The sequence below is a fragment of the Streptomyces sp. NPDC058683 genome (genome assembly GCF_042716195.1).
Classification (GTDB): Bacteria; Actinomycetota; Actinomycetes; order Streptomycetales; family Streptomycetaceae; genus Streptomyces.
The window spans coordinates 1-57,671 of record NZ_JBHXSK010000039.1 but is presented as its reverse complement, the minus strand read 5'-3'; the positions used below and the strand labels follow the sequence as shown (position 1 = coordinate 57,671).

Annotated in this window: 40 protein-coding genes and 3 pseudogenes (1 of these 43 running past the window's edge); 29 read left to right on the top strand and 14 right to left on the bottom strand. The window is 71.1% G+C overall.

Annotated elements, in window-relative coordinates; all coding sequences use genetic code 11:
* The 3 genes from ACFWXC_RS35570 to ACFWXC_RS35560 all read left to right on the top strand — a co-directional run.
* Positions 1-1,172 carry the 3' portion of a thiamine pyrophosphate-requiring protein gene (locus tag ACFWXC_RS35570; RefSeq protein ID WP_384485249.1) on the top strand. Its footprint begins 490 nt before the window's first position, so the window shows 1,172 of its 1,662 coding nt (coding positions 491-1,662); its start codon lies beyond the left edge, outside the window; its stop codon occupies positions 1,170-1,172.
* Between the two features lie 146 nt (positions 1,173-1,318).
* Positions 1,319-2,116, top strand: a complete 798-nt coding sequence (locus ACFWXC_RS35565; RefSeq protein WP_384485247.1) for an SDR family NAD(P)-dependent oxidoreductase — start codon at positions 1,319-1,321, stop codon at positions 2,114-2,116.
* A gap of 204 nt (positions 2,117-2,320) precedes the next feature.
* Positions 2,321-2,890, top strand: a complete 570-nt coding sequence (locus ACFWXC_RS35560; RefSeq protein ID WP_384485245.1) for an HXXEE domain-containing protein — start codon at positions 2,321-2,323, stop codon at positions 2,888-2,890.
* Between the two features lie 488 nt (positions 2,891-3,378).
* Here the strand turns inward: ACFWXC_RS35560 and ACFWXC_RS35555 are convergent, their stop codons facing one another.
* Entirely contained in the window at positions 3,379-3,951 is a 573-nt protein-coding gene (locus tag ACFWXC_RS35555) for a TetR/AcrR family transcriptional regulator (RefSeq protein WP_384485243.1), read from the bottom strand.
* Between the two features lie 137 nt (positions 3,952-4,088).
* Here ACFWXC_RS35555 and ACFWXC_RS35550 point away from each other — a divergent pair, with 137 nt between their 5' ends.
* Positions 4,089-4,907, top strand: a complete 819-nt coding sequence (locus ACFWXC_RS35550; protein ID WP_384485241.1) for an SDR family NAD(P)-dependent oxidoreductase — start codon at positions 4,089-4,091, stop codon at positions 4,905-4,907.
* A gap of 135 nt (positions 4,908-5,042) precedes the next feature.
* Entirely contained in the window at positions 5,043-6,032 is a 990-nt protein-coding gene (locus tag ACFWXC_RS35545; RefSeq protein WP_384485239.1) for an aldo/keto reductase, read from the top strand.
* A gap of 202 nt (positions 6,033-6,234) precedes the next feature.
* Here ACFWXC_RS35545 and ACFWXC_RS35540 read toward each other — a convergent pair whose 3' ends face one another.
* The 4 genes from ACFWXC_RS35540 to ACFWXC_RS35525 form a co-directional block, all read right to left on the bottom strand.
* The gene (locus tag ACFWXC_RS35540; RefSeq protein ID WP_384485237.1) at positions 6,235-6,528 is read right to left on the bottom strand and encodes a hypothetical protein; all 294 of its coding nucleotides are present in this window, start codon (positions 6,526-6,528) and stop codon (positions 6,235-6,237) included.
* A 21-nt stretch (positions 6,529-6,549) separates the two neighbouring features.
* Positions 6,550-7,593, bottom strand: coding sequence for a glycoside hydrolase family 25 protein (locus ACFWXC_RS35535; protein ID WP_384485235.1), 1,044 nt, complete (start codon positions 7,591-7,593; stop codon positions 6,550-6,552).
* Positions 7,594-7,687: 94 nt separating this feature from the next.
* Positions 7,688-8,590, bottom strand: coding sequence for a BTAD domain-containing putative transcriptional regulator (locus ACFWXC_RS35530; RefSeq protein WP_384485233.1), 903 nt, complete (start codon positions 8,588-8,590; stop codon positions 7,688-7,690).
* Between the two features lie 176 nt (positions 8,591-8,766).
* Complete coding sequence (locus ACFWXC_RS35525) at positions 8,767-11,667, bottom strand: BTAD domain-containing putative transcriptional regulator (protein WP_384485231.1); 2,901 nt, start codon at positions 11,665-11,667, stop codon at positions 8,767-8,769.
* 397 nt (positions 11,668-12,064) lie between these two features.
* On the opposite strand from ACFWXC_RS35525, the gene ACFWXC_RS35520 reads away from it, so the two are divergent.
* Positions 12,065-12,763 carry an IclR family transcriptional regulator gene (locus tag ACFWXC_RS35520; protein WP_384485229.1) on the top strand — a complete coding sequence of 233 codons (699 nt, stop codon included), beginning with the start codon at positions 12,065-12,067 and terminating at the stop codon, positions 12,761-12,763.
* A 121-nt stretch (positions 12,764-12,884) separates the two neighbouring features.
* On the opposite strand, the gene sigJ is transcribed toward ACFWXC_RS35520, so the two are convergent.
* Entirely contained in the window at positions 12,885-13,826 is a 942-nt protein-coding gene (gene sigJ / locus ACFWXC_RS35515) for an RNA polymerase sigma factor SigJ (RefSeq protein WP_384485227.1), read from the bottom strand.
* Between the two features lie 158 nt (positions 13,827-13,984).
* On the opposite strand from sigJ, the gene ACFWXC_RS35510 reads away from it, so the two are divergent.
* Entirely contained in the window at positions 13,985-14,614 is a 630-nt protein-coding gene (locus tag ACFWXC_RS35510) for an LUD domain-containing protein (protein ID WP_384485225.1), read from the top strand.
* 337 nt (positions 14,615-14,951) lie between these two features.
* Here ACFWXC_RS35510 and ACFWXC_RS35505 read toward each other — a convergent pair.
* Positions 14,952-15,203 (bottom strand): annotated as a pseudogene (locus ACFWXC_RS35505) (helix-turn-helix domain-containing protein); the annotation flags it as partial.
* A gap of 1 nt (position 15,204) precedes the next feature.
* Here ACFWXC_RS35505 and ACFWXC_RS35500 point away from each other — a divergent pair.
* The 4 genes and pseudogenes from ACFWXC_RS35500 to ACFWXC_RS35485 all read left to right on the top strand — a co-directional run.
* Positions 15,205-15,423, top strand: a pseudogene (locus ACFWXC_RS35500) (diguanylate cyclase); the annotation flags it as partial.
* 284 nt (positions 15,424-15,707) lie between these two features.
* The gene (locus tag ACFWXC_RS35495) at positions 15,708-16,628 is read left to right on the top strand and encodes an NADP-dependent oxidoreductase (protein ID WP_384485223.1); all 921 of its coding nucleotides are present in this window, start codon (positions 15,708-15,710) and stop codon (positions 16,626-16,628) included.
* A gap of 265 nt (positions 16,629-16,893) precedes the next feature.
* Positions 16,894-17,385, top strand: coding sequence for a DUF2975 domain-containing protein (locus ACFWXC_RS35490; protein WP_384485221.1), 492 nt, complete (start codon positions 16,894-16,896; stop codon positions 17,383-17,385).
* Positions 17,386-17,607: a helix-turn-helix domain-containing protein gene (locus tag ACFWXC_RS35485; protein ID WP_384485219.1), complete on the top strand. Its 222-nt coding sequence runs from the start codon at positions 17,386-17,388 to the stop codon at positions 17,605-17,607. It abuts the gene before it with no gap.
* Between the two features lie 130 nt (positions 17,608-17,737).
* On the opposite strand, the gene ACFWXC_RS35480 is transcribed toward ACFWXC_RS35485, so the two are convergent.
* Complete coding sequence (locus ACFWXC_RS35480) at positions 17,738-18,418, bottom strand: lytic transglycosylase domain-containing protein (protein ID WP_384485217.1); 681 nt, start codon at positions 18,416-18,418, stop codon at positions 17,738-17,740.
* A gap of 477 nt (positions 18,419-18,895) precedes the next feature.
* Between ACFWXC_RS35480 and ACFWXC_RS35475 the strand changes: the two genes are divergently transcribed.
* Together ACFWXC_RS35475 and ACFWXC_RS35470 are read left to right on the top strand one after the other, a co-directional pair.
* Positions 18,896-19,753 (top strand): hypothetical protein, encoded by an 858-nt coding sequence (locus tag ACFWXC_RS35475; protein ID WP_384485215.1) that lies wholly within the window; start codon positions 18,896-18,898, stop codon positions 19,751-19,753.
* A gap of 499 nt (positions 19,754-20,252) precedes the next feature.
* On the top strand, positions 20,253-22,649 hold the full coding sequence (locus ACFWXC_RS35470) for a glycoside hydrolase family 65 protein (RefSeq protein ID WP_384485213.1): 2,397 nt from the start codon (positions 20,253-20,255) through the stop codon (positions 22,647-22,649).
* 269 nt (positions 22,650-22,918) lie between these two features.
* Here ACFWXC_RS35470 and ACFWXC_RS35465 read toward each other — a convergent pair whose 3' ends face one another.
* Together ACFWXC_RS35465 and ACFWXC_RS35460 are read right to left on the bottom strand one after the other, a co-directional pair.
* Complete coding sequence (locus ACFWXC_RS35465) at positions 22,919-23,347, bottom strand: VOC family protein (RefSeq protein WP_384485211.1); 429 nt, start codon at positions 23,345-23,347, stop codon at positions 22,919-22,921.
* Between the two features lie 167 nt (positions 23,348-23,514).
* Positions 23,515-24,030, bottom strand: a complete 516-nt coding sequence (locus ACFWXC_RS35460) for a CGNR zinc finger domain-containing protein (protein ID WP_384485209.1) — start codon at positions 24,028-24,030, stop codon at positions 23,515-23,517.
* Between the two features lie 199 nt (positions 24,031-24,229).
* Between ACFWXC_RS35460 and ACFWXC_RS35455 the strand changes: the two genes are divergently transcribed.
* From ACFWXC_RS35455 to ACFWXC_RS35440, 4 genes are all read left to right on the top strand, one after another.
* On the top strand, positions 24,230-25,099 hold the full coding sequence (locus ACFWXC_RS35455) for an alpha/beta fold hydrolase (RefSeq protein ID WP_384485208.1): 870 nt from the start codon (positions 24,230-24,232) through the stop codon (positions 25,097-25,099).
* Between the two features lie 58 nt (positions 25,100-25,157).
* A complete protein-coding gene (locus ACFWXC_RS35450; RefSeq protein ID WP_384485207.1) occupies positions 25,158-26,018 on the top strand; it encodes a DUF427 domain-containing protein in 861 nt (286 codons plus the stop codon).
* 34 nt (positions 26,019-26,052) lie between these two features.
* Complete coding sequence (locus ACFWXC_RS35445; RefSeq protein WP_384485205.1) at positions 26,053-26,784, top strand: SDR family oxidoreductase; 732 nt, start codon at positions 26,053-26,055, stop codon at positions 26,782-26,784.
* Between the two features lie 533 nt (positions 26,785-27,317).
* Complete coding sequence (locus ACFWXC_RS35440; protein ID WP_384485354.1) at positions 27,318-31,400, top strand: beta-galactosidase; 4,083 nt, start codon at positions 27,318-27,320, stop codon at positions 31,398-31,400.
* Between the two features lie 10 nt (positions 31,401-31,410).
* On the opposite strand, the pseudogene ACFWXC_RS35435 reads toward ACFWXC_RS35440, so the two are convergent.
* Together ACFWXC_RS35435 and ACFWXC_RS35430 are read right to left on the bottom strand one after the other, a co-directional pair.
* A pseudogene (locus ACFWXC_RS35435) lies at positions 31,411-31,497 on the bottom strand (short-chain dehydrogenase/reductase); the annotation flags it as partial.
* Positions 31,498-31,500: 3 nt separating this feature from the next.
* Positions 31,501-32,406: an AraC family transcriptional regulator N-terminal domain-containing protein gene (locus tag ACFWXC_RS35430; protein ID WP_384485203.1), complete on the bottom strand. Its 906-nt coding sequence runs from the start codon at positions 32,404-32,406 to the stop codon at positions 31,501-31,503.
* Between the two features lie 104 nt (positions 32,407-32,510).
* On the opposite strand from ACFWXC_RS35430, the gene ACFWXC_RS35425 reads away from it, so the two are divergent.
* Entirely contained in the window at positions 32,511-32,693 is a 183-nt protein-coding gene (locus ACFWXC_RS35425) for a hypothetical protein (RefSeq protein ID WP_384485201.1), read from the top strand.
* A 64-nt stretch (positions 32,694-32,757) separates the two neighbouring features.
* On the top strand, positions 32,758-33,576 hold the full coding sequence (locus tag ACFWXC_RS35420; RefSeq protein ID WP_384485352.1) for an oxygenase MpaB family protein: 819 nt from the start codon (positions 32,758-32,760) through the stop codon (positions 33,574-33,576).
* A 57-nt stretch (positions 33,577-33,633) separates the two neighbouring features.
* Here ACFWXC_RS35420 and ACFWXC_RS35415 read toward each other — a convergent pair whose 3' ends face one another.
* Both ACFWXC_RS35415 and ACFWXC_RS35410 read right to left on the bottom strand, forming a co-directional pair.
* Positions 33,634-40,524 carry a glycoside hydrolase domain-containing protein gene (locus ACFWXC_RS35415; RefSeq protein ID WP_384485199.1) on the bottom strand — a complete coding sequence of 2,297 codons (6,891 nt, stop codon included), beginning with the start codon at positions 40,522-40,524 and terminating at the stop codon, positions 33,634-33,636.
* Positions 40,525-40,990: 466 nt separating this feature from the next.
* Positions 40,991-41,872, bottom strand: a complete 882-nt coding sequence (locus tag ACFWXC_RS35410; protein WP_384485197.1) for a class I SAM-dependent methyltransferase — start codon at positions 41,870-41,872, stop codon at positions 40,991-40,993.
* Positions 41,873-42,216: 344 nt separating this feature from the next.
* On the opposite strand from ACFWXC_RS35410, the gene ACFWXC_RS35405 reads away from it, so the two are divergent.
* The 10 genes from ACFWXC_RS35405 to ACFWXC_RS35360 all read left to right on the top strand — a co-directional run bounded on the left by ACFWXC_RS35405 (position 42,217) and on the right by ACFWXC_RS35360 (position 57,541).
* Positions 42,217-43,800 (top strand): ABC transporter substrate-binding protein, encoded by a 1,584-nt coding sequence (locus ACFWXC_RS35405; RefSeq protein WP_384485195.1) that lies wholly within the window; start codon positions 42,217-42,219, stop codon positions 43,798-43,800.
* A gap of 2 nt (positions 43,801-43,802) precedes the next feature.
* Positions 43,803-44,759: an ABC transporter permease gene (locus ACFWXC_RS35400; RefSeq protein ID WP_384485193.1), complete on the top strand. Its 957-nt coding sequence runs from the start codon at positions 43,803-43,805 to the stop codon at positions 44,757-44,759.
* Positions 44,756-45,655, top strand: a complete 900-nt coding sequence (locus tag ACFWXC_RS35395; RefSeq protein ID WP_384485191.1) for an ABC transporter permease — start codon at positions 44,756-44,758, stop codon at positions 45,653-45,655. Before ACFWXC_RS35400 ends, ACFWXC_RS35395 begins: the two co-directional genes overlap by 4 nt.
* Positions 45,655-47,409, top strand: coding sequence for a dipeptide ABC transporter ATP-binding protein (locus ACFWXC_RS35390; protein ID WP_384485189.1), 1,755 nt, complete (start codon positions 45,655-45,657; stop codon positions 47,407-47,409). Before ACFWXC_RS35395 ends, ACFWXC_RS35390 begins: the two co-directional genes overlap by 1 nt.
* On the top strand, positions 47,406-49,415 hold the full coding sequence (locus ACFWXC_RS35385; RefSeq protein WP_384485187.1) for a CocE/NonD family hydrolase: 2,010 nt from the start codon (positions 47,406-47,408) through the stop codon (positions 49,413-49,415). Before ACFWXC_RS35390 ends, ACFWXC_RS35385 begins: the two co-directional genes overlap by 4 nt.
* Complete coding sequence (locus tag ACFWXC_RS35380) at positions 49,412-50,080, top strand: TetR/AcrR family transcriptional regulator (RefSeq protein ID WP_384485185.1); 669 nt, start codon at positions 49,412-49,414, stop codon at positions 50,078-50,080. Before ACFWXC_RS35385 ends, ACFWXC_RS35380 begins: the two co-directional genes overlap by 4 nt.
* A 534-nt stretch (positions 50,081-50,614) precedes the next feature.
* Positions 50,615-52,093, top strand: coding sequence for a glutamate--cysteine ligase (locus ACFWXC_RS35375; protein ID WP_384485183.1), 1,479 nt, complete (start codon positions 50,615-50,617; stop codon positions 52,091-52,093).
* Positions 52,094-52,249: 156 nt separating this feature from the next.
* Complete coding sequence (locus ACFWXC_RS35370; protein WP_384485181.1) at positions 52,250-53,476, top strand: aminotransferase class V-fold PLP-dependent enzyme; 1,227 nt, start codon at positions 52,250-52,252, stop codon at positions 53,474-53,476.
* A 134-nt stretch (positions 53,477-53,610) separates the two neighbouring features.
* Positions 53,611-55,671, top strand: coding sequence for a discoidin domain-containing protein (locus ACFWXC_RS35365; RefSeq protein ID WP_384485179.1), 2,061 nt, complete (start codon positions 53,611-53,613; stop codon positions 55,669-55,671).
* A 208-nt stretch (positions 55,672-55,879) separates the two neighbouring features.
* On the top strand, positions 55,880-57,541 hold the full coding sequence (locus tag ACFWXC_RS35360; RefSeq protein ID WP_384485177.1) for a cellulase family glycosylhydrolase: 1,662 nt from the start codon (positions 55,880-55,882) through the stop codon (positions 57,539-57,541).
* Positions 57,542-57,671: the final 130 nt, after the last annotated feature.

The window sequence follows — 57,671 nt, the reverse complement described above, 5'->3', positions numbered from 1 at the left end:
TCGACGACGCCCTCCTCGCGTACGAGCCGCCTCGCCGCCACCTCAGTGCCGCCGATCCGGCGGACGTGGAACGGGCGGTCGCCCTGTTGCTGGACGCCGAGCGGCCGGTGATCCGGGTCGGGCAGGGCGTGCTCTGGGCCGAGGCGACGGCCGAACTCGTCGAGTTCGCCGAGGCGATCAACGCTCCCGTCGCGACGACCTACATCGCCAAGAGCGCGTTCCCCGAGGATCACCCCCTGTCCATCGGCAGCGGCGGCACGGGTATCAGCCCGGGCATCGCCGAGTTCGTGCCGGCTGCCGACCTGATCTTCAGTATCGGCGCGAGTCTGCTCCACACCCTCGGCTCGTTCCGCGTACCGGCCGGCAAGACGATCGTCCAGGCGACCAACGACCCGGACGATCTGTCGTTGCAGTACCCGATCGCCTGCGGGCTCGTAGGGGACGCGAAGCTGGTGCTCCGTCAGATCACCGCGGAACTCCGCCGTCAACTCCGGTCGCGGAGGCCGGCCAGCGCGAAGACCGACTTCCGCAAGGAGGTCGCGGACTTCAACGCCAAGGTCGCCGCCGAGTGGGAGCCCTACTTCGAGACGAACGACGTCCCGGTCAGTCCGCTCCGCCTGGTGCACGAGATGATCGCCGCGCTGGACCCGGACCGCACGATCATCACCCACGACTCGGGATACCCGCGGGACCATCTCGCCCCGCACTACATGGCGACCCGGCCGCGTGGATACCTCGGCTGGGGGAACAGCACGCCCCTGGGCTCGTCGCTCGGTCTGGCGCTCGGCGCCAAGGTCGCGGCGCCGGACAAGCTCTCGGTCTGCTACCTCGGCGACGCCGCCTTCGGTCAGTGCGGCCTGGAGATCGAGACCGCCGTACGCAACAAGATCCCGGTACTGATCGTGCTGACGAACAACAACGAGATGACCGGGTACGGCGAGCACCAGCCCGTCGCCGACAAGAGGTTCGGCCTCAAGGAACTGGGCGGCCAGTACGCCGAGATCGGCACGGCCCTCGGCGCGAAGGCATACCGGGTCTCCGATCCGAACGAGGTCGGTCCGGCGCTCCAGAAGGCGATCGCCGAGGTGGACGGCGGCGCGGTCGTGCTGCTGGAAGTGGTGACGTCGGCGTTTCGCCGGCGGATCGCCGGGGCCAGTGCCCTCGCCGACTGAAGAGGGCTCGGGCCTGCCGGGGAGCTGCGCGCTCGGGCGCCCTTGCGCGCAAGGAGACACGGGGGAGAGCCGCCGGGGTGCGGGTGCTGAGCCCGATCTAGACTTGCGGGCCAGTACACGTAAGTGACCTGGGAGGCCGGTCTCGCATGGATCTGCAACTTGCCGGAAAGTGCGCGATCGTCACGGGAGCGAGCCGGGGCATCGGGTACGCCGTCGCCCGTGCACTGGCCGCCGAAGGCGCGGCTGTCGTGCTGGCCGCCAGAGGCGGGGACGCGCTCGACGCGGCGTCCGCACGCATCGTCGCCGACGGCGGCCGGGCCCTCGCCGTGGTGACGGACACCACCGACGAGGCGTCCGTGCAGGAGCTGGTACGGCGTGCGGCCGGCGCGTTCGGGAGCGTGGACATCCTCGTCAATTGTGCTGCCACACCAGCCACTTCGGGGTTTGCCGGCGCGCTCGCCGACTTCGACGACGACCGGCTGCGGCAAGAGGTGGAGACGAAGGTCCTCGGCTATCTGCGCTGTGTGCGGGCGGTGGCTCCGCTGATGACCGCGCGGGGATGGGGGCGCGTCATCAACGTCAGCGGCCTGGCCGCGCGGCAGACCGGGCCGGTGATCGGCTCGGTGCGCAACGTCGCGGTGGCGGCGATGACGAAGAACCTGGCGGACGAACTCGGCCCCCAGGGGGTCAATGTCACCGTCGTCCACCCGGGCATGACGATCACCGAGGCATCCCCGGCGGTGTTCGCCGCCATGGCCGAGGCACAGGGTGTCGACGAGGCGGAGGTCGTCCGGCGGCTCTCCTCGGCGGTGGGCATCGGCCGCATGGTCACGGCGGAGGAGATCGCGAACACCGTCGCCTTCTTGGCCTCCCCTCTGAGCGTGGCGATCAACGGCGAGTCGATCGCTGTCGGCGGCGGCCAGGTCGGGCCGATCCACTACTGATCACCTGACGGGAGGACAGCGTCTCCGGGGCCGGCATCGGCCACGGCTGCCACCCCGCTGCGATCGTCCGGGCCTGCCCCGAGCAGCTCTGTCTTCGCTGCACCCAGGCGCGGTGAACGGGTCCGTCGACTGCCTCGGCCGCATCGCGGCGGAGACCAGCCGCTCTCCGGAAGCGCTTGGTGCGGGCTGACAGACTTCTTGTCCATGAGCGGACATGATGTGGGCGATGGTGGCGCAGGGGTCGGGGCCGGTGTGACCTTCGGGCTGCTGGCCGCGTGGGCGGTGCACGATCTGGAGGAACTGGCCACGATGCCGGGCTGGGCACGCGGGCGAGTGCCCGGGCTGCGACAGCGGTTTCCGCAAGTGCCAGAACGGATGTGGCAGCGGCTGGAGTCCATGGACGGGCGAGAGTTCGCAACGGCCGTCGCCGGGATGGCTGTGGTGGTGGCCACCGCCGCTGCCGACGGGCACCGCACGGGTGGACGCTCCGGCTTCTATCAAGGGGCTCTCAACGGATTCGGGCTGCACGCCCTGGTGCATCTGGCCCAGGCCGGCGCCGTCCGTGGATACACGCCCGGTGCGGTCACCTCACCGCTGGTGGTCATCCCCTTCACGCTGTGGGCTCGCGGCCGACTGCGGCGAGCCGGTGTCCTGCGTCCCACACGCCCACTCGAGGCGCTTCAGGGGCTGGCGCTGGCCGCGGCCGCGACGGCCGGAACACACATGGTGGCGCGACGGCTGCTGCGCCGGGGGGCGCACAACGACCGAACTTGATCACTCACTCGGGGATGCGCCGGACGGGGGGCACGGCCTTCGGCTCATTCCGCTTCGAAAAGCAGGTCTTGGGCTGGACCCGCGGGCCGCGCAGTGCCCCACGGGATACGCCGTTGGTGAACCGGGCGCGAGGCGCTGTCACGCAACCGGTGTGTCGGTCATGCGGTTGGGGTCAGACGCCACAGGGACGTGGTCTCGGCACTTCGCGCGGCGTGGAGTGGGTCCGTGGTGTCCTGGGACCGCGGGTGCCGGGGCGAACCGACGCCTGTCCGCCGGACAGGCGTGTGCGTTGAGGCAGTTGGCCGCTACCGCCCTCGCGTCGAAGCGAGAGAGCAGACGTCCCAGACGACCATGCCAAGCATCAGGGGCAGTCCTTCCAGGGGAGAGGCCGCAGAGTCGCACACGTGTCGTCCAGCTGCCGAACACGCTGTCCCGGGAGATCTCCACCGGCCGTACCCACCTCACGGCCAGGGAGCAAGAACTCCTGCTCAGCCGGTGGCCGTGACGGGGCGCGCCTGGTGGAAGCAGCGCTCGAGGCGTTCCAGGAAGCCGTCGAAGGACTCGTCGTCGGGCCAGGTCTGATACGCGGTGTTCGCGGCGGCCAGGGCGAGGTTGAACTGCAGGGTGGCGGTGATCTCGTCGCCGTGGGCGGCGCGGGACGTCACCCACTCCCTCAGCTCGGTGAAGAACCGCTCGCCGAAGTTCTGGCCCGACTGGGCGAGGACGGGCGACTGTGCCTTGAGGCGGCGCTGCAGGGGCATCCGGTCCCGCAGGCTCTCCAGGAAGCCGGTCAGGATCGCGGTCAGCGAGTCCCACAGCGGCTCGTCCGCGGGGCGGCCGGTCATCAGGGCCTGCCAGGCCTGCCGCTCCTCGGGGTCCTGGTCGAAGACCACGGCCTCCTTGCCCGCGAAGTAGTTGAAGAAGGTGGCACGCGAGACGTTCGCCGCTGCCGCGATCTGCTCGACGGTCGTGGCCTCGTAGCCCTGCTCTTCGAACAGCCGCAGCGCGGCCGACCGGATGGCATGCCAGGTCGCGAGCTTCTTGCGCTCCCGCAGGTTCATCGCACCTCTTTCTGTCGGTGTCATCTTACGTTCCGAACTCTGGACTCCTCTATTTTTGGACTCATCTAAGTTTCGGGTTACAGTGCAGTCGGCCCCGGGAGGTCTGTCCTGGAAGGCCGGATCCGAAGGAGAACACCATGAGCAAGGTCTGGTTCATCACCGGTACGTCCCGTGGCCTGGGCCGCGCGTTCGCCGAGTCCGCCCTGGAGCGCGGCGACAAGGTCGTCGCGACCGCCAGGAACGCCGCCTCGCTGGACGGCCTGGTCACCAAGTACGGCGACGACGCGGTGCTGCCCGTCGCGCTGGACGTCACCGACAAGGCGGCCGTGGCCACCGCGGTGGCCACGGCGCAGGAGAAGTTCGGCCGCCTCGACGTGGTCGTCAACAACGCCGGCTACGGCCTGTTCGGCATGATCGAGGAGGTCGGCGAGCAGCAGCTGCGCGACCAGATGGAGACGAACCTCTTCGGCGCCTTCTGGGTCACCCAGGCCGTCCTGCCGGTCATGCGCGCCCAGGGCAGCGGCCACATCGTGCAGATCTCGTCCGTCGGCGGTGTCGCCGCGTTCCCCTCGCTCGGCGCGTACCACGCGTCCAAGTGGGCGCTGGAGGGCTTCAGCGAGGCCCTCGCCCAGGAGGTCGCCGGCGCGGGGATCAAGGTCACCGTGGTCGAGCCGGGCGGCTTCACCACCGACTGGGGCGGCTCCTCCAGCGTGCACGTCGAACAGAACCCCGCCTACGACGAGGTCCGTGCGGCCATTGCGGCCCGTTTCGGCGACGCCCTGTACGCCGACCCGGCCGATGCCGCCACCGCCCTGCTCCAGATCGTCGACGCCGAGAACCCGCCGCTGCGGGTGCTCTTCGGCACCGAACCCATCGAGATCGTCTCGCCCCTCTACGCCGAGCGCCTGCAGACCTGGGCCGACTGGCAGCACGTCTCCCGGATCGCCCAGGGCTGACCGGGCGCGCACGGCATGCCGAGTAGCGGAGTCCGTTCCGACTGCTCTCATTCACAGACGTACAAAAGTCACTGACTGTGACATTCGTGCCGGACGTCATGCGGACGGGAACGAAGGAAAGGCTTGGGACACCACATGCGACAGCGCAGTCTCCGGGATCTCCAGGTATCGGCCATCGGCCTGGGGTGCATGGGCATGTCGGCCTTCTACGGAACGGCCGACCAGGACGAGGGCATCGCGACCATCCGGCGAGCCCTGGACCTCGGTATCGACTTCATCGACACCGCGCAGGTCTACGGACCGCTCACCAACGAGTCCCTGATCGGCGAGGCGATCAGGGGACACCGTGACGAGTACGTGATCGCCACGAAGTTCTACTACCGCATGGACGGCGCGGTACCGGGCGACATGAGCACTGTCGGGGCTCCGGACGGCTCGGCCGAGCATGTCCGCAGCTCCGTGCACGGCTCGCTGGAGCGTCTCGGCACCGACCGCATCGACCTGTACTACCCGCACCGCGTCGACCCCGACGTACCCATCGAGGAAACGGTCGGCGCCCTGGCCGAGCTGGTGGCCGAGGGCAAGGTGCGCTACATCGGGCTGAGCGAGGCCAGTGCGGAGACCATCCGCCGTGCGCATGCCGTCCACCCGATCACGGCGGTGCAGTCCGAGTACTCCCTGTGGACGCGGGACGTGGAGGCCCAGGTGCTGCCCACCTGCCGCGAACTCGGCATCGGCTTCGTGCCCTACTCGCCGCTCGGACGCGGATTCCTGGCCGGCCGCTTCACCTCCCCCGAGGAGCTGGACGAGAACGACATGCGCCGCCAGGTCCCGCGCTTCGCGGACGCCCATCTCGACGCGAACCTGCGGCTGGCCGCCAAGGTGAAGGAGATCGCCGAGGAGAAGGACGTCACTCCCGCGCAGCTGGCCATCGCCTGGGTGCTGGCCCAGGGCGAGAACGTCGTCCCGATCCCGGGCACCAAGCGTCGTACGTACCTGGAGCAGAACGCGGTGTCGATCGATGTCGAGCTGACCAAGGAAGACCTGGCCCGCATCGACGCCGAGCTGCCGAAGGTGGCAGGAGCGCGGTACGACGAGCAGGGGATGCAGACGGTGGAGGACTGACCCGGGACGACGCTGCCTCGGGTGTGGACCGGAGTTCCAACGCGACTCGGTACGACGCCGAACGGGCTCGGGCCGACGCGGCCCGCCGGTGGCAGGTGCATCCGTAGCCCGGCAGGCGCGCCCCGCAGCTCGTCTGCGGGGCGCGTGCCGGCCCCCGCGCACCCCGTCCTTGCCCAACGGAGAACGCGTCTGACGACCGAGGTCAGGGACTGTGCCCGGTGGTGGTCTGCGCCGGGTGCACCGTACCCGCGTAGTCGGGCGGAGCCGCCCAGCCGAGGAGGATTCCGGTGACGGTCGCGAGCGGCCGGGAGTGGATCCTCACGGCGAGGGTTTCGAGGAGCCGGAACGTCGTGTAGTACGCGCCGGTGAGAACCGTGGTGACCACGCTCGCCACCGACGCCGAGTCGAAGTCGACGCCGATGCGGACCAGCAAGGTCAGCAGGAGCCCGGCGACGACCGGCACGACCGTGCGCATGAAGCTGGCGAAGAGGTTCATGGGGACAGCCCTCCCGGCGTCTCAGGATGCGGGGTCGAGGTGGATGACGACCTTGCTCACAGCCGTCTCGATCGCCGTGGTGATGGAGGCGACAAGTGCGGCGGGGTCGATGTTCTTGTCGAACGTCGCGAGCGCGGCGGCGAGTTGCGTGATGACCGTGCTCTGGGCCGCCTCCGTCGCCTGCACGAGCCGCACCCGGGCGTTGGTGTCCTTGATGTAGGACTGGAGCGCCCAGTAGGGGTTGGTCGTCACGTCCGGGGCATCGGCAGGAGCCTTGATCACTCCGTCCATGGTCAGGACCTCCTTCGCCGCCGCGGACGCGACCTCTCTGACGTCCGCCGTCTCCAGCACACCGCCTCCGGCGACGAGCTTCGCGACGACCGCGGCCGCGACCTTGTTGATGTCGTCCGTGGTGAGCGCCATGTCTTCGGTTTCCTCTCCGGCGGCCCAGGCGCGCAGCGCGGACTCGCTCAGGTAGCAGATGGATCGGTCGAGGGGAGTCGAGGTGAACTGCCAGAACAGCGGAGACCTGCCGGACGGGCTGGGCTTCGGGTGCGCCTCGGCCTGTGCGTAGGTCGCCGCGCCGGACCAGGGATAGGCGGGGTACCACAGGGGGACGGTGGCGGGCGCGTGGCCGGCCGCCAGGTCGCTCCCCGCCGTGTACAGGCCGACCCGCTGACCGGGAAACGCGGCTTGCACCCTGGCGATCCAGGCTGTGGCGTAGGCCTTGATCCCGGCGGCCGTGACACCCCCGTAGTTGGCGCCGTCGGACCTGCGTTCCAGGTCCAGCCAGTGCACGAAGCCCGGGCCGGCGTACGGTTTCACGGCGGCGATGTAGTTGGCCGCCTCGGCGCCGGCGTCCTGGTTGGGCCAGCCGAAGTGGTAGGCACCGGGGACGAGCCCGGCCCTGGCGATGCCCGCGATGTGCGTGGTGAAGTGTGCGTCCCGGGAGTGCTCGCCCTCACTGGCCTTGGCGAAGGCGAAGACGACGCCTTCCGCCTTGCGGGCGTTCCAGTTCTGGGCTCCCTGATAGACCGAGAGATCGACTCCCCGACATGTGGCCATGTCGGCGCCCCCTTTTCCTTGTCGAACAAGTGCTGCCCCTGCGTGGGCAGGGAGACGATGGCAGGCTCCCCGTGACCGGGATGTCACTGCCGCGTCAACCCCTTCTGGGCCCGGGCGCCTTCACCCCGGCCGACGGCGCCCTCCCGGCAGCCGAGACCGCGGGCGACGGCATCCGCGTACCGCCCTCGACCTGGCACGGGAACATGCCGGCCAGGCGCGCCGACGGTTCGAGTCCGAGTTCCTCGCGAAGCAGCCGCCGGAACGCCTCGTAGTGCCGGATCGCCTCCACGACGTTGTTCTCGGCCAGGTGGACGGCCACCACCGCGCAGTGGGCACTCTCGCGCAGGGGCTCGATCGCGACGCACCTGAGGGCCGCCTCCAGCGCGAGCGCGTACCGGCCGCGCGCGGTGAGCCGGACGCTCAGTGATTCGAGTGCGTGCAGGCGGAGTTGGCGCAGCCGCTCCCGCTCCGGGTGGACCCACTCCTCGTCCCAGCCGGGAAGCAGCTCGGCGCTCTCCAGGAGGACCAGCGGGGGTGGCGCCTCACCCGGAGCCTGCAAGGAACCGGCCAACCGCAGCGCCGCCCGGGTGAAGTCGTCGACGTCGACGGACACGCCGTCCGCCAGGCACAGGCTGTCGCCGTCGCTGCGGACCGCCGGCTGCCGCATCCGGCGCAGCCGCCACAGCACCGTACGCAGACTGCCGAGAGCGTGCTCCTCGGCGACCTCGGGCCACAACGTCCCGGCGACGACCGAACGGGACGCACGTCTGTGCAGTCCCAGATAGGCCAACAGCCGCTGTGCGCTCGCCGGAACGGCGATCGACCCGTTCGCTCCCTCCAGACGGAAGGCGCCGAACAGGCGCAGTCCGACAAGGTCCTGTTCCCGTCCCGCCGTACGGTCTCTTCGTGGTTCCGCCGTCAACTCGTTCCAGACCATCACCAGTCGCCGTTCCCCCGTGTCGCGGCCGCCGGTTGAGCGGCCAGTCCCGTGTGCCATGCCGTGCGCATATACCTGAGGCGGCCAGCGTGAACAGGTCGAAGACGTCTGTCATGCGCCTTTCCGCTCAGCGGACCACGTGGTCACGGACCCGGCGGCACGGCGCAGCCCTCGGCCGGCGTGCCGCGGCTGCCGGGCGACCGGGCGAACCGGAGGCCCGCACCCGGCGTCCGGGCTCAGGCCGGTGTCGGGCGTGATTCGGCAGTGGTGGTGTCGGCGGTCGCGGGGCGATGCCGTTCGAGGAGCCGGGCGCGGAGTGGATCCGTGTCCGGGAGGCCGAGTTCGGCGGTGATGGCCAGGGCCTGGGTCCAGGCGGCTCGGGCCGGATACGGGCGGCCGGTGGCGTCGTGGATGTCGCCGAGACAGAGCAGACCGGCGGCCTCGCTGTGGCGGTCGCCCGTCTGATGGAACAGGTCGAGGGCCTGCTGATAACGGTCGACGGCCTCGGCGTGCTCGCCGAGCCGGTGGTGGATGTAGCCGAGGCTGTCCTGGATATGGGCCTGCCCGTTGAGGTCGCCGGTCTCCAGTGCCAGATCGAGGGCCTGCCGGCAGTGTGTCAGGGCCTGCTGTTGGTAACCGAGTTGGGCGAGGATCCAGCCGATGTGGTTGAGGGCGGCGGACTGCCCGGCCCGGTCGTCGGCGGCCCGGTGGTGCGACAGGCTGTCCTGGGCGTGGCCGAGCGCCTCCTGGTGGCGGCCCTGCGCCTCGGACATTCGGGACAGGTGCTGATGGATGCGGGCCTGACCGGCGTGGCTGCCGACCTCGCCGAACAGCTCCAGCGCCCGCAGATAGTGGCGGCGGGCTTCGTCGGGACGGTCCAGTCGGTCCTCGGCGAGCCCGAGACCCCGGTGAGCCTCGGCCTGCCCGGCCTCGTCGCCCCGGTGCCGGGCCGCGTCCAGCGCCGTGGTGTGCACGGCTGTCAGCGCCCGCCAGTATCCGTGCCGGTCGAGATAGGTCGTCAGCGCCGAGGCCAGCCTCCAGGTGTGGCCGGGGAAGCCGTCGGCGGCCGCCTGCTCCACCGCGGCGAGCAGCACCGGGTGCTCGGCGGCGAACCAGGCCTGTGCCTGCCGGTGATCGGTCAACTCCTCCACCGTGACGCCGGGTTGGGCGGCCGGCTGGGCGGCCGGGCTGGGCCGGGGAGTGAGCAGGGCGTCCGCCCGGTGCGCGGTGTGCAGGTAGTGGTCGAACAGGCGGTACGCCGCCGCGTGCCGGACGTCCTCGCCGTCGTACCCGCGGACCAGCTCGGCGGCGTAGGCACGCAGCAGGTCGTGGAAGGCGTACCGGCCGGCGGGCTCCTCGGTGAGCAGATGTCCGCGGACCAGTTCGGCCAGTAGCACGCGGGCGCGGGCGGCCGGCACGCCGGCCAGGGCGGCGACGGCCGGCAGCGCGACATCGGGGCCGGGATGGAGGCCCAGTAATCGGAAGAGCCGGGCGGGGTCGGGGCCGAGTGCCTGGTACGACCAGGAGAACACCGCCCGCACCTCGCTGCTCGCCTCCCCGCCGTCCAGGGCGTCGAGGCGCCCGTCGGCCCGGCGCAGCTCCCCGGCGAGCGCCGCGAGCGGGAGACCGGGCTGGGCGGCGGCCCGGGCGGCGACGATCGCGAGTGCGAGCGGCAGGCCCGCGCACCGGCCGACGATCTCCCGCACGGCATCGGGGTCGGCCGTCACCCGGGCCGCGCCCAGCCGGCGGATCAGCAACTCCCGGGCCTCTTCGGGAGCGAGCATGCCGACGGTCAGCAGCTGTGCGCCCTCGGTGGCGGCGAGACCGGTCAGGGATCTTCGGCTGGTGATCAGCGCCAGACAGCCGGGCGCTCCGGGCAGCAGCGGACGGACCTGTTCGGCGTCGCGGGCGTTGTCCAGCACCACCAGCACCCGGCGCCCTGCCAGCAGGCTGCGGTACAGCCCGACCTGTGCCTCCAGCCCGGCCGGGATACGGGCCGGGGGCACTTCGAGGGCGTCCAGGAACCCCCGTACCGCCTCCGCCGGGCTGGTCGCCGACCCGCCGGGCGCGAACCCGTGCAGATTCACGTACAACTGGCCGTCGGGGAAGGCCTGTTGAGCCCGGCGTGCCCAGTGCACGGCCAGTGCCGTCTTGCCCACCCCGGCCGTGCCCGACACCGCTGTGATCACCACCGCCGAGGGTTGGTCCGCCGTGGCGGCGAGGATGTCCTCGAGCCGGGCGAGTTCCTCGCCGCGCCCGGTGAATCCACGTACACCCATGGGCAGTTGGCCAGGTGCCGTGCCCGGCCAGGGGGTTGCCACCGTGGGCCGGCGTGCCGGGGGAGCGGCCCGGACCGGCGACCGGGACACCGGCCGTGCGACGGACCCGGCCAGGCCTCCCCGCAGGATCGCCTGGTGGACCTTGCGCAGCTCCGCGCCGGGGTCGGTGCCCAGCTCCTCGGCGAGCCGCTTGCGGACGGTCGAGTAGCAGTCCAGCGCCTCCGCGCTGCGACCGGCGGCGTGCAGCACCCGCATCAGCGCCTCGGTCAGCGGTTCCACCAGCGGGTAGGCGTCGAGGAGTTCGGTCAGCGGGCCGATCACGGCGACCGGATCGCTGACCCGCGACTCCACCCGGGCCCAGGCGACCGCGGCGTCCACGTGCTGCCGCCGCCAGGCCTCGCGGACCTGTGCCGCCCACTGCCCGCCGAGGCCCGCCAGCGGTTCCCCGTGCCACAGTCCGAGCGCCTCGCGCAGCAGCGCCGCCCGTGCCTCGTCCGTCCGCTCCGTGTCCCGGGCCCGGCCGACCAGCTGCCGGAACCGGTGGATGTCCACCTGGTCCGCGCGGACCTCCAGCAGGTATCCGGCCGAGCGGCGCACCAGGCGCAACCGGGGATGTCCCGAGGCCTCGGTCTGCTCGCACAGCCGACGCAGCCGGGCGACATGGGCGTGCAGCGCGCGCCGCGCCCCGTCCGGTGGATCGGCGCCCCAGACCCGTCTGATCAGTACATCGGCCGGGACGGGCCGGCCGGCGTCGACCGCCAGCGCGGCCAGCACCGTCCGGCGCTGCGGCGGCCCGACCTCGACGGTCCGGCCCTGCACCGAGAGCTCCACGGGACCGAGAAGGTGCAGTTCCACCACGATGTCCACACTCCCCGCACAGATTTTCTTCACTCGATGCACACATCTCGTGCTGGGCGACAACCTATCGACAACGTTCCGGACCACACTCGAACTTCAGTCTGATGAGGCGGACTTCAGTCTGCCGGGGCGGAGCGACTCCGTGCACGGCGGCGCACCGCACACGGGGAGCGGCGCCGCGGGGGAGCCGGTCCGGTGGCATCCGGGGGAGAGACACGTGAACCACCAACAGGGAGCGACTGCAACGAGAACGACGGAATCGACGGCGCGGCGGCCGGACCACCCGTACGAGCCACAGGCCCGGTACATCGCACCGCAACCGCAACCGCAACCGCAACCGCAACCGCAACCGCAACCGCAACCGCAACCCCAACCCCAACCCCAACCTCGGCCACAGGTGCCGGACGGCGGCGGCCGGAGTGTGCTGGAGGGTGCCTTCGCTCTGCTGGCGGCGGTGGAGCGGGTCGAAGAGGCCGGACTGACCAGGCTCGCGGCCGAGTGCGGACTGCCGAAGACGACCGCCTACCGGCTCCTTGAACAGCTGGTCGAACTGGGCGCCGTCGAGCGAAGCCGCCGGGGCTACCGCATGGGACCGCGGATCTTCCGGCTCGGGCAGGGCTGGCAGCCGTACCCCGGTCTGCGCGCCGCCGCCCGCGCACCGGCCCGCCGCCTCGCGCGCATCACCGGCGCGTCGGTGGGACTCAACGTACTGCGGGAGGGACAGACACTGGTCCTGGACTGGACGCCCGGCGAGAATGCCGGGGCGCTCGGCCGAACACTCGACGGCAGGGCCTGGCCGTGGTTCACCGCGGCGGGCAAGGTACTGGTCGCCGCGGCGTATCCACGGCTCCCGCTGGGCCCGTTGCCCGGGTCCTGGCGCCGGGAGGCCGAGGCGATCCGGGACCTGGGCGTCGCCTTCGACCGGGAGCACCTGGCGGCCGGCGTGTGCTGTGTGGCCGTACCGGTGCACGGCCCGAACGGCGCGCCGCCGGCGTCCCTGAGCGTTGTGACCGATCCCGCGCACAACCTGGACCGGCTCGTGGGCGTGGTACAGCAGACGGCAAGGACCATCAGCGCGGCTCTGCGCGCCCGGTGAACCGGGCCCGCCGACCGGGACGCGCGTGCCGCCCGAGAGCCGTCTCGTGGTCTCGCGTCCGGGGCCGTGTTCCGCCGCCGGGTGGCGGCGCTCGGCGGACCGGCAGTTGGGGAGACGCGGGTCAGCCTGCCGTCGTCCAGCGACGGAGTTTCTCGGGGTTGCGCACGACCCAGATGCGCGTGATCCGGTCGCCCTCGACGTCGAACGCGAACACCGTCACGGTGACACCTTCCTGCACGGCCACCAGACCGGGCTGACCGTTGACCGTACGCTCCAGGAGCGCCGTGTCGCCGGGCCTGAGGCGGGCGATCTCCATCCAGGCGTACGCGATCTGCTCGCCGCCCTCGATGGGGTGCAGGAAGGTCACGGCGAGGCCACCGCCGTCCGCGATCGCCGTGGCATCGGGGTCGAGCAGGCCGATGAGCGCGTCGATGTCCTGGGCTTCCCATGCCTGCTTGAAGTCCCTGATGACGCCGGCGCGGTCGGCGGCCGGAGTCGCGGAGGGACGCGAGGCCCGGATACGGCGGCGGGCCGAGGAGGCCAACTGGCGGCATGCCGCCGGGGTACGGCCGACGATGTCGGCCACCTCGGCGAAGGAGTGGCAGAAGACGTCGTGGAGGATGAACGCGACGCGTTCGGCCGGGGTCATCGATTCGAGTACGACCAGGAAGGCCAGGTTGACCGACTCGTCCAGGGTGACCCGGTCGGCCGGGTCGGCGGTGGTGCCGCCGGGCCGCCCGGTGGTCCACTCCGTACGTTCGGGCAGCGGCTCGGGGATCCATTCGCCCACGTAGGTCTCTCGCCGGGCCCGGGCGGAGCCGAGCAGGTTGAGGCAGATGCGGCTGGTGACCGTCGTCAGCCAGGCGCCGGGGGACTCGATGGCGTCCCGCTGCTGAGGGGACATCGTGTACCAGCGGGTGTAGGTCTCCTGGACGGCATCCTCGGCCTCGGCCAGGGAGCCGAGGAGCCGGTAGGCGATGTTCAGCAGCTGACGCCGCTCGCTCATGATCGCGTCCAGGCCCGGATCGGCCTGTGCGTGTCCTTGCCCGGATCGGGTGGTCATGGTGGCGACGGCTCCCTCGGTCGTGTCTGCCCTCATCGGTTCGACAAGACAGCGCATCGGAATGTGAGGTCCGCGCGCCGCCTCACATTCCGGCGGGCTGTGTTGTCGAACCGATGAGACGAACACATCATCCAGCGGACAGGAAGCTCGGAGACACCATGACCACCTCCATGCCGGCAATTCCGTTCACCGACCCGGCGCCCGCGCAGCGCCTGGAGCGGGCGGCCACTGCGCTGACCGCACACGGTTTCACCGTGGAGATCCTCGACGACGCCGCTGCCGCGCGTACCCGCGTCAAAGAGCTGATACCGGAGGGCGCCAGCGTGTTCACCGGGGCCAGCGAGACCCTCCGGCTCTCCGGGATCGACGAGGACATCAACGCCGGCGGACGGTATCAGGCCGTCAAGCCACGCGTCCTGGCCATGGACCGGGTCACCGGCGCCGACGACATCCGGCGACTGCTCGCCAGTCCGGACGTCATCGTCGGCAGCGTCGCCGCGGTCACCGAGACCGGCTCCCTCGTGGTCGCCTCGGGCAGCGGAAGCCAGTTGCCCGGCTACGCCGGCGGCGCGGCCCGCGCGATCTGGATCGTCGGGGCGCAGAAGGTGGTACCCGACCTGGACACCGCGCTACGGCGCGTCGAGGACCACTGCCTTCCACTGGAAAGCGTCCGCACCCAGGAAGCGTACGGATGGCCCAGCGCCGTCAACCGCCTTCTCGTCCTCAACGGTGAACATCACGCCGGCCGCGGCACCGTCCTGCTGCTCCGCCAAGCCATCGGTTTCTGAACCACCAGGAGCCGTCTCCGCCGCGTGCCGCACCAGGCTTTGAGCCCGGCGGGGCGTCTCCTCGGCTCGTCGATGATCACGCATGGGATACCGCGGGTGACCCGCGACCCGTGACCCGCGAGAGGCGACCGGCGAGCCGCGACCGGCGCACCGACGCCGGCCGACCGGCCACCGTCGGCAACGACCTACTCGGCCGAATCGAGGCCGCCTTCGTCGCCCGGTCCCGTCAGTCCTCCAGGCAGTCGGGGTCCACGGAGCGACCGAAGCCACGTCCTCGCCGTCAAGCACGGCCGGCACGGCTACGACCCAGTGGGCGAGCCGGTCGGGGGCGTCGAGGTCATGGAGTGCGGCGGGCGGTGCTGAAGCGGCGCTGGTACGCGGCCGTGCTGATCGACAACTCACTTGCGAAGACCCGCCGGAGGCTTTCGTAGCTCGGGAACCCGGCCAGCGCCGCCGCCTGTGTCGTGGTGTGCCCCTGGTCGAGCAGCGCCTTCGCGAGATCGAACCGGATCGACTCGACGTAGCGGGCCGGTGTGGTGGCCAGCTCCTCCCGGAACAGGCGTGTGAGATGGCGGGGGCTGAGGTGGAGACTGGACCGGCTGAATCGCGACCGGGTGGACGAGATCACTGCCGCCCATCCCCGCGGACCATTCAAGAAGGGATTCCTGGAGGAATTTGTCGACGGACTCAAGAACCGCCCGGACACCACCTACGGAACCGTCAATGCGGACGTGCTGGAGCACTTCGTTCCGGGTTTCCGTCGCACGACCATGGTCGAACGCATCCTGGATGCGCCCTGGCCGAACTGACATCGAGAGCGCCGGAGGAAAACCGATGGCGCCGGTGACTTCCGGCCGCTGCCGCTGCCGCTGCCGCTGCCGTCGCCGCCGCCGTCCTGGCTGGCCGGCCGGCCATCTTCACCGTGCCGGCGCGCTCCGCCCCTGATCGTTCTCGTCCACCTCGGACGGTCACATGCCCACGGAACCACCGATCGCCTGATGCGATGGATATGCGCACTTTGTGGGAAACCAGACAGAGGCCAGTGGCGGACCAGCTCGCCGGCCAGTTCACCGACCAGACAGGAAGAACGCTCATGCAAGCCATCACCGCCCCCGACCGCGACGCCGGAGCCGACGGGCTGATCCTTACCGACCGGCCGTATCCACATGCCGCCGAGAACGACGTCGTCGTGCGGGTGCATGCCGCGGGATTCACCCGGGGGGAGCTTGCCTGGCCCGGAACGTGGACCGATCGCACGGGCCGCGACCGGGCGCCGAGCGTGCCCGGGCACGAGGTCTCGGGTGTCGTGGCGGAGCTCGGCTACGGAACCACCGGTCTCACGGTCGGCCAGCGGGTCTTCGGTCTGACCGACTGGGCCCGCGACGGCTCGCTGGCCGAGTACGTCGCCGTGGAGGCCCGCAACCTCGCCCCGCTGCCCGCGGATGTCGACCACGCGGAGGCGGCCGCGCTGCCGATCTCCGGTCTGACGGCCTGGCAGGGCCTGTTCGACCACGCGCGGATCGTGACCGGCCAGACCGTCCTGATCCACGGTGCCGCGGGGGCCGTCGGATCGCTCGCCGTGCAGCTCGCGCGGGAGGCGGGAACCCGCGTGATCGGCACCGGCCGGTCCGCCGACCGGGACATCGTCCTCGCGCTCGGCGCGCACACGTTCCTGGACCTCGACGCCGGCCGGCTGGCGGACGCCGGCGAGGTCGACGTGGTGTTCGACGTGATCGGCGGCGACGTCCTCGATCGTTCGGCCGCGCTCGTACGGGCCGGCGGCACGCTCGTCTCCATCGCCCAGCCGCCCACGGTGCGCCCCGAGGACGGGCGGGCGTTGTTCTTCGTCGTGGAGCCCGACCGCACGCGCCTCACGGACCTGGTGCAGCGCCTCCGGGACGGACGGCTCAAGGTGCGCGTCGGCGCGGTCCGCCCGCTGACCGAGGCCGTCGCGGCCTTCGCCCCTGAACCATGCGTCCCCGGCAGGACCATCATCCGGATCGCCGAGGACTGAGGACCCGGATGCTCGCCGCCGACAACTTGCCACCCGGCCGGCGGCGGCACGTTCTCCCTGCTCCGCCGGTCGTGTCGCCGCACGTCCATGATCGGGCGAGGCCGACTTCCACAAGATCAGGACGGTGCGCGCGACCGCCTGCCACGGGAGGGGGCGGCAGCGTCTCGCCACGGTGCGAGCCTTCCGCCCCACTCCTCGGTCCGGCTCTTGCTCGACCTATCGAAATTCGATAGATTCCCATCGTAACTCGATGGAGGGATGGGTCGTGGGGAAGCTGACAGTGCGTGCGCTGCGCGTCGTGCTTGCGGTGGTGCTCGCAGGCACCGTGTTCGTACAGGCAGGGATGGTCTGGGCGTTGGTCGGCGGGAACGACCCGGAGGACGGGTCGCTCCCGTTGACCCCGCTGCGCGTGATCACGATCCTGGGCATGATGTCGGCCCAGGTCGCTCTGGTCTGCGTATGGCGGCTGGTGACGATGGTGCGGCGCGGAACCGTGTTCTCCCACGCTGCCTTCCGGTACGTGGACTTCGTGATCCGCGCGATCGTGGCGGCTGCCCTGTTGTGGTTCGCGGTCACGGCCATCAACGCGCCGGGCCAGCGGGACGACCCGGGCGTCACTGTGATCATGGGCGGGGTCGGCCTGGCCATCCTCGGGGTCGCGCTCATCGTGCTCGTGCTGCGGATGCTGCTCGCCCAGGCCCTTGCGCGCGACGTCGAAGCGGCGGAGATGCGGGCCGAGTTGGACGAGGTGATCTAGATGCCGATCGCCGTCGACATCGACGTGATGCTGGCCAGGCGGAAGATGTCCGTGGGCGAGCTCGCGGACCGGGTGGGGATCACGCCCGCCAACCTGGCGGTACTCAAGAACGGCCGCGCCAAGGCGGTACGTTTCGCGACGCTCGCCGCGCTCTGCGAGGTGCTCCAGTGTCAGCCGGGCGACCTGCTGCGCTGGGAGGTCGAGGACGACGCCGGTGGATGACGTGCCCCGGGGAGGGCGTGAAAGCGCCTGGCATCACCGGACCGTGACACGGCACGTGGACCGCATGTCGGTGTCGGGCGCATGGTCGCCGTACGGGTCCTGCGGACAGTGGGTCCGGTAGGCAGGGCCGTCAGTACGCGTGGTGGACCTGCCAGAAGGCCCAGGCCTGGCAGGGGCTGCCGTAGGTGGTGTTCATGTAGTTCAGGCCCCACTTGATCTGGGTGGCCGGGTTGGTCTGCCAGTCGGCGGCGACGGAGGCCATCTTGGAGCCGGGCAGGGCCTGGACCAGCCCGTAGACGCCGGAGGAGGGATTGACGGCGAGGTAGTTCCAGGTGGACTCGTGGTCCACGATGTTGCTGAAGCACTGGAACTGGCTGCTGCCCACGATCTGTGCGGCCATCGCCTTGAGCTGGGCCACCGTGTAGGAGCTCTGCACCGGGAAGGTGGCGGCGGAATCACCGGCCGTGGTCTTGGCTTCTTCACGGTCCTTGGCGGCCTTGTCGGCCGCGGCCTTCTTGGCCTGTGCGGTCTTGGCCGCCGCTGCCCGGGCAGTCTGCTCGGCGTTCTGTCTGGCGCTCGCGTCCGCCTGGATCGCTACGGCGTCGGCCTGCTGTGTCAGGGACGCGGTCTGTACCTGCGCCTGCTGGCCCTCGGGCAGGTCCGCGAGGAGGGTGGCATCGGTTGCCGGCGCCTGCGCGTCGTTGTTCTGTGCGCTGCTGCCGGAGGCCACACCGACGACGCTTCCGACGGCGGTGACCGCGGTGGCCGAGACCACCGCGAACCCCCTCAACGGCATTGGGCTCACGTGCATCCCATCCTCTTCGCCCGCGCCACCGTGTGCGGTGCCCGACGGAAGCATCTCGCTTGCTGGGTTCGGCAGTTGGAACACTCTTGCGTGCCGGCCCGGCCGACGCAATCCCGGAGGAAGTGTGGATCCTCACACCTGCCCGAGCGCCGGTCGGGCCGACCACCATGAGCTGGACCATCGGTCGAGAGCGCCGAGAGTCCCGTGAGAATGTCGAGGGCGGGTCCCTGATCCCTCTCCCGCTCCTCCGGCCGGCGCGCGGTCTTGAGGACCCGGAGCCTCCGGACTGCCGCAGTACGCAGACGGGATGCAGGAGCAGCGGATGTGGCTGCCCTGCGGATCATCGTTGCCGAGGAGAGCCGGCCCGCCCCGTGGCCAGCGGCTCCATGGGACACGAAGAGACCAATACTGCTCCACCATAGGGATTAAGCGTCCTATCACACAGGTGCGCCGTGGTCGTTTCCGCCTCTGGGAATCCTTAGCTTGGCGGCGCTACGCAAGGACCGGCTCAGTGCCCGTCCTGCGCTCGTATCGACCACGAAAGGAGTGAGCGTGAACGCTCGCTTCGGCATGAAGCGGAAAGTGGCGCTCAGGGTGACCGCGCTGGCAGCGGTGGCTGCCTCCGCGGTCCCGGGATCTGCATCCGCCCTTACCGCCAAAGAGGGAGGATTCTCGGATCACTGGGGCGTCATCACCCGCAACACCATCGGCTCTCCCGTCATCGCTTTGAGGAACGGTCCGTTCGGTTCGTTCGGTGTACAGGGCTCGAAAGCGAGTCCGCCCTTCGGCGTGGGAAGCCTCGGAATCGAGGTGGCCGACTATTCCACCTCCCTCGCCACGCCCAGCGAGAAGGCCGCGTTCGGCAACGAGGTCGACTTCTACGGGGACCCGGTACTGGGGCTGAACCGGATCGGATTCCATGTCTTCCAGACCGGCGAGAACGTATCCAACGGCGGCTCGGGGAACATGCCGAACATCACGTTCGAGATCAATCCGAACCTCACCGGGGCTCCAGGCACCACCTACTCGTCGATGGTGTGGGTGCCGAACGCCTCCCCGGCGGTGAACAAGTGGAGCCCCTACCTCGATGCCGCCACGACCGGCGTGTGGTACCTCACGGGCGCCGCGGGGACCGCGACCGGCTGCAACTCGACCACCATGTGCACCTTCGAGGACCTGAAAATCGCGCTCAACGACGGCGGCGCGCAGCCGACCATCTACACCGCCGCGGTGGGCAAGGGCCGCGACTACATGTGGATCGGCGCTGTCGACGGCCTGCGGATCAACCGGACCGTCTACGACTTCGAGGCCGACGGAGTCAGAACGCGGCGGGCCGGCTGAGCGAGGAGCCCGGCAGGGCGGCAGCGGCGGATGCGCCCGGCGCCCGGGTGAGTTGCTCGACCATCCCGTCTGCAAGCGGCCCTCTTTGTCGGGGCAGCCAACCTGGTGCATACCCCGGGCCGCTGCCGCCGGCCGGAGTGCTCCGGCCTCGCCGCCGCCCGTGCCGTGGCAGCGGTGCCGTGCACGAGAAGCCCGTCCGAGCACCGGAAGCGGCGGCTTCCTCACCGACGACCACGATCCGACCGGACTCGACGACCGTTGTGGTCTGTGGTCCGTTCGAGTGCACAATCTGATCGGCGCCTTGGTCGCCGTGCGTGCCTGGACCGAGCGGGTGCCTTCCGGCGTGCCGGGCAGCGCGCGCGGACCGTCGGCGGCGGGCACCGCCTAGCCTCGACGCCGTACCCACCTTGACCGTGAAGATGTGCGCGGCTGCCCGGAACAGCTACGTCCGCGCGGCGGACGTCGTGGTCCGCGGTCTGGCCGAGATCCTGGAGTCGCGGTGATCATCCATCCCAGTTTCACGGTGGAGCCATGGTGCCTGCGTGAAAACGAGCTGAACCTGGACCTGCTCGCCCAGAGCGAGTCGGTGTTCGCCCTGTCCAACGGGCACATCGGATGGCGGGGAAACCTCGACGAGGGGGAGCCCCACGGGCTGCCCGGCGCTTACCTCAACGGCGTGTTCGAGCGGCATCCGCTGCCCTACGCGGAGGCCGGCTACGGGTATCCCGAGTCCGGCCAGACGATGATCAACATCACCGACGGCAAGATCATCCGGCTGCTGGTCGACGACCATCCGTGCGATCTCCGCTATGGCCGGCTGTTGGAGCACGAGCGGGTTCTGGACTTCCGTACGGGTGTGCTCAGCCGTACCGCGAAGTGGACCTCGCCCGGCGGCCGTACGGTCCGGATCACCTCGCGGCGGCTGGTGTCCTTCACCCAGCGGGCGGTGGCCGCGGTGGTGTACGAGGTCGAACCGGTCGACGGACCGGCCACCGTGGCCGTGCAGTCCGAACTCGTCGCGAACGAACAACTGCCCCGCCTGGTGGGCGACCCGCGAGTCGCCGCGGCGATCGAGTCCCCGTTGACGTCGGAAGACAGCTTCGCGCAGGGAACCCGGCTCCGGTTGGTGCACTGCACCGACCGCAGCGCGCTCCGGGTGGGAGCGGCGGCCGACCATCTGATCGAAGGACCGGAGAGCACCCGGTGGACGGCGGAGAGCGAGCCTGACGTCAGTCGTCTGACGGTGACGGCGGACCTGACGCCCGGGCAGCCGCTGCGACTGTTCAAGTTCGTGGCTTACGGCTGGTCCGGGGAGCGTTCGCTGTCAGCCGTGCACGATCAGGTGGACGGAGCGGTGGCGGCCGCGGTCAGTACCGGCTGGGACGGGCTCGTGGCCGGGCAGAGGGCCTATCTGGACCGGTTCTGGGCCGGAGCTGATGTGGAGGTGGAGGGGGACGCGCAGATCCAGCAGGCGGTGCGCTTCGCTCTCTTCCACGTGCTCCAGGCGGCCGCCCGTGGCGAGAACCGGGCGATCCCCGCGAAGGGGCTGACCGGGACCGGATACGACGGGCACTCTTTCTGGGACACCGAGTCCTACGTGCTGCCGGTACTGACGTTCACCGCTCCGGAGGCCGTCGCGTCGGCACTGCGATGGCGGCACAGCATGCTGCCGGCGGCGCGGGAACGCGCCCGCGAGCTGAATCTGGCCGGGGCCATGTTCCCCTGGCGGACGATCGACGGTTCGGAGTCGTCCGCCTACTGGCCGGCCGGGACGGCTGCCTTCCACATCAACGCGGACATCGCCATGGCCGCGGTCCGATACGTCATGGTGACCGGAGACGAGGAGTTCGAGCGAGGCGAGGGGCTCGACCTCCTCGTCGAGACCGCCCGGCTGTGGCGTCGTCTCGGCCACCACGACGCGGACGGCGTCTTCCATATCGACGGCGTCACCGGACCCGACGAGTACAGCGCGATCTCGCGGGACAACCTGTACACCAATCTGATGGCCCGCCAGAATCTGCGGGCCGCCGCGGACGTGGCCGTGCGCCATCCGGACCGGGCCGAGGAACTGGGTGTCGACGACGAGGAGACCGCCGGCTGGCGCGAGGCCGCGGCCCGCATGGCGGTGCCGTACAACGAAACTCTCGGCGTGCACGAACAGTCGGCCGGATTCACCAGCCTCCAGCACTGGGACTTCGACGCCACCCCACCCGAGCACTACCCGCTGCTCCTGCACTACCCCTACTTCGACCTGTACCGCAAACAAGTGGTCAAGCAGGCCGACGTCGTGCTGGCGATGCTGGAGTGCGCGTGGGGGTTCACCGATGCCGAGAAGGCACGCAACTTCGCCTACTACGAGGCGCTGACCGTCCGTGACTCCTCCCTGTCGGCGTGCTGCCAGGCGGTGCTCGCAGCCGAGACCGGGCACCTGCGCCTGGCCTACGCCTACCTCGCCGAGGCCGCGCTGATGGACCTCGACGACCTGGAGCACAACACCCGTGACGGTCTGCACATCGCCTCCCTCGCCGGGACGTGGATCGCCTTGATCGCCGGCTTCGGCGGCATGCGGCGACACCTTGACGACGAGGGGAGGCCGGGCCTGCTGGGGTTCGCACCGCGCCTGCCCGAGGCGTTGTCCAGGGTGGCCTTCACGGTGCAGACACGCGGGCAGAGGCTGAAGGTCGATATCGGGCAGACCCATGTGCGCTACCGGCTGGTGGAAGGCGAACCGCTGACCGTGGTCCACTTCGGGGAGCCGCTGACCGTGACCGTCGACGAGCCGGTGGACCGCCGAGTCCCGCCCGCGCCCGTCAATCCCGAGCCCCAGCAGCCCCGGGGCCGCCGCCCGGAGGGCCTTCCGAACGAGGAGGAGTCCCACGAAGAGACCCAGGGCTGACCTCCTCACCCTTGGTCCGGCTGCCTCGCGTCGGCAGGGGCAGGGGCTGCGTAGAGCATCGCGTGGGCGATCACAGGTCTGCTTCGGCGCCCGGCGCCGGAGCCTCGGCCACCCAGGTCTGCCGGAGACGACGAGTGTTCGGCACCTCAAGGCGGTCAAGGAACCGGCGTACATAGCCGGCGTGGCACCGGGCCCACGGACGGTCCGATCGGACTTGTGCGGTCGAGCCTGCCCCGCAGGCCGGCGCTGTCGACAACCCGCGGAGATGGTCAGTCGAGACAGAACTCGTTGCCCTCGATGTCCTGCATGCCGATGCACGAGTCGTTGCCGTCGTACAGGAGTCGCTCGCGTACCGCGCCGAGCGCGACCAGGCGTGTGCACTCGGCCTCAAGCACGGCCAGACGCTCTTCACCCACGAGCCCGGTGCCGACCCGCACGTCAAGGTGGACCCGATTCTTGACGACTTTCCCTTCGGGAACCCGCTGAAAGTACAGTCGCGGACCCACGCCCGAGGGATCGATGCAGGCGAACCATGCACCCTGATCCTCAGGGGGCTGCGAGCGATGGAAATCGTCCCAAGTGTCGAACCCCTTCGGCGGCGGCGGTACTACGTACCCCAACACCTCGCACCAAAAGCGAGCGACGCGCTCAGGTTCCGCACAGTCGAAGGTGACCTGGAACTGCTTGATCGATGACACCGGCGCACCATATCAGTGGAATTCTGTGCTCATCTCCCGGTAGTCAACGCACGTTGACGGTCGGGTGCCCGCGTCCCGGCACGGCGAGTGGGCGGCGCCGGCGGGCCATGCGAAGTCCACCGCGGCGACGGATGCCACGTGGTGCGTTCGGTTCGTCGGCGTGGGTGTCACCCGGCCGCGGCGTCGCGGGTGCGCTGGTAGTGACGCCGCGCCTTCATCCGGTTGCCGCAGACGGCCATCGAGCACCAGCGGGCCTTGTTGGTCTTGCTGCGGTCTATGAGGAACAGGCGGCACTCCGGGTTGCCGCACGCGCGCAGCCGGCCCGGCATGGTCTCCTGCAGCGTGCTCCAGGTCAGGACGGCCGTCACGGCCATCCGGTGTTCCACGGGTGCGTCCAGCTCCCACGCCACCCCCGTCGGCGAGAGCCGCGGGCGCGAGGTGACGTCTTCCAGCAGCGGGGTCAGCGAGGTGGCGGGCCGGTCGCCGCTCACCACGTCCCGCAGGAGATCGCGCGCTTGGAGCAGCTGCCGGTGCTCCTCCGTGCTGCCGGTACCCCCGTGGGCCAGCTGCCAGGAGCTCGCGGCCTCCGGATCGGCCAGCAGGTCCTGGACCGCGCCGTTGATCACGGGCGTGCTGTTGAGGAGCTCCAGCAGCGTGTCCTGCTGCTCTCGGCCGGTCACCATGGCAGCCAGTCTCCTAACCGTATCGATTGGTTTGACAGGTTACATCAATGAGGGCGGATGGCCGTGCGCCGAGAAGTCGCCTGCGTATCGGCCTCCGCATTCGTTCTCGTACCTAACCATCCAACTCGCCTTGACAGGTTAGATGACCTGTGCTCGACTGAAGACATAACCAGTGAAGGCCGACGGAAGGGTTAGACCCATGATTCCCGTAGTCCACCACCGCACCACCACCGTCAGCGGCCTCGACGTGTTCTACCGGGAGGCCGGTGATCCGCAGGCACCCGTGGTGGTCCTCCTCCACGGCTTCCCGACCAGCTCGCACATGTTCCGCAACCTGATCCCGGCGCTCGCCGACCGCTACCACGTGATCGCCCCCGACCACATCGGCTTCGGTCAGTCCGCCATGCCGAGCCTCGAGGACTTCCCGTACACCTTCGACGCCCTCACCGACGTCACGGCCGGTCTCCTGGACCAGCTCGGCGTCACCCGGTTCGCGATGTACGTCCAGGACTACGGCGCCCCCATCGGCTGGCGTCTCGCCCTGCGGACCCCGGACCGCATCACCGCGATCGTCACCCAGAACGGCAACGCCTACGAAGAGGGCTTCGTGAAGCCCTTCTGGGACGGAGTCTTCGCCTACGCGGAGGCCCCGGGGCCGCAGACCGAAGCCCCCATGCGCGGGGCGCTCACCCCTGAGATCACCCGCTGGCAGTACCTGAACGGTGTCGCCGACCCCAGCCTGGTCAGCCCGGACAACTGGGTGCACGACCAGGCCCTGCTGGACCGTCCCGGCAACGACGAGATCCAGCTCAAGCTCTTCCGCGACTATCCCACCAACGTCGTCCTCTACCCGCGGGTCCACCAGTACTTCAGCGACTCCCAGGTCCCGCTGCTGGCCGTATGGGGCGCCAACGACGAGATCTTCGGCCCCGACGGCGCCCGGGCCTTCACCCAGGACCTGCCCAAGGCCGAGGTCCACCTCATCGACTCGGGACACTTCGCCCTGGAGAGCCATCTGGAGACCATCGGCGAGCTCATCCGCGACTTCCTCGCCCGCGTCCTCGCCTGACGGCTCCACTCGGCACCCCCACCCAGCAACCCACCCCGGCACCCGGAAGGAAAGTCCCATGGGACTGTCCTGGCAACAAGGCCCCCTCTCCACCGGCGCGATCGGACACTTCCTCACTCCCGAACCGCTGCCCGAGCGCCTGCTGTTCGCCGAGCGGCTGCGCCGCCGTATGCGCGTGAAGTTCAACGGAACCTGGATCGCCGACAGCGAGGACGTCGTCCTGCTGCACGAGCCCGGCCGTTACCCGGTCGCCTACTTCCCCCGCGAGGACGTCGAGGAGACGGCCCTCGTCGACGGCGGCAAGGTCACCCGCCACCAGGACCTGGGCGACACCGCCTGGTACTCGGTGAGCGTCGGCGACCGCACCACCGACCGCGCCGCCTGGGAATTCACCGCACTGCCCAAGCACGCCGGCGATCTCGACGGCCGTATCGCCTTCGCCTGGCGCGCCATGGACGCCTTCCACGAGGAGGACGAACGCATCCTCGGGCACGCCGCCGACGCCTACCACCGCATCGACATCCGCACGACCTCGCGCACCCTGGAGGTCCGTGCCGGCGGGACCGTGATCGCCCGCTCCGAACACCCGGTCGTGCTCTACGAGTCCGGGTTCGCCCCGCGCTGGTACGTCCCCCGCGCGGACATCGACGAGACCCGGCTCCGGCCCGTCGAAGGCCAGACCTTCTGCCCCTACAAGGGCCTGTGCGACTACTACGACATCGGCGACGCGCACCGCGCCGCCTGGACGTACCGCGACGCCTACCGCGAGGTTGACCAGATCGGCGATCTGGTGTCCTTCGAGGCGGACAAGGTCGAGGTCCGCCTGGACGGCGAACGTCTGCGTCCCGAACCCGGGCAGAGCGTCGTCCCGCACGGCGCCGACCGCGGCCTGGACGCCGACGAGGTCAGAGCCCGCTGACACCACACCGGCTATCGACGAACGAGGATTTCCCATGTCCACGAACCTGAAGGACAAGACCGTTCTCGTGGTGGGCCGCGGCAGCGGAATCGCCCGAGCGGTGGGCGACGCGGCCCTGGCAGCGGGCGCCCGGGTGATCGCGGCGGGCCGCGACCGGGCGGCACTGCAGGAGAGTTACGGGGACACCGAGGTCACGGTCGCCACCGTCGACCTCACCGACGAGGGGTCGATCAAGGCCCTGGCGGCGGAGCTGGGCGCCGTGGACCATGTGGTCTCGACCGCCTCCGCACGGGCCCGCGGGTTGGTCTCCGAACTCGAACCCGAGGCGATCGTGCGGTCGTTCCACACCAAGGTCGTCGGGCCGATCATGCTCGCGAAGCACTTCGCGCCCACCATGCCGGCAGGCGGCTCCTTCGTCCTGTTCTCCGGGGTGGCCGCGCTGGAACCCGACCCCGGCTATCTCGGGGTCGCCGCGACCAACGGTGCCGTCAACACCGTCGTACGGTCCCTGGCCGTGGAACTGGCGCCGATCCGGGTCAACGCCATCTCGCCCGGCACCATCGACACCGGCGCGTGGGACCCCCTGGGCGAGCAGAAGAAGGCCGAACTGTTCGCCAGGCTCTCCGCGGGCAACCCCTCGGGACGCATCGGCACCCCCGAGGACGTGGCCCACGCGGTTCTCTTCGCCCTGACGAACACCTTCCTGACCGGCACCTGCCTGGCCGTCGACGGCGGCCAGCCCCTCCGGGTCGCCACGGGCACATGACCAGGAGGCCGCCGACGGTTTCGGCGACGGGATGACGATCCTGAACATCATCGGTCGCCGGGTGCCGAGCGTCGGCCATGTGACAGAACGCTGTTCGCCGACCGAGCCGCGGCGGCGGGCAGCCCGACAGAGGCCGACACCGATCAGCGGACGTCCGCCGGTCCGTGCTCGCAGCTGGAACGACCGCCGCCGGATTTGGAGTCGGCTGGACCAGGACCGGCGCGAGGCACGGGAACTCCGGGACGTCCGCGTTCGGCGCCTCAGGTGTGCGGTGAGGCGAGCCGGTCAGGCAGGGACCGGTTGCTCCGCTCGGGGTCTCCGCCGCCTCGGTCATGTCCTCCCGCCCCATTGTGTTGGACCTTGTGTCCCCTTACTGTTCGGCTTTGCCTGAGTCTGTTCGATGCTGATTGCTCAGGCGGATGGAGGCCGCAGTGCGAGGCAGTGGGATCCGTTCAGAGGTCGCGAGACCCGGTCGCCGTCGGTGGGGGAGGGTGCTCCTCGCGACGGCGGCGACCATCGCCCTGGCCGTGGGCATGACCGCGCCCGCCGCGGCGCGGGACGCCGGCAAGCAGACATCCGTCGCGGCACCGGCCGCCGCACCTGCCGTCAGTCCGCAGGCGCACACGGTGAGTCTGGACGGCTACTCGTTCCTCGTCGACGGCAGGCGCACCTACCTGTGGTCCGGCGAGTTCCACTACTTCCGGCTCCCGAGCCAGGACCTGTGGCGTGACATCTTCCAGAAGATGAAGGCCGCCGGCTTCAACTCCACCTCCCTGTACTTCGACTGGGGATACCACTCGCCGAAGCCGGGGGTGTACGACTTCAGCGGGGTGCGGGACGTCGACAAGCTCCTCGACATGGCCCAGGAGGCCGGCCTCTACGTCATCGCCCGCCCGGCGCCGTACATCAACGCGGAGGTGGACAGCGGCGGTCTGCCCGGCTGGCTGACCACCAAGGCGGGGAACAACCGCAGCGACGACCCGCGGTTCCTGAAGTACGCCGACGAGTGGCTGACGCAGATCGACCGGATCATCGCCCGCCACCAGCTGACCAACGGCACCGGGTCGGTCATCGCCTACCAGGTCGAGAACGAGTACTACAACGGCTCGGCCGCCGGCCGCTCCTACATGCAGCACCTGGAGGACAAGGCCCGCGCCGACGGCATCACGGTCCCGCTGACCGGCAACAACAACGGCACCTTCAACTCCGGTACCGGCGCCCTGGACGTCGACGGCCCGGACTCCTACCCGCAGGGCTTCGACTGCTCGAACCCCTCGAAGTGGAACGGCGTCCCCGACATCAGCTACGACCACCCGGCCGGAAAGCCGCTGTACTCGCCGGAGTTCCAGGGCGGCGCCTTCGACCCCTGGGGCGGACCGGGCTACGACAAGTGCGCCCAGCTGATCAACGACCAGTTCGCCAACGTGTTCTACAAGCAGAACATCGCCGTCGGCGCCACCGCGCAGAGCTTCTACATGACCTACGGCGGCACCAACTGGGGCTGGCTCGGCATGCCCGAGAACTACACCTCGTACGACTACGGGGCCGCGATCCGCGAGACCCGCCAGCTTGACCCCAAGTACTACGAGGACAAGCTGATCGGGTACTTCACCCAGTCGGTCGCCCCGCTGACCGAGACCGAGGCGATCAGGGCGACGCCGCCGGACGACTCCGCGATCGTCGACACCGCCCGGATGAACCCCGACACCAAGACGCAGTTCCACGTCCTGCGGCACGGCAACTCCACGTCCACGGCTGTCGACAAGACCCACATCTCCCTGGACTTCAACGCCCAGCCGGCCGGGGACACCACCTACACCTGGGACGACCCCGACTCCGCGCTGCAGTACACCGGTTCGTGGTCGCACGTGGCCGACACGAGCTACACCGGCGGCGACTACAAGCACACCGAGTCGTTCTCCAACAAGGCCGGCGACTCGGTCACCGTCCCCTTCGACGGCACCGCGATCCGCTGGATCGGATCGAAGACGAACAACCACGGCAACGCCGACGTCTACCTCGACGGCACCAAGGTGGCCACGGTCGACGACTCCGGCAGCGAGAGCCAGGCGGTGCTCTTCCAGAAGACCGGCCTGGCACCCGGCGCGCACACACTGAAGATCGTCGTCGCCGGGAACCACAGCTCGGGGTCCACGGACAACTACGTGGCCATCGACGCCATCGACGTGCCGACGGCCGCCACCGCGGAACCGACCTATCCGGTCGTCCCCCAGCAGCCGGGCACCGCGATCACGCTCGACGGGCGCGACTCGCACGTGATCGTGGCCAACTACCGGCTCGGGGACGCGCAGTTGCAGTACTCGACCTCCGAGATCATGACCAGCGCGACGATCGGCGACCGGGACGTGGCCGTCCTCTACGGCGACCAGGGCAGCGACGGCGAGACCGTCCTCCGCTACGGCACCGAGCCCACCGTGACCGCCACCGGCGGCACGGTCACTACCACCTGGGACGCCGCCACCGGCGACCTGCGGCTCAACTACACGCACAAGGGCCTCGTCCGTATCAGCGTCAGCGGCGACGGGAAGCGCCCGCTGCTGCTGCTCGTGGGCGACAAGGACACGGCGAAGACCTTCTGGCGCCAGGACACGGTGACCGGCCCGGTGCTCGTACGCGGCACCCACCTCCTGCGCACGGCGACCAGCCTGGACGGCGGCCGCACCGTGGCGCTCACCGGCGACAACGCCGACGACAAGAACATCGAGGTGTTCACCTCCGCCGCCCATGTCACCTGGAACGGCAGGACATTGGGCAACAGGGCGGCCGGCACGGGAAGCCTGACCGGCACCATCCCGGTGGCCGCCCCGATCCACCTGCCGACGCTGACCAACTGGAAACATGCCGAGGAATCCCCCGAAGCGGCCCCCGGTTTCGACGACACCAGCTGGCAGGTGGCCGACAAGACGACCACCAACAGCGTCTCCGGCGTCAACTCGCTGCCGGTGCTCTACGCGGACGACTACGGCTTCCACACCGGCAACACCTGGTACCGCGGCCGCTTCCGCGCCACCGGCAAGGAGACCGGCATCCACCTGGTCTCGGACTCCGGCGGCAACGCGCAGGCGTTCTCCGTCTGGCTCAACGGCACCTTCCTGGGCAGTTCCACCACGGGCAGCGGCGACTTCACCTTCCCGGCCGGCGCGGTGAAGTCCGAGGGTGACAACGTCCTCTCCGTGCTCACCGTGAACATGGGCCACGAGGAGGACTACAACTCCACCAACGGCAACAAGACCGCGCGCGGCCTGACCAGCGCCTCCCTCGTCGGGGCGCCGCTGACCTCCGTTACCTGGCGGCTCCAGGGCGTACGGGGCGGCGAGGACCTCCAGGACACCGTGCGCGGCCCCCTCTCGACGGGCGGCCTGTACGGCGAGCGGGCCGGCTGGTCCCTGCCGGGCTACCCGGACAGGAACTGGAACCAGGTCTCCCTGCCGACGACCGACACCCGTCCCGGCGTCTCCTGGTACCGCACCGATGCCGACCTGGACCTGCCGCACGGTCAGGACACCTCGCTGGGGCTGACGTTCACCGACGACCCGGCCCGCAAGTACCGGGCCACGATCTTCGTGAACGGCTGGCAGGTCGGCAACTACGTCAACTACCTCGGCCCGCAGCACACCTTCCCGGTCCCTGACGGGATCCTGAACCCGAACGGCCACAACAGCATCGCCATCGCCGTGTGGAACCTCGACGGCAGCACCGGCGGCCTCGGCAAGGTCTCGCTCACCGACTACGGCAGCTACGCCTCGTCCCTGCGCGTCGCGCAGAACGACAGCCCGCGCTACGACGCCCGGACCTACGCCATGCCGAAGCGCCCGGGAGCGGATGTCAGCCTGGCCGTGCCGGACACCGCCCAGCCGGGACAGGCCTTCACGGCCCGCGCGACGGTCGACGTCCCGAAAGACGGGCCGTCCGCCTCCGGGCTGACGGCCTCGCTCTCCGCGCCCGACGGCTGGAGCGTGAGTGCCACGAGCCCCGCATCGGTCGACCGCCTGCGACCCGGCACGTCGGCCACCTTCACCTGGCAGGTCCGGCCGCCGGCCGGGACGCTGCCGTCCGCCTCGGCGCTCACCGCCACGGTGCGCTACCGGCAGAGCGGACGGCAGGCCACCGGCACCGACGAGCGCATCGTCGGCGGGATCCCACCGGCTCCGCCGGCCGGGAAGAGCGCGGTGAGCGACCTGACGTTCCTGTCGTCCACCAACGGGTGGGGCCCGGTGGAGCGTGACAGCAGCGTCGGCGAGCAGGCCGCCGGTGACGGCCGTCCGATCACCATCGCCGGTGTCGGTCACGCCAAGGGCCTGGGCACCAACTCCGTCAGCGACGTCCAGCTCTACCTCGCCGGACAGTGCTCGCGGTTGACGGCGGACGTCGGCGTCGACGACGAGACGGGCGGCGCGGGCACGGTGACGTTCTCCGTGATCGCCGACGGCAGGACCCTGGTGACCACACCGACGATCCGCGGCAAACAGGCCGCCGTGCCGATCGACGTCGACGTCAGCGGTGCCCAGGTGATCGACCTCAAGGTCGGCGACGCGGGCGACGGCAACGGCAACGACCACGGGGACTGGGGGACACCGACACTGACGTGCGGCTGAGACGTCGCCGTCAGCCGGCCCGGGCGAGCCGGACCGCGTCGGGGCCGGCCGGGAGGCGGAGCCGGCCGGTGGTGTCGTGGACGGCTCGCCACACCGTTGCTCAGGGCAGGACGCTCGCGGGGGCACGGGTGGTGCCGCGCAGCCGGGCGGCGTCCCGGCTCGGGGGTGCGCCGAACTGGCGGCGGTACTCCCGGCTGAACTGCGAGGCGTTGTCGTAGCCGACGCGCCGGCCGACACCGGTGACGTCGCCGGGGTGGGTGGCCAGCAGCAGCCGGGCCTCCTGGAGCCGGATCTGCTTCTGGAACTGGATGGGGCTCATCGCCGTCACCGCCTGGAAGCTGCGGTAGAAGGCGGAGACGCTCATGCCGGACATGCGGGCCACGTCCTCGACGCGGAAGGACTGCGCGTAGTGCTCGCGGATCCAGCGCACGGCCCGGGAGACATGGCTGAGGCCGCTGTCGGCCAGGCCGAGTTCGCGCACCGTCGCGCCCTGCTCGCTGGTGATCAGGCGCCACAGGATCTCGCGCTTGACCAGCGGCGCGAGCACGGCCCGGTCGCGGGGCTCGTCGAGCAGCCGCAGCAGCCGGACCACCGCGTCGAGCAGCGCGGCCGGAGCGTCGCTGACGGCGATCCCCGACGGAACGCCTGCGCCGGTCCGGGGGAGATCTCCGGGACCTGCCTGCAACAGCAGTTCGGCGACGGCGGACGGCTCCAGGGTGAGACCGAAGCCGAGGGCCGGATGCTCGGGACCGGCCTGGGTGAAGTGCCCCGTGACGGGCAGGTCGACGGAGGCGACCAGGTACTGCCCGGCGCCGTACTCGTAGACCCGTTCGCCCAGGGCGAGGCGTTTGGCGCCCTGGGCGATGACCGCCAGCACCGTCCCGGACATGGAGGGCGCGGGCGGGTCCGGCCGGTCGATCTTCGAGATGAGGACGCCGTCGATGGCGGTGGTCCAGTCGGCTCGTGCGTGCCGGTCCAGCAGGCTGCGGAACTCTTCGAGAGGCATGCGCCCATTGCACCACCCCCCTGCCGTCCTGCTCCCATGACTGCGAGGATCGTGCAAGTACGCGCGAGCATCACCCCCATGTCCGCACAGTTCAGAGTGCTCGAATGGAATCACCGCACTCCACCACCGGGAAGGGGGAATCCACCATTGCCGCATACGACCTCAACGCCACCCTGACCGCCGCGCCCGGAAGGGGCGACCGGCTGCCGACCGGCCTGGACCGGCCGGCAGGGCGAGCCGAGCCGGGCTGCGGAACCGCCAGGGGTGACGGACCGGCCGGCCGGTGACACGATGCGAGAGGCGAGAAAGGTGGCAGCCGTGGTGCCGGACGTCCGTGCGTCTCTGGGCGCGATGCTCTTCCGCCGGGTGGCGGGCCCTGACGGGCGGGCCACCCGCGCCCGTATCCACGGCACACCCGGCCCCCGCTGGTTCGCCCCCGGCCGTCCGATCCGCGTCGTCCACGGGGACGCCTCCATGTTCGTCGGCGGACTGAGCGCCCTGCTTCTGCAGTCCCTGCATCCCCTCGCCATGGCCGCCGTCGCCGCGCACTCCGGATACCGCGGCGACCCGTGGGGACGGCTCCAGCGCACCAGCGCCTTTCTGGCGGTGACCACCTACGGCGTGGCGGACGACGCCCAGGCGGCCGTTGCCGCGGTGCGGGGCATCCACGAGAAGGTGCGCGGGACGACGCCGGACGGCGAGCCGTACCACGCCGCCGACCCGCACCTGCTCGGGTGGGTCCACGCGGCCGAGACGGAGTGCTTCCTGCGCGCACACGAACGCTACGGCTCCGCTCCGCTGGACCGGGCCGGCTACGACGCCTATGTCGCCGACACCGCGCGGGTCGCCGAGGCACTCGGGGTGATCGATCCGCCGCGTGACCGCCTGGAGCTGTCCGCGCGGCTGGCCGGCTACCGGCCCGAGCTCAGGGCCACGCCCGAGGCCCGGTCCGCGGCACGCTTCCTGCTCCTGGAACCCCCGCTGCCCCTGCCGGTCCGTCCCCTGTACGGCATACTCGCCGCCAACGCCGTGACACTGCTGCCCTCCTGGGCCCGGTCACTGCTGCGGCTGCCCCGTCTCGCGGTCGTCGAGGACGTCACGGTGCGCCCGGCCGGCCATCTGCTCACCCGCACGATCCGCTGGGCCATGCGCGCCCCCGACGTCTCGTAGCGGCCCCGGCACAGCGGGCAGCTGCCGTGCCCCGGCAGGGCACGGCAGGTCCGGTGGTCACCTCGTGCTCTGGGCCCAGGGCGTTCCGTGCTTCTCCGCCCACTCCGTCCCCCGTGACCAGAGCCCGGCACCGCCCGCGGAGCCCGCTCCGCCGCCCCACGTGCCGGAAGTGGCCCATCCGCCGGGTCCCGCGACGGCGCCGTCACCTCCGGCCGCGACCGGCCGGTGGTCGCGGTCCGTGGACTGGAACCCGACCGTGTAGGTCCGGGTGACCGAACCGTTGGCCGAGGTCACCTCGATGGTGCGGGTGGTCGACCGGGACCCGGTCGAGGAGAGGACCGAACTGCCGTCGGTGACCTTCACCCGCGCGCCGGACTGGGCCGGCACGGCCGAGACGGCCGGGATCCTCGTGCCCTTCGGCCAGTCGACGACGTACGTGGACACGTCCGGAGAGAACCCGTCGATCGCGACACCTCCCACGGTGATCGCCTTGGCGTCGGCGACACTCGCCTTCGTGGCGTCCGAGAAGTTCGTCACCGTGACCGACCCGTCGGCGCCCACGACCACGTGCGCCGCCATCGCCGCCGCCAGGTTGATGCGCTGCCAGCTCGCCTCGCCGTCCGCGGTGAGGTCGAGCGGGTACCCGGAGTCCGTCGCGGTCTGCTCCAGGACCTGCGTGCGCTGTGCGGTGGTGAGGTCCGGGAAGGCCGTGATCAGCAGCGCCGCCGCGTCGGACGGCGTCCTGAGAGCCTGCCCGGCCTTGCCCACCTGGGAGAACCCGTAGGTCAGGCGCTGCGTGTACAGGTCCACGTCCTGTGTCGTGCTCAGGCCCCCGTAGGGGTCGCCCGTGCAGGCCGCGAGCGTGTCGCCGGACCCCTCCTTCTCGCACTGTGCGAGCAGTACGTTCTCGATCTCGGTGTGGGCCTGTATCAGCAGGTTCGCGAAGTCGGGGTCCGCCCACCGGTGCGCCACGGTGGCCTGTCCGGTGATGCGGCCGCCCATGACGTCGAGCGGGTAGTGGAACCCGAGGACGATGCGGTTGTTCCCGTACTCCGAGGTGCGCGCGAGGATCGACGGTGCCAGCTCCGGCAGCAGCGTGGCGAGGATCGTCCCCGCCTCGTAGCCGCCGTAGGTGTGGCCGCTCGGGTACGAGCCGCTGGTGGCGAGGCTGCTGTACGAGCCGTCCTGCGATTCGTAGACGTCGCCACCGTCGCCGACGAACCCGAGCCGCACGTACGGACGCAGGTAGCCGTAGTGGTTCTTCGCCGCGTCGACTCCGTCGAGGCCCTGCGTGACACGGGAGAACAGGGCGCTGGTCTTGGGCAGTCGGCCGCTGCTGAGGGCGTCGCTGTAGATCTGGCCGAGCCGGGAACCGAGGCCGTCGGCCATCGTGACCGTGGCGCTGTTCGTGGCGTCGACCTCGGCCCGGTCCACCTCCTGCTGCGTCGCCGCGTTGTTGATGCGCACGGCGATCCGGTCGTTCTCGGCGGTGGGCGCGGTGTCGTAGGGCACCTTGGTGTTGGCGCCGATGGTGTCGGAGCCGAGGTCGTGGATACCGGTGAGCAGGTCGTCGAAGTAGTCGGTGGTCGGCCACTTGTCCGACCCGTAGGCCGCGTTCAGCGTGTCGTCGGGGAAGGGGGCCGACTCGTACGCCGGGTCGGAGGCGTCCACCGGGGTGGTCGTCGTGGTGTCGTCCGAGGTTCCGGCCAGCGTGACCGCGGTGACGGTGGCCGTGTGGGCCGTCGCCTTGCCCGTGGTGGTGAGCAGTGCCGTGTCCGCCGTGGCGGGAAGGTGCGCGGTGGTTCCGTCGTTCAGGGCCACGGTGTAGCCGATGACCGGGAATCCGCCGTCGCCGGCCGCCCGCCAGGTCACCCGGACCTGCCTGCCGTCGGTGAGTACACCCGTCACGGCCGGCGTCTGCGGCTTGCCGCCGTCGGTCACCACGGGCGCCGTGGCGGCGCTCGGACGCGAGGCGCCGAACTTGTTCACCGCCGCGACGCGCGCCTTGTACGACCTGCCGGAGCGCAGCCAGGTGAATGTCGTGCTCCGGCTGTCCCGATCGTCGATCTGGACCTGGTGGCCGTCGTCGAGGGTGACTCGGTAGCCGGTGACCGGGGAGCCGCCGTCGTTCTCGGGAGCGGACCAGGCGACCGTCACGCTCGTGCCGGACGACGTCGCCGACACCGCGTCGGGCACGGCAGGCACCGTCCTGGGCTTCGTGGTGAGCGCGGACAGGGCGTGGTGGAGGGCGTCGTACCGTGCGGTGAGGGTGCCGTCCGCGGCCGTGGAGTCCGCGACGGCGGTCTTCGCCGCGGCGAGTGCCCCGGTGAACGCCTTCCACGACGCGTCCGTGTAGCGGGTGTTGTCGAGGGCCGACGCGGTGGCTACCAGGTCCTCCAGCTTCAGCCTCGGCAGCGGGATCAGCTGGCCGGCGGCGAGGGTGAGGCTGCGGGTCTGTCCGTCGACCTCGAGCTGGGTCGCGTCGTCGGCGCCCACCAGGGCGCGGGCCGCGGCGAGTTCGCGCAGGTACACCCCGAAGTCGACCGTGTCGTAGCGCTCCTCGTCGCCGGAGAGCCCCTCGTACCGGTCGATCGCCTTCCGCAGGGCGGACTTGTCCGTGACGGCGGGTGTGTCGACGTGGTCGAAGGTGATCCGGCCGAGGTTCGCGACGTACGGATGCGAGGAGTCGGGGGTCGTCGTCAGCCGCAGGTGGACGGCGTGCGTGCCGGTGATCGCCTTGGGCAGGGTCAGGCTCGTCGTCCCGCCCGAGGACCACGCGGCTCCCGTGACCGGCAACGGGACGGTCGCGTACGGCGTCCCGGGGTTGGCCGCGTCGAAGGAGTCCAGGTAGAGCTGGACAGCCGAACCGGTGCCGCAGCGGGCCGAGTTGTTGACATAGGTGATCGTGACGGTGCTCTTCGGGGAGCTGCCGAAGTCGATGTCCCCGTAGTCGAGCCAGGCGCCGTTGTAGGTGCCGCCGAGGTCGGTGGCGGAACCCGCGCCGGTCCAGCCGACCGGCTCGCTCTTGAGCCCGCCGCCGCTGTTCGAGCGGAACGCGGTGGCGTCGAAGCCCACGGGAGCGTCGGCGGTCTTCGTCAGGGTCAGCGAGTAGACGTTGCCCACGTAGGGCTGGGCGGAGGTCTGCGTGCTGGAGACGAAGTCGGCGTACACGTCCTGGACGCCGGTGAAGACGCTCGGGTCGAGCTGCACGGTCGTGGTGGCGACGGTTCCCCAGCCGGAGCCGGTGTAGTCGAGGGGGATGTCGACCGTCTTCGGGCCGTCCTTCGCACCAAGATGCAGTTCGATGTGCGAGTCCGACGCCGCCCTCGACTGGGGCTTGTCATAGCTGACGGTGACGGTGTCGGCGCCGCCCTGGAGGTTCGTGTCCTTCCACTCGGCCCACGCGCCGTTCGTCACATTCTCGAAGACGCCGTTGCCGAGGTTGAGCGGCAGCGAACCGCCGCCGGTCGTGGTGCTGTTCACCGCGGTCAACGTGGCGAGCGTGGTCGAGGGGGACGAGGAGACCTCGTTCGGCGAGAACTGGTACCAGTCGAAGTTCGACACCCACTGCTGTCCGGACGGGGCGTGGAACACGAACGTCGCGCTCTTCGCGGCGAGCAGGGCGTCCGGGTCGGTGACGGCCGCCTGCACCGTGGTGTAGTACTGCCAGCCGCCGGTTCCGGGCAGCGAGACGGTCGCGACGACCGGGCCGTCGGCGGCGCCGGCGTGGATGTCGACCCTGCTCGGCTTCGCGTTCGTCGCCTGTGAGTTGGCGTAGCGGACGGAGATGCTCCGCGGGGCGACCCCGCCGAAGTCCAGCTTGGCGAACCGCTCCCATGCACCCTCGGTGACACCGCCGAGGTCGCCGTCCGAGTAGTACGCCTCGCTCACGAGGCTGGGGCCCTCCTTCTCGTCGGGGGACTCGGCCTGGAGGACGGCGTAGCCGCCCTCGTCGATGGTGAGCGCGTCGATCGCGGTCCCCAGCGCGTCGTGCGCGGCCATGATCGTGCCCGTCCCGGAAGCGGTGTCCGCGAGGACGGTCCGCGCGCGTTCGAGCGCCGAGCGGAACAGACTCCAGGAGCCGTCGGAGTAGTTGCCGCTGCGCACCAGCGACGCCTGGTCCACGAGCGCGCCGAGGGCCTTGCGATGCACCGCGGCGGCGGAGACGACCAGCGGGTCGGTCACGGATATCCCGGTGCCGCTCACCGTCGAGGCCGGCACTCCGTGGGCGAAGGCCGCGTCGCGGAACGTGATGCCGAAGCGCGCGTCGACCTTCGTGGTGCCGCTGAGCGACAGGGTCGCCGTGCGCGAACCGCCGACCCGGAGGTCCGCCGTGACTCCGTCCGGCAGGCCGGTCACACTCGCCGCGCCGGTCCTGGTGAGGCTGGTGCCCTTGCGGGCGGCGAACGAGGCCGGTCCGGTCAGGGTGAGCCGCACGCGGCCGTCGACGGTACCGTCCGCGGCCGTGTCGACCGTGCCCGGGCGGGCGGAGACGACGGTGCCGCTCTTGCCTGTTCCCGTGTCGCCGTCACCCGTGCCGCCCGAGTCGGTGTCCAGCGAGTACGCGGGCTCGGTGTGGGCGCCCCACTGGGAGGGCTTGGAGCCCATGGTGAAGTCCAGTGTGCCGCCGGAGATGATCTGGGAGTAGTCGAGCCACGTGTTGTCGAACCGCTTGCCGTTGAGCGTCGCGCCCTGCACGTAGTAGTTGCTCGGCGAGACGCCGTCGGCCTTCACCGTGAACTTGGAGCCGTTGGCGTAGGTGATCGTCGTCGAGTCGAAGAACGGGCTGCCGATCTGGAACTGGCTGGAGCCGGCGGTCACCGGGAACAGGCCCAGGGCGGCGGCGACGAACATGGTCGACATGGTGCCGGCGTCGTTGTCCATGGTCGGCAGGAAGCCGTTCGGGGAGAGCTTGTAGACCTGGGTCCTGACCGGTGGGGTGAACTGGCCGCCGGAGCTCGGGGCCTCGTTCGTGGAGCCGGTCGCGATGTAGCGGTTCCAGGTCGTGCCGGTGTAGATGGCGCGCACCCACTTCTGCGTCAGGCTCGGCTCACCGACGTAGTTGAAGAGGTACGGGGCCTGGAGGTCGATCTCGTTCGCGTTGGAGTGCAGCATGGTCGAGCCGTCGTCGGCGGCGGAGTCCTCGCCGAACATGTGCTCGACGGCGGCCTTGCCGGCCTTGTCGCCGCCCATGGCCTTGATGAGGCCGCCCATGTCGTAGGCGTCGTACCAGTGGTACTGCCAGAGCGTGCCCTGGTAGAGGCCGGCCGCCTCGAACTTCTCGTAGTCGGCGCTCTGCCAGTCGCCGCCCGCGGCGCGCGGGGTGAGCAGACCGACCTCGGTGCCGTCGGCCGCCTTCCAGGCGCCGGACTTCACGAGGTTGTCGATCGCCATGGTCGACTGGGTGCGCAGCTTCTTCGCGTCCGCGTCCTTGCCGAGCGCGTCGGCGATGACGGACAGCGCCCACTGGTCGTAGCCGCGCTGGACGGTCGTACCGGGATCACCCGAGACGTACCCCTGCCGCAGCTGCGCCCCCGTGTAGTAGCCGGTGTACGACAGCAGCGCCGGGTACGCCTCGTCGAGCCGGTCGAAGTTCTTGTAGCCCTTCGACAGCGCGTCGGCGACCACCACGGCCGAGCGCTCCCAGCGCACGGTCGGGACCGAGTGGGTGAGGCTGCCGAGGCTCTTGCCCGAGGTGTGCGCGTCGGCGAAGAGCTCGATGAGCGACTGCACCAGGTCCCGGTAGGTGGCCGGGTCGATGTAGGCCTCGACGGAGTACTTGCGGAAGTCGTCCCAGGTGGACCAGCCGTCGTAGTAGGTGAAGCCGTTCGCCCGGTGCACCGCCCCGTCCACGCCGCGGTAGGTGCCGCTGGTGCTGGTGGCGTTCACCGGCAGCGCGTACATGCGGTACAGGTGCGTGTAGAACTCCTTGGTGAGCGTCGACCCGGGGTCGGACGTCGCGGAGGCCTTCACGGCGACGGCGCCGAGGGTGCTGTTCCAGTCCGCCGTCGTCTGCGCGCGCGCCTGGTCGAAGGTGAGGTGGCCCACCTCGTTCGCCTGGTCGGTCGCGGCCTGTTCCGCGCTGATCGGCGACAGCGTGATGCGCAGTTCTACGTCGTTCCCGGCGGACTTGTCGAAGCCGAGGACGGCGCCCGTGTCGGACCCGTCCTGCGTGGTCGCGTCGCTCAGCTTGCCGTCGTTGCCCCAGCTCATCAGGGAGGTCACGGGGACGTTGGTGGTGGCGTCGTAGTACAGCTTGTACGAGGCGCCGTTGAACGACCCGGCGATGAGCCCGGTGATCGAGGTGGTGCCGTCCGGGAGCGTCGTCGCCTTCATCGTCGCGCGGGTGCGGCTGGTGAAGTTGTTCGCGAGGTCCAGGACGAGTTCGGGGTTCGAACCGGCCGGGAAGCGGTAGCGTTCGAGCGCCGTGCGCGTCGTCGCGGTCATCTCCGCGTCGATGGTCCCGGAGTCCTGCGTCACCGACGACCCGGTTCCGGAGACCGCCCCGAGACCCACCTGGTAGTAGCCGGGCGTGGCGGTCTCGTCGTCGTGGCTGTACGCGTGGGCGTACGTGCTCGGGGCGGGACGCCTGTCGTACTGCACGGAGGTCGGCACGACGAGCAGGTCGCCGCCGCCTCCCGAGCCGCCGACGCCGTCGAGGTTCGTCGCGGTGAACCCGGCGATGTGGTCCTCGTCGTGGTCGTACCCGGTGTGGTTGCGGTTCGGCGTGGTCAGCGGGTTGACCTTGGCCAGGCTGTGCGGCGCCTCGGCGCCCGGCAGGTCGTTGCCGTCGTCAGCGGCGGTCGACACGAACGGGTCGACGAGCTTCGTGTAGTCAGTGCCGCCCGATGTCCCCGCGGACTCCGCGGACTTGGTCAGGACCGGCGTCGCCGCGGCCGTACCGCCGCCCGCCAGTGCGGCGAGGCCGAGCGCCCCGGCGAGGAGCACGGCGATCGTCGCGCGCGGTCGCCGGCGAGGCCGGCGGGTGGTTCTCGAAGGCAGCGTGCGGGGCAAGCGGGCATCGGGTCTGACAGGCACGGAACCTCTCCAACGTCGCGATACACGGCACGGTCCGGCCGGCCTGGGACAACGTTGTCAACCCGGACGACACCCGGAGCGTGCGGACTCGGGGCCAGAAGGCGGTGGACGCACGGGATCGCACCCGCCGCGTGCACGACCGCCCGTCATCAGACACGGGGAAAGCGTGCAACGGGCAAACAGGATTCGTACAGGGGATGCGCACGCGGGCCGCGCACCGGTTCCGCCGCCGGGCACGCAGGACGGACGTCACGTTCCGATCCCTGGCGGAGACGGTGTCCCCGACGAGCGAGAGCCCCGGCCCACGACGTGTCACACCACCCTGGTGCGACGTCACGTGACGCCTGCACGACGTCACCGGCCCGCACCGGCGGGTTCACCCGCGGTGGCACTCCGCGACCGCCACGCGGCCGGACCGCAGGGGCGACCGCCGCTGCGCCGGGCTGCCCAAGGTGTGCGCGAGCGTGAGGAGATCGTCGTCCGACACCACCCGCAGGCCGTACTCCGCCAGCAGCGCGGCCATCCGCCGCGGCCGCCACAGCGAGCGCCACGGCTCGCCCGACGTCATGGAACTGCGGAGCAGGCGTGCCAGCAGCCGGCCGACGGCCGCCCTGGCCGACGGCGCCTGGTAGTTGACGACGAGCGCGCTGCCCGGGGCCGACCGCGGGGCGAGCGCGGCGACCGTCGCCCGGACCTCGTCGCGCGTGAGGTACGGCACGACGCCCTCCCACAGCCATGTCGTCGGGGCGGACGGGTCGTGCCCGGCCGTATCCAGCACCGCACCGAGATCGTCGACGGCGAAGTCGACCGGCGTGAACCGTACGGCACGGGCGAGGGCCGGCAACTCCTCGGCGACGGCAAGGCGGGCGCGCTTGTCCTGCTGGGAGGCCGGATGGTCGACCTCCCACACCTCCGTCCGCGCCAGCTCGGGCAGCCGCCACGCGCGGGTGTCCAGACCGGCGCCGAGGATCACGAGCTGGCCGGTCGGGCGGGCGCGCAGTGCCTCGTCGATCGCGACCGTCCGCGGCGCGACCACGTCGGCGCAGGCCCGCACACCCTCGTACGCGACGCGTGCCTGCCAGCCCTCCGGCACCGTGCCCGCGCGCACCTCGTCCACGGGCACGCGCTCCGCGGCGCGCAGCAGCCGTACCGCCACCGGATCCGTGAACCGGCCCGCGGCGATCCTCCCGTCCGCCGCCGCCCGCCCCTGACAGACCAGGACCGCCGTCCGGCTCGCCGCACGCCCGCTCTCGCTCATGGAGCCGTATTCAACACCACCCCACCGCGCCCCTCACCCGGCGTCCGAAGGCGGCGGACGGCGTTCGGCCTCCGCCCGGCGGGGCGAGTGCGACCGGGCGCGTCCCGTATCCGGCGGTCCCCTCGGACGGCGGCGTCTCGGCGACGGCCCGCACGATGCGCCTCGTCCGCGCCGGGTGGCCCCGCCGTCTCCACAGCCCTCGCCTCGCACGATCTCGTTACTGATCCGTTTCGCGAGGTTAATTTCCACGTCCGAAGGGTTGGCTGGAAGTCGTCTCCTGGTTATCGTTCACGAACTTCACTCAATCGTTCCGGTGAACGAATAACGAGAGAGACGGTCGGTCCATGTCCGACATCCACCTGCCGAGGCGCCGCTCGGTGCTTGCCGCGGGCGTGGCCGGCGCGGCTTCGCTCGGCGCGTCCTGGCTGCTCACCGGCTGTACGGGGGCAGCCGCCGCCCCCGACCTGACGGCTGCCGCACTGAAGGGCACCCCCGACGCCGGCGGCACCCTGCGCATCGCCCGGCCCCCGGCCTCCGACGCCGAGACCCTCGATCCGGCCAGCTCCCTGTCGGCGTACGAATATCTCGGCGCCCTCTACAACCGGCTGGTCCGCGTCGGCGCGGACGGCGAACTCGCCCCCGACCTCGCCGAGTCGTGGGAGCCCGACGCCAAGGCACGCACCTGGACCTTCCGGCTGCGCAAGGGCGTCACCTTCCACGACGGACGTGCCTTCACCTCCGCCGACGCCGCCTACACGCTGCGGCACATCCTCGCCAGGGCGACCGCCTCACCCCAGGCCGCCGTCCTCGCCCCGCTCGTCGACCCGGGCACCCTGCGCACCCCCGACGCCCACACCCTCGTCGTCCCCCTGAAGGCCCCGAACGCCGAGTTCCCGAGTCTGCTGACGCACTACAACTGCTATGTCGTCCCGGACGGCAGCGCCAAGGGCATCGGCCGCACCGGCATCGGCACCGGCCCCTTCAAGCTGGAGTCGTTCACCCCGGCGGGTCCCGGCCGGGTCACCGCGTTCCGGGACCACTGGGCCGGCCGCCCGGTCCTCGACGCGATCGCCTTCTACTCGGTCGCCGACATGTCCGCCCGCTCCAACGCCCTGCTCGCCGGCCAGGTGGACCTGCTGTCCCAGACCAACCTCGACTTCGCCACCGCCCGGGTCGTCGCCGCCTCCGACCGGGCCACCATCGCCCGGGTGAAGGACGCGCAGTGGTACGTGCTGCCGATGCTCACCACCGAGAAGCCCTTCACCGACGTCCGGGTCCGGCAGGCGATGAAGCTCGCCTACGACCCGGAGCAGGTCGTGAAGGTCGCGCTCCAGGGCGCGGGCAGCGCCGGCTGGGACAACCCCGTACCCCCCACCGACCCCGCCCACATCTCCGCGCACCCCGCGCACGACCCCGAGCAGGCCCGCCACCTCCTCAAGCAGGCCGGGCACGAGGGCCTCGCCGTCGACCTCTACACCTCCTCCTACGACCCGCTGTTCACGCCGATGGCCCTTGCCTACCAGGACTCCGCCAAGCGCGCCGGCATCCGGGTCCGGGTCAGGACGGCCGCCGCGGACTCGTACTACACGCAGATCTGGATGAAGAAGCCGCTGATGGCCACCTACTGGTTCACCGGGCGGCCCGTCGACCAGCTCTTCACCCAGATCTTCCGCAGCGGCTCCTCCTACAACGAGACCGCCTGGTCCGACAAGGAGTTCGACGCCGTCCTGGACCGGGCCCGCGCCGAGACCGACGACACCGAGCGCCGTGAACTGTACGGCGAGGCGCAGCGGCTGGTCGTCGAGCGCGGCGGGGCGATGACCCCGATGTTCGCCGACCGGCTGGTCGGCATCTCCCGCAAGGTCCGCGGTTACGCCGAGCACGGCTTCGAGTTCGACTACCTCAACATCGGCGTGAAGGGAGCCTGAGCATGCTGTCGTTCACCCTGCGCCGGCTGGCCTCGGCCGTCGGCACGCTGTTCCTCTCCTCGGTCCTCGTCTTCCTCGCCGTACAGGCGCTGCCGGGCGACGTGGCCACCCAGATCCTCGGCAAGGACGCCACCCCGGACGCCGTCGCCGCCCTCCGTGACCAGCTCGGCCTCGACCGGCCCGCCTGGGAGCGCTACCTCGACTGGGTCAGGGGCGCCCTGCACGGCGACTTCGGCACCTCGCTCGTCTCCGGCAAGGGCGTCGGCGGCGAAGTCGCCCAGTACCTCGGCAACTCCGCGCTCATCGCCCTCGTCACCGTCCTGTTCGCGGTGACCGGCTCCCTCGCCCTGGGCGTCCTGGCCGGCCTGTACCGGGACCGCTGGCCCGACCACCTCATCTCCACCGTCAGCCTGGTCGGCATGAGCGTCCCCGAGTTCGTGGTCGCCACCGTGCTGGTGCTGTGCTTCTCCGTCGCGCTGCCCTGGTTCCCCGCGGTCGTCCTCTACGGACCCGAGGCCAGCGTCGGCCAGCTCCTGCCCGCCGTGTGGCTGCCCGCGCTCGCCCTCGCCGTCGTCATGGCCGCCTACATCGTGCGGATGGCCCGTACCTCCGTCATCGACGTGCTGGCCGGCGAATACGTCACCACCGCCCGCCTCAAGGGTCTGTCCACCTGGCGGGTCGTCACCCGGCACGCCCTGCCCAGCGCCCTGCTGCCCACCCTGCACGTGATCGCCCTCAACGTCGCCTGGCTCGCGGGCGGGGTCGCCGTCGTCGAGAACGTCTTCAACTACCCCGGCATCGGAAAGCTGATGCTCTCCTCCGTGCAGAACCGCGACCTGCCCGTCATCCAGGCCATCGCCCTCGTCAGCGCCGTGATCTACGTCGTCTGCAACCTCGCCGCGGACCTCGGCGCCATGGCCCTCAACCCCAGGCTCCGCACCCGAGGGAGGACCCGATGACCGCGCTCGACACCACCCCGGCCGCCCCGGCCACCGCTCCGGCGGCCCCGCACCCCGCCGCCCGCGCCTGGCGCGGCCTGCGCTCCTCCCGCACCGCCCTGGTGGGCCTGGCCGTCGTCGCCGCGCACATCCTGGTCGCGGTGCTCGCCCCGCTCCTCACCTCCTACGACCCCATCGCCAACGACGCCTCGCACGCCCTGCTCGGCTCCAGCTGGGAGCACTGGGCGGGCACCGACCAGTACGGCCGCGACGTCCTCGCCCGGGTGCTGTACGGCGGCCGGTACGCGCTCGGCGTCTCCGTCGCCGCCACCCTGATCACCGTCGCCCTCGGCACCGTGATCGGCTGCGCGGCCGCCCTGCGCGGCGGCTGGTTCGACGACCTGCTCGGCCGGGTCCTCGACGCGATCCTGTCCGTGCCGTCGATCCTCGCCCTGCTCGTCGTCGTCACCGCGCTCGGCACCGGGCCCGCCGTGATCGTCCTCGCCATCGCCGTCGTCTACGTCCCCCAGGTCGTCCGGGTTGTGCGCGGCGCCGCGCTGGCCGTCGTCCCCATGGACTACGTCACCGCCGCCCGCGCCCGCGGCGAGAGCACCTGGGCGATCCTGCGCAGCGAGGTCCTGCCGAACATCACCGACGTGGTCTGCGTGGAGTTCGCGATGCGCGCCTCCTGGGTGGTGCTGCTGATCTCCTCGCTGTCCTTCCTCGGCTTCGGCGCCGACCCGCCGACCCCCGACTGGGGGTTGATGGTCGCCGAGAACCGCACCGCCATCACCGTCGTCCCGATGGCGAGCCTCGCGCCGATCATCGCCCTGGCCACCCTCGTGGTCGGGCTCAACCTCGCGGCCGACGGCCTGTCCAAGGCGTGGGGCGTGGACCGGATCAGGGAGGGTTCCTGATGACCTCTGCAGTCTCCGCCGACCCCGTCACCTCCGTCGTCTCCGTCGACTCCCTCTCCGTCGCCTACCGTTCGGGCGGCCGCGACGTCCCGGTCGTGCACGAGGTGTCCCTCGAGGTGGCGCCGGGCCGGACCCTCGCCCTCGTCGGCGAGTCCGGCAGCGGCAAGTCCACGGTCGCCGCCACCCTCCTCGGCCATCTGCGGCACGGCTCCCGGATCACCGGCGGCAGCGTCCACGTCGACGGACAGGACGTGTTCGCGCTGCCCGCACCGCAGCTGCGGCGGCTGCGCGGCGGGACCGTCGCCATGGTCGCCCAGAACGCCGGGCAGGCGCTGACCCCGACCATGCGGATCGGGCGGCAGATCGCGGAGGCGGGCGGCGCCGTACCCGTCGTCGAACTCCTGGAACAGGTCCGGCTGCCACGCCCCGCCGACCTGGCCCGCCGCTACCCGCACGAGCTGTCCGGCGGCCAGCAGCAGCGCGTCGCCATCGCCATGGCCGTCGCCGCCCGCCCCAAGGTCCTGGTCCTCGACGAGCCGACCACCGGCCTGGACGTCATCACCCAGCGCAGCGTCCTGGACCTGATCGCCGCCCTGCGCGACGAACTCGGCCTGGCCGCCGTCCTGGTGAGCCACGACCTCGGCGTCGTCGCCCACCTGGCCGACGAGGTGTGCGTCCTCAAGACCGGCCGGGTGGTGGAGTCGGCGGCCACCCGGCGGCTGTTCACCGCGCCCCAGGACCCGTACACGAAGCGGCTGCTGGCGAGCGTGCCGCGGCTGGACGACGCCGGTCTCGCGGTCGTGGACGAGGCGGGCGAACGCACGGTCCGCGCCAAGGCCGTGGTCCCGGACGGCTCACCGGTCGCGGTCGCCGCGAGCGACGTCACCATCGACTACGGCAGCACCCGCGCCGTGCACGGGGTCTCCTTCGACGTCCGCCGCGGTGAGGTCCTCGCCCTCGTCGGCGAGTCGGGCAGCGGCAAGTCCACGCTGGCCTGGACCCTGGCGGGCCTGCGCACCCCCTCCGGCGGCACCATGACCCACGAGGCCGGCGACCTGGCCCGCCCCGCGCTCCAGCGGCCCCTGTCATTGCGGCGCCGGGTCCAGCTGGTCTTCCAGAACGCGGACACCTCCCTCAACCCCCGCCGCTCCGTCGGCGACGCCGTGCGCCGCCCGCTGCGGTTCTTCGGCACCGCGACCGGCCGCACCGAGACCGCCGAACAGGCCCGCCGGCTCATCGCCGACGTACGCCTGGACCCGGCCCTCGCCGACCGGCTGCCCGCCCAGCTCTCCGGCGGACAGCGCCAGCGCATCGGCATCGCACGGGCGCTGGCCGGAGAACCGGACGTCCTGATCGCCGACGAGATCACCACCGCCCTGGACGTCTCCGTCCAGGCCGAGGTGCTGCGCCTCCTCGACGACCTGCGCCGCGAACGCGACCTGGCCTGCCTGTTCATCAGCCACGACCTCGCCGTGGTACGCGGCATCGCCGACCGCGTCGTCGTACTGCGGCACGGAGTCGTCGTCGAGGAAGGCCCCACGGAAGCCGTCTTCGACGCACCCGGCCACCCCTACACCCGCCGGCTGATGGCGGCCGCCCTCGAACCCGACCCCGACGCACCGCCCCTGACCGACGACGCCCCGGACTGGACGGACGCCGCCGAGGCGGACGACCTCTGGACGGACCTCGGGGACGGCCATCGCGTCCGCCGCTGGCAGCCCGTCAACGCCCCCGTGGCCGAAGGAGTTTCGTGAAGTACCGCGACCAGTTCGAGCGCCAGGTCGTCCGCGAGGACGTCTGGATCCCCACCCGGGACGGCGGCACCCGGCTGCACGCGCGCATCTGGCGGCCCGCGGACGCCGGGTCCGACCCGGTGCCCGCGCTGCTCGAATACCTCCCGTACCGCAAGAGCGACTGGACCGCGCCCCGCGACGCCCAGCGCCACCCCTGGTACGCCGGACACGGCTACGCCTCCGTACGCGTCGACATCCGCGGCCACGGCGACAGCGAGGGCACCCCCGGCGACGAGTACGACGCCCAGGAGCTCGCGGACGGCGTCGACGTCGTCAACTGGCTTGCCGCACAGCCCTGGTGCACCGGCAAGGTCGGCATGTTCGGCATCTCCTGGGGCGGCTTCAACGCCCTCCAGATAGCGGCCCTCGCCCCCGAGCCGCTCAAGGCGGTCGTCACCGTCTGCTCCACCGACGACCGCTACGACAACGACGTCCACTACACCGGCGGCGCCGTCCTCGGCATCGACATGCTCGCCTGGGCCGGCACCATGCTCGCCTTCGCCTCCCGCCCCCCGGACCCGGCGAGCGTCGGCACCGACCGCTGGCTGCCCATGTGGCGCGAACGCCTCGACACCCTCGAGCCCTTCCTGCACACCTGGCTCGACCACCAGGAGCGCGACGCCTACTGGCGGCACGGCAGCGTCTGCGAGGACTACACCGCCATCGACGCCGCCGTCCTCGCGGTCGGCGGCTGGCACGACCCGTACCGCGACACCGTGCTGCGCCTCGTCGAGCACCTCCCGGCCGACCGGGTGCGCGGCCTGATCGGCCCCTGGTCCCACCAGTACCCCGACCGCGGCCTGCCGCCCGGCCCGGCGATCGGCTTCCTCCAGGAGACCCTGCGCTGGTGGGACCAGCACCTCAAGGACACCGACACGGGCGTACTGTGCGAACCGCTGCTGCGCGCCTGGATCAACGACCCGGTCCCGCCCGCCACTTCGTACGACACGATGCCGGGCCGCTGGGTGGGGGAGACCGACTGGCCCTCCCCGCAGGTGACACGGAGCGAGCGCGCCCTCGCTCCCGGCTCCCGGACCCCGGTCCTGGTCCGTTCCCCGCTCCACACCGGCCTGGACGCCGGCCGGTTCTTCCCCTTCGGCAACGCGAGCGACCTGCCGCCCGACCAGCGCGAGGAGGACGGCCGTTCGGTGTGCTTCGACTCCGAACCCCTCGCCGAGCGCGTCGAGATCCTCGGCCGGCCGCGCGTCCGGCTGCGCCTGGACAGCGCCACCCCGCGCGCCCACGTCATCGTCCGGCTCTGCGACGTCGCTCCCGACGGCTCCTCGACGCTGGTCACCCGGGGAGTGCTCAACCTGCTGAGCAGGTACGGCCGCGACAAGGCGGTCGAGTGGACCCCGGGGACCTACGAGGACGTCGAGGTCGAACTCACCGGCATCGGCTACGCCTTCCCGCCCGGCCACCGGGTCCGGGTCGCCGTCTCCGACGCGTACTGGCCGTGGGTGTGGCCGCACGGTGAGCGCGGCGAGCTGCGGGTCGTACCCGCCGACAGCGCCGTACTCCTGCCCGTGCGGGCGGCCGTCGAGGAACCGCCGATCCTCTTCGAGGAACCGGAACAGGCGCCACCGCTGCCGGTCACCTACGACCGGCCCGCCGAGCCGCGACCCGAACGGCTCGTCACGCACGACGTGGCGGCGGGGGAGTGGACCCTGGAGGTCGACCCCAACTACGGCGGATCACGGACGTATCCGGACGGGCTCCGCTACGAGGAGAGCGCGCGCGAGACCTACCGCATCCGTGCCGCCGACCCGCTGTCGGCGAGCGCCGTGTCGCAGTGGCGGATCCGGCTGCGGCGCGGCGACGACTACGACGCTGAGATCATCACGCGTACGGAGCTGCGCGCCACGGCCGCGGACTTCGTCATGGACAGCCGTATCGAGGCACGGGCGAACGGAGAGACAGTGGCCAAGCGCTCCTGGCACCACACCAGCGCGAGGACGTCCGGATGACCGCCGCCAAGCCGCAGCGCGCCGCGAAGACCCCGCGCCGTGCCGTCGCCGCCGCCGACCGCACCCGCCAGCCCACCGAGGTCCGCCGCCGGCTGATCGTCGAGGCGGCCGTCCCGCTGATCGCGGAGCGCGGCTACGCCTCGGTGGGCGTCCGGGACGTGGCGGCGGCGGCCGGAGTCTCCGTCGGCACGGTCACCTACCACTTCGGCAGCGTCCAGGAGATCCTGTCCGAGGCCATGGTCCTGCACATCGAGCGGTACTACGCGGCGCTCAGCGAGGCCGCCGAGCAGGCCGGCAGCGGTGCCGAGGCGCTGCGGCTGCTCGTCGACGCCCTCTTCACCGAGGACACCGACCGGCACTGGCGGATGTGGTTCGACTACTGGAACGCCGGTGACCCGGACACCGACGAGGCGTTCACCCGTGGCCAGGCCGAGCGCTACACCGCCTGGCACCGGCAGATCCGCGCCCTGGTGGAACGGGGTGTCGCGGACGGGGAGTTCGCCGCCGCCGACCTCGACGGCTTCACCGTCCGCTTCGCCGCCCTCGCCGACGGCCTCGCCCTCCAGCGGCTGCGCCAGACGCCGCCACTCAGCACCCAGGACGCCCGCCGGCATCTGAACCGGCTGGTGGAGACCGAACTCGCCGTCCGCCCGGACCGCGACTGACGTGAACGGCCGCGAGCCCGCGCCCTGTCGAGGAGGCGTCCGGACGGCAGCCGGGTGATGCGCCGGGCCGCCCCGAGAGGCGCCGGCGCGGGACCGGGCGGACGACGTCCGGGCGCGGCCGGTCGGACCGGAGGGCGGCGTTCAGGTCGAGACCGTCGAAGACGACGGCCGGATGCTCCGCCGCCACCGGGCCGTCCGCCCGAGGCGGCGCAGCAGCCGGCCGGCGAGGTCCCGCGGCCCTGTGTGAAGCTCGACGGCCATCGGGGTCCTTGATCCGTACCCGCGGCGACGCCCCTCCACCGGCGACGGGGACCGTCCACGGAGGTCGGTGTCCCGGCCGCACCCGTGACTCCCTGGGAACCGCCGGCCTTTTTTGGCATGCATGGGCTAAAAAGCTGGAGAGGGCCGGCCGGTCACTCTGCGCCTCGCTGCCGAACGCACCCCGTGAGCCGGCGGGTCGGCGAGTGTCCGGGACGCCCGGGAGGTGCGACGCTGGGACGACAGGCATCCGCCGAGGGGACCCGGGAGGGCCCGATGGGACGTGATGTGCCGGCCCGGGTGTTCACACGGGAGGACCGGCGCCGGTACCGCGAGAAGATGTACACCTGTCTCGACGTACTGGGGCAGATGCTGCGCGGGTCGGGCTTCGAGAGCGAGCGCCCCCAGGTCGGCATGGAGATCGAGCTCAACCTGGTGGACGACGACGGGCTGCCGGCGATGCGGAACACCGAGGTGCTGCGGGCGATCGCCGACCCCGCCTGGTCGAGCGAGCTGGGCCGCTTCAACCTGGAGATCGACATCCCGCCCCGGCAGCTGACCTCCGGTGGCCCCGGCGCCTGGGAGCAGACGATCCGCGACGCGCTCAACCACGCCGAGGACCGCGCCGCGACGGTGGGCGCCCACCTGATCATGATCGGGATCCTGCCGACGCTGGGCGAGCTGCACGTGGGCGAGGCGTCCTTGTCCGGCGATCCGCGCTACCGGCTGCTGAACGAGCAGATCTTCGCGGCGCGCGGCGAGGACCTGCGGATCGGCCTTGAGGGCGTGGATCGCCTTTCGATGTACGCCGACGCGATCACCCCCGAGGCCGCCTGCACCAGCACCCAGTTCCATCTGCAGGTGGCCCCCAAGGACTTCGCGGCCTACTGGAACGCCGCCCAGGCGATCGCGGGCGTACAGATCGCCCTCGCCGCCAACTCGCCCTTCCTCTTCGGCAGGGAACTGTGGCGCGAGACCCGCATCCCCTTGTTCGAGCAGGCCACCGACACCCGCCCCGAGGAGATCAAGGCCCAGGGGGTACGGCCGCGGGTGTGGTTCGGAGAGCGGTGGATCACCAGTGTCTTCGACCTGTTCGAGGAGAACGTGCGCTACTTCCCGGCGCTCCTGCCCCTGTGCGACGACGAGGACCCGCGGCAGGTCCTCGACGCGGGCGGAGTGCCACAGCTCGGAGAACTCACGCTGCACAACGGCACGATCTACCGCTGGAACCGCCCCGTCTACGCCGTCACCGACAGCGGGCCGCACCTGCGCATCGAGAACCGCGTCCTGCCCGCCGGCCCCACCGTGGCCGACACCATCGCCAACGGCGCCCTCTACTACGGCCTGACGCGCGCCCTCGTGGACGAGGACCGTCCGGTGTGGTCACGGATGTCCTTCGCGGTCGCCGAGGAGAACCTGCACGCGGCGGCCCGTGACGGCATCGACGCCCGCCTTTACTGGCCGGGGGTGGGCGAGGTACCCGTCACGGAACTGGTGCTCAGACGCCTGCTGCCGCTGGCGCACCGGGGCCTGGAGCTGGCCGGCCTGGACACCTCCTGGCGCGAGCCCATGCTGGGCATCATCGAGCAGCGCTGCGTGAACGCCCGCAACGGCGCCCTGTGGCAGGCGGAGACGGTCCACCACCTGGAGCGGACCGGCACCTGCGACCGTGGCGAAGCGCTGCGGCGGATGACCACCACGTACATGGACTACATGCACCTGAACGCGGCGGCCCACACGTGGCCCGTGGAATGAGCGCCGCAACGCGCTGAGAGAGCGGTCGGCACGTCCCCACGCCTCGATGGCGGCCCCTGTTCCGGCGGCAGGGCCCGCTGCCGACCCGGCCCCGGGGAACGATCACCGCCGTGTCAGGATGCCGGGTGACCGCTGTGTTCCCGGAGGCTTCCTGACGTGAGTGAGACCGAGGTGGCCGTCGCGCCGCACCCCCTGCTGCTGGCCGACGGCCAACCCGCCGCCGGCGCGTGGTCGCTGGACCCGGCCTTGCGACACCTGAACCACGGCTCGTTCGGCGCCGTTCCGCTGGTCGCGCAGGCGCGGCAGGCGCAGCTGCGCGCCGAGATGGAGCGCGCGCCGGTGGTGTGGTTCCCGGAGCTGCCCGGCCGGCTCGCCGCCACCCGCGTCGAGCTCGCCGACTTCCTGCGCGTCGACGCCGGTGACCTCGCTCTGGTGCCCAACGCCAGCGCCGGCGCCAGCGTGGTCTACAACGCCCTCGCACGCCACCGCGGCGGGGAGATCGTCGTCACCGACCACGGCTACGGGGCCGTCACCATGGGAGCCGAAAGACTGGCACGCCGCTGGGGTGGCCGGGTGCGCACCGCGCGGGTACCGCTCGGCGCGGACGAGGACGAGGCCTACGAGGCCGTGACCGCCGAGATCGGCGAGGCCACCGACCTCGTCGTGGTCGACCAGATCACGTCGGCGACCGCACGCCGGCTGCCGGTCGAGCGGATCGGCGCGGCGGCACGCCGGCAGGGCGTACCGGTGCTCGTGGACGGCGCCCACTCGCCGGGTCTGCTCGGCACGCCGCTCGCCGACGCGACGTACGACTTCTGGACCGGCAACCTCCACAAATGGGGCTGTGCTCCGCGCGGCACCGCGGCTCTGGTCGCCCGCGGGCCCCTGCGCGACCTGCTCCACCCGCTGATCGACTCGTGGGGCGCCCAGGACCCGTACCCCGACCGCTTCGACCAGCAGGGCACACTCGACGCCACCTCCTACCTCGCCGCGCCCGCGTCCCTCGACTTCGTCGAGCGCACCTGGGGCTGGTCCGCCGCTCGCCGGTACATGGACCGGCTGGCGGACTACGCCGCTCACGTCATCGGCGCCGCTTTCACCCGGCTCACCGGTGAGGACAGCCGGGCCGACGTCGGGATGCCCGTCCCCGGCATGCGCCTGGTGCGGCTGCCCGACGGCCTCGGGCGCAGCCGGATCGAGGCCGACGCGCTGCGCGACCGGGCGGCCCGCGAGCTCGCCGTCGAGGCCGCCTTCACCAGTTTCGACGGCATCGGCTACCTGCGCGTGTCCGCCCACGTCTACAACACCCCGGCCGACTACGAGCACTTCGCCGAGAAGTGTGTCCCCGTACTCGGTGACTGGGCCCGGGAGCAGCACTGTTGAGTGACTAGGTCAAGCGTCCCGGACTCTTGACTCGGTAGGCACACAACCGGATCCTCGTCCCAGGTATTGCGCGGGTCATGACAACCTCAAGGGTTGCCCAACCGCGCCTTCCCGCCGACCGAGGGACGTGGGCCGTGACACAGACTCGACGCTCGTACCGCCGACGCAGAAACGTCACCGTGCTGTCGTTGCTGCTCCTGGTGCTGACCGTGGCCCTCGGGCCCACCCCGAGTTCGGCCGCCGGCAACGACTGGTGGATCCCGACCGCACGCCCCGCCCCGGACGTCGGGATCGACGTCACCGGCGAGCCGTTCACCGGCACCACCGCCACGGGCGAGGTACGCGGGTTCGTCGACGCGCACAACCACCTGTTCGGCAACGAGGCCTTCGGCGGCCGACTGATCTGCGGCAAGGTCTTCTCCGAGGCAGGTGTCGCCGACGCCCTGAAGGACTGCCCCGAGCACTACCCCGACGGCTCACTCGCGCTCTTCGACTACATCACCCACGGCGGCGACGGAAAGCACGACCCGGTCGGCTGGCCGACGTTCGAGGACTGGCCGGCGTACGACTCGATGACCCATCAGGCCGACTACTACGCCTGGGTGGAGCGGGCCTGGCGCGGCGGACAGCGCGTGCTCGTCAACGACCTCGTCACCAACGGCATGATCTGCTCGATCTACCCGTTCAAGGACCGCAGCTGCGACGAGATGACGTCGATCCGGCTGCAGGCGAAGATGACGTACGACCTCCAGGCGTACATCGACAAGATGTACGGCGGCACCGGTAAGGGCTGGTTCCGGATCGTCACCGACAGCGCGCAGGCGCGTGCGGTCATCGAGCAGGGCAAGCTGGCCGTCGTCCTGGGCGTGGAGACCTCCGAGCCCTTCGGCTGCAAGCAGATCCTCGACATCCCGCAGTGCGACAAGGCCGACATCGACAAGGGGCTGGACGAGCTGTACGCGCTCGGCGTCCGCTCCATGTTCCTGTGCCACAAGTTCGACAACGCGCTGTGCGGCGTCCGCTTCGACTCGGGCGGCCTCGGGACGGCCATCAACGTCGGGCAGTTCCTGTCGACCGGCACCTTCTGGGGGACCGAGAAGTGCACCGGCCCGCAGCACGACAACCCCATCGGGAGCGCGTCGTCGGCGGCGGAGGCGGACCTGCCGGCCGGCGTGGACGTCCCCGCGTACGACGCGGACGCCCAGTGCAACAAACGCGGTCTCACCGATCTCGGCGAGTACGCGGTGCGCGGCATGATGAAACGCAAGATGATGCTGGAGATCGACCACATGGGCGTCAAGGCCGTGGGCCAGGCGCTGGACATCCTCGAATCGGAGTCCTACCCCGGCGTGATCTCCTCGCACAGCTGGATGGACCTGGACTGGACCGAGCGAGTCTACTCCCTCGGCGGCTTCGTCGCCCAGTACATGCACGGCTCCGAGGGGTTCGTCGCGGAGGCGGCGCGGACCAAGGCACTGCGCGACAAGTACGGCGTGGGCTACGGCTACGGCACGGACTTCAACGGCATCGGCGACCACCCCGCCCCGCGCGGCGCGGACGCCGCGAACAAGGTGACGTACCCCTTCAGAAGCGTCGACGGGGGCTCGGTCATCGACCGGCAGACCTCCGGCGAGCGCACCTTCGACATCAACACCGACGGCGCCGCCCATGCGGGCATGATCCCCGACTGGATCGAGGACATCCGGCAGGTCGGCGGCCAGGACGTGGTGACCGACCTGTTCCGGGGCGCCGAGTCCTACCTCGGCACCTGGCGGGCCACGGAACAGCACCAGGCCTCGGTGAACCTCGCCAAGGGGCGTCCGGCGAGCGCCAGTTCGTCCGAGTGGAACCCGTTCACCAGCTACCAGCCGGACCGTGCCGTCGACGGCGACGACTCCACGCGCTGGGCCGCCGACTGGAGCGACGACCAGTGGTGGCAGGTCGACCTGGGCTCCACCCACCTGGTCTCCCGGGTGACGCTGGACTGGGAGCGCGCCTACGGCAGGTCGTACCGCGTCGAGCTCTCCACCGACGGCACGAACTGGGAGACCGCCTGGTCCACCACCTCCGGCGACGGCGGCCTGAACACGGCGCGGTTCACCGGGACCCCGGCCCGCTACGTCCGTGTCCACGGACTCGCGCGCGGCACCGAGTGGGGATACTCGCTGTACGAGGTAGGGGTCCACAGCGCCTGAGGCGAGGGCCGTCGGACGGCACGCATCCCGCCGGTGCTCCGGCACCGGCGGCTGACGGAGGCGGCCACCAGGACGGCGCCCCGGGGTGTCAGCGCCGTGCCGTGGACCTCGCGGCTTGACGTGTACTCGGCGAAGTGGGTTCATGGGAGCGCTCCCATATCACCCGTCCGATGCCTGAGTTTCTTGGCGCTCACTCCCTGGAGCCGCAGTGAGAAGAACAAGAAGCACGACACGAGAGCACCCCTTACCCCGTCTGCTGGCCGCCCTGGTGACCCTGCTGGGGCTCGTCCTCGCAGGCACCGCGCTGCCCGCCGCCGCCCGTACCCAGTCACCCGGGGTGCAGGCCACCGGTCTGCACATCAGTGCCGGCCGGCTGGTCGAGGGCAACGGCAGCGACTTCGTCATGCGGGGCGTCAACGCCGCGCACACCTGGTACGCGGGCCGTACCGAGCAGTCCCTCGCCGACATCAAGGCGCTGGGCGCCAACACCGTCCGCGTGGTGCTCGCCGACGGTCACCGCTGGGCGGCGAACAGCGCCTCCGACGTGGCGAACGTCGTCGCACAGTGCAAGGCGAACCGGCTCATCTGCGTCCTGGAGGTGCATGACACCACCGGCTACGGCGAGGACGGCGCGGCCGGCACGCTCGACGAGGCCGCCGACTACTGGATCGGCCTGAAGGACGTGCTCGCCGGCCAGGAGAACTACGTCGTCATCAACATCGGCAACGAACCCTGGGGCAACACCGCCCCCGACGGCTGGACCGCCCCGACCATCGCGGCTGTCCAGAAGCTCCGCAACGCCGGACTCGAACACACCCTCATGGTTGACGCGCCCAACTGGGGCCAGGACTGGCAGGGCGTCATGCGCGCCAACGCCCGGTCCGTCTACGCCGCCGACCCCACCGGCAACCTGGTCTTCTCCATCCACATGTACAGCGTCTTCGACACCGCGCAGGAGATCACCGACTATCTCGACGCCTTCGTCGACGCCGGACTGCCCCTCCTGATCGGCGAGTTCGGCGGCCCCGGCGACCAGTACGGCGACCCCGACGAGGACACCATGATGGCCGCGGCCCAGCAGCTGAAGCTCGGGTACCTGGCCTGGTCCTGGAGCGGCAACACCGACCCGATCCTCGACCTCGCCCTCGACTTCGACCGGAACCAGCTCAGTTCGTGGGGCCGGCGCGTCTTCAACGGAGTCGACGGCATCGCCCAGACCGCCAAGGAGGCGACCGTCTTCGGGGGCGGCAGCCCGGACACCCAGGCCCCCACCGCCCCCGGCACCCCGCTCGCCTCCGCGGTCACGGCCACCTCCGCCACCCTCACCTGGAGCGCCGCCACCGACAACGTGGGCGTCACCGGTTACGACGTCGTCCGCGTCAGCGCTGCCACCGAGACCACGGTTGCCGCCTCCACCACCGACACCGTCACCGTGACGGGCCTGACCGCCGAGACCGCGTACACCTTCGCCGTCTACGCCCGTGACGCCGCCGGCAACCGCTCGGCCCGCTCGGCCACCGTGAACGTCACCACCGCCAAGGGCGCCGACCTGTCCTGCTCGGTCGGTTACCGCGTCGTGGGGGAGTGGCCCGGCGGATTCCAGGGCGAGTTGACCATCGGCAACGGCGGCACCACCGCGATCAACGGCTGGCGGCTCGGCTTCGCCTTCGCCGACGGCCAGACCGTCACCACCATGTGGGGCGGCACGCCCCAGCAGACCGGTGGCGCGGTGTCCGTCGCGCCCGCCTCCTACACCACCACCATCCCCGTCGGCGGCGCGGTGACCGTCGGGTTCCTGGCGAACAAGGGCGCCACCAACACCGCCCCGACCGCCTTCACCCTCAACGGCTCCGGCTGCGCGACGGGGTGAACACGCCGGGCGGCGTGGGGGCCGGGCACACACAGCCCCCGCCGGCCCCCATGCCCACCAAAACCAACAACACGCACCCAACCAGACACAAGCACCGCAAGAAAACGGTTAAAGAGAAGAACCAAGCAGG

Bases quoted from the DNA above. Each gene is read 5' to 3' on its own strand.
- ACFWXC_RS35495 (WP_384485223.1), top strand. From the start codon at position 15,708: ATGCAAGCCATCACCGCCCCCGACCGCGACGCCGGAGCCGACGGGCTG.
- ACFWXC_RS35460 (WP_384485209.1), bottom strand. From the start codon at position 24,030: ATGGTGACCGGCCGAGAGCAGCAGGACACGCTGCTGGAGCTCCTCAAC.
- ACFWXC_RS35550 (WP_384485241.1), top strand. From the start codon at position 4,089: ATGAGCAAGGTCTGGTTCATCACCGGTACGTCCCGTGGCCTGGGCCGC.
- sigJ (WP_384485227.1), bottom strand. From the start codon at position 13,826: ATGACCACCCGATCCGGGCAAGGACACGCACAGGCCGATCCGGGCCTG.
- ACFWXC_RS35555 (WP_384485243.1), bottom strand. From the start codon at position 3,951: ATGAACCTGCGGGAGCGCAAGAAGCTCGCGACCTGGCATGCCATCCGG.
- ACFWXC_RS35510 (WP_384485225.1), top strand. From the start codon at position 13,985: ATGACCACCTCCATGCCGGCAATTCCGTTCACCGACCCGGCGCCCGCG.
- ACFWXC_RS35480 (WP_384485217.1), bottom strand. From the start codon at position 18,418: ATGCACGTGAGCCCAATGCCGTTGAGGGGGTTCGCGGTGGTCTCGGCC.
- ACFWXC_RS35425 (WP_384485201.1), top strand. From the start codon at position 32,511: ATGGAATCACCGCACTCCACCACCGGGAAGGGGGAATCCACCATTGCC.
- ACFWXC_RS35545 (WP_384485239.1), top strand. From the start codon at position 5,043: ATGCGACAGCGCAGTCTCCGGGATCTCCAGGTATCGGCCATCGGCCTG.
- ACFWXC_RS35455 (WP_384485208.1), top strand. From the start codon at position 24,230: ATGATTCCCGTAGTCCACCACCGCACCACCACCGTCAGCGGCCTCGAC.
- ACFWXC_RS35450 (WP_384485207.1), top strand. From the start codon at position 25,158: ATGGGACTGTCCTGGCAACAAGGCCCCCTCTCCACCGGCGCGATCGGA.
- ACFWXC_RS35530 (WP_384485233.1), bottom strand. From the start codon at position 8,590: ATGGCACACGGGACTGGCCGCTCAACCGGCGGCCGCGACACGGGGGAA.
- ACFWXC_RS35390 (WP_384485189.1), top strand. From the start codon at position 45,655: ATGACCTCTGCAGTCTCCGCCGACCCCGTCACCTCCGTCGTCTCCGTC.
- ACFWXC_RS35405 (WP_384485195.1), top strand. From the start codon at position 42,217: ATGTCCGACATCCACCTGCCGAGGCGCCGCTCGGTGCTTGCCGCGGGC.
- ACFWXC_RS35400 (WP_384485193.1), top strand. From the start codon at position 43,803: ATGCTGTCGTTCACCCTGCGCCGGCTGGCCTCGGCCGTCGGCACGCTG.
- ACFWXC_RS35535 (WP_384485235.1), bottom strand. From the start codon at position 7,593: ATGGCCACATGTCGGGGAGTCGATCTCTCGGTCTATCAGGGAGCCCAG.
- ACFWXC_RS35410 (WP_384485197.1), bottom strand. From the start codon at position 41,872: ATGAGCGAGAGCGGGCGTGCGGCGAGCCGGACGGCGGTCCTGGTCTGT.
- ACFWXC_RS35565 (WP_384485247.1), top strand. From the start codon at position 1,319: ATGGATCTGCAACTTGCCGGAAAGTGCGCGATCGTCACGGGAGCGAGC.
- ACFWXC_RS35560 (WP_384485245.1), top strand. From the start codon at position 2,321: ATGAGCGGACATGATGTGGGCGATGGTGGCGCAGGGGTCGGGGCCGGT.
- ACFWXC_RS35440 (WP_384485354.1), top strand. From the start codon at position 27,318: ATGACCGCGCCCGCCGCGGCGCGGGACGCCGGCAAGCAGACATCCGTC.
- ACFWXC_RS35540 (WP_384485237.1), bottom strand. From the start codon at position 6,528: ATGAACCTCTTCGCCAGCTTCATGCGCACGGTCGTGCCGGTCGTCGCC.
- ACFWXC_RS35430 (WP_384485203.1), bottom strand. From the start codon at position 32,406: ATGCCTCTCGAAGAGTTCCGCAGCCTGCTGGACCGGCACGCACGAGCC.
- ACFWXC_RS35395 (WP_384485191.1), top strand. From the start codon at position 44,756: ATGACCGCGCTCGACACCACCCCGGCCGCCCCGGCCACCGCTCCGGCG.
- ACFWXC_RS35420 (WP_384485352.1), top strand. From the start codon at position 32,758: ATGCTCTTCCGCCGGGTGGCGGGCCCTGACGGGCGGGCCACCCGCGCC.
- ACFWXC_RS35375 (WP_384485183.1), top strand. From the start codon at position 50,615: ATGGGACGTGATGTGCCGGCCCGGGTGTTCACACGGGAGGACCGGCGC.
- ACFWXC_RS35485 (WP_384485219.1), top strand. From the start codon at position 17,386: ATGCCGATCGCCGTCGACATCGACGTGATGCTGGCCAGGCGGAAGATG.
- ACFWXC_RS35380 (WP_384485185.1), top strand. From the start codon at position 49,412: ATGACCGCCGCCAAGCCGCAGCGCGCCGCGAAGACCCCGCGCCGTGCC.
- ACFWXC_RS35445 (WP_384485205.1), top strand. From the start codon at position 26,053: ATGTCCACGAACCTGAAGGACAAGACCGTTCTCGTGGTGGGCCGCGGC.